This window comes from Herpetosiphonaceae bacterium, from assembly GCA_036374795.1.
Classification (GTDB): domain Bacteria; phylum Chloroflexota; class Chloroflexia; order Chloroflexales; family Kallotenuaceae; genus LB3-1.
Map to the genome: position 1 here is coordinate 1 of DASUTC010000342.1, position 57,671 is coordinate 57,671.

At 64.4% G+C, this 57,671-nt stretch carries 38 protein-coding genes (1 of these 38 running past the window's edge); 12 read left to right on the forward strand and 26 right to left on the reverse strand.

The annotated features are described in order from the left end of the window. The 5 genes from VFZ66_26310 to VFZ66_26330 form a co-directional block, all read right to left on the reverse strand. Positions 1 to 1,019, reverse strand: a 1,019-nt coding sequence (locus VFZ66_26310; GenBank protein HEX6292725.1) for a hypothetical protein, incomplete at its 3' end; no start/stop codon positions are given. A 126-nt stretch (positions 1,020 to 1,145) separates the two neighbouring features. Further along, positions 1,146 to 4,790 (reverse strand): hypothetical protein, encoded by a 3,645-nt coding sequence (locus VFZ66_26315; protein ID HEX6292726.1) that lies wholly within the window; start codon positions 4,788 to 4,790, stop codon positions 1,146 to 1,148. Positions 4,791 to 4,886: 96 nt separating this feature from the next. Next, positions 4,887 to 7,256: a hypothetical protein gene (locus VFZ66_26320; GenBank protein HEX6292727.1), complete on the reverse strand. Its 2,370-nt coding sequence runs from the start codon at positions 7,254 to 7,256 to the stop codon at positions 4,887 to 4,889. Between the two features lie 254 nt (positions 7,257 to 7,510). Beyond that, positions 7,511 to 12,157: a DUF6603 domain-containing protein gene (locus VFZ66_26325; protein HEX6292728.1), complete on the reverse strand. Its 4,647-nt coding sequence runs from the start codon at positions 12,155 to 12,157 to the stop codon at positions 7,511 to 7,513. 7 nt (positions 12,158 to 12,164) lie between these two features. Then, positions 12,165 to 13,979, reverse strand: coding sequence for a hypothetical protein (locus VFZ66_26330; protein ID HEX6292729.1), 1,815 nt, complete (start codon positions 13,977 to 13,979; stop codon positions 12,165 to 12,167). Positions 13,980 to 14,720: 741 nt separating this feature from the next. Here VFZ66_26330 and VFZ66_26335 point away from each other — a divergent pair. The 7 genes from VFZ66_26335 (at position 14,721) to VFZ66_26365 (ending at position 22,035) form a co-directional block, all read left to right on the forward strand. Next, a complete protein-coding gene (locus VFZ66_26335; protein HEX6292730.1) occupies positions 14,721 to 15,296 on the forward strand; it encodes a hypothetical protein in 576 nt (191 codons plus the stop codon). 30 nt (positions 15,297 to 15,326) lie between these two features. Continuing rightward, entirely contained in the window at positions 15,327 to 17,549 is a 2,223-nt protein-coding gene (locus VFZ66_26340) for a peptidase domain-containing ABC transporter (protein ID HEX6292731.1), read from the forward strand. Positions 17,550 to 17,620: 71 nt separating this feature from the next. Then, the gene (locus tag VFZ66_26345) at positions 17,621 to 17,806 is read left to right on the forward strand and encodes a mersacidin/lichenicidin family type 2 lantibiotic (GenBank protein HEX6292732.1); all 186 of its coding nucleotides are present in this window, start codon (positions 17,621 to 17,623) and stop codon (positions 17,804 to 17,806) included. Between the two features lie 111 nt (positions 17,807 to 17,917). Then, complete coding sequence (locus tag VFZ66_26350) at positions 17,918 to 18,112, forward strand: mersacidin/lichenicidin family type 2 lantibiotic (GenBank protein ID HEX6292733.1); 195 nt, start codon at positions 17,918 to 17,920, stop codon at positions 18,110 to 18,112. A 61-nt stretch (positions 18,113 to 18,173) separates the two neighbouring features. Continuing rightward, positions 18,174 to 18,389, forward strand: a complete 216-nt coding sequence (locus VFZ66_26355) for a mersacidin/lichenicidin family type 2 lantibiotic (protein ID HEX6292734.1) — start codon at positions 18,174 to 18,176, stop codon at positions 18,387 to 18,389. A gap of 66 nt (positions 18,390 to 18,455) precedes the next feature. Next, a complete protein-coding gene (locus VFZ66_26360) occupies positions 18,456 to 18,674 on the forward strand; it encodes a mersacidin/lichenicidin family type 2 lantibiotic (GenBank protein HEX6292735.1) in 219 nt (72 codons plus the stop codon). A gap of 100 nt (positions 18,675 to 18,774) precedes the next feature. Then, on the forward strand, positions 18,775 to 22,035 hold the full coding sequence (locus VFZ66_26365; GenBank protein ID HEX6292736.1) for a type 2 lanthipeptide synthetase LanM family protein: 3,261 nt from the start codon (positions 18,775 to 18,777) through the stop codon (positions 22,033 to 22,035). A 123-nt stretch (positions 22,036 to 22,158) separates the two neighbouring features. Here the strand turns inward: VFZ66_26365 and VFZ66_26370 are convergent, their stop codons facing one another. After that, a complete protein-coding gene (locus VFZ66_26370; protein ID HEX6292737.1) occupies positions 22,159 to 25,689 on the reverse strand; it encodes a carboxypeptidase regulatory-like domain-containing protein in 3,531 nt (1,176 codons plus the stop codon). Between the two features lie 1,509 nt (positions 25,690 to 27,198). On the opposite strand from VFZ66_26370, the gene VFZ66_26375 reads away from it, so the two are divergent. The 3 genes from VFZ66_26375 (at position 27,199) to VFZ66_26385 (ending at position 29,301) form a co-directional block, all read left to right on the forward strand. Then, positions 27,199 to 27,918: a hypothetical protein gene (locus VFZ66_26375; GenBank protein ID HEX6292738.1), complete on the forward strand. Its 720-nt coding sequence runs from the start codon at positions 27,199 to 27,201 to the stop codon at positions 27,916 to 27,918. Positions 27,919 to 27,970: 52 nt separating this feature from the next. Beyond that, positions 27,971 to 28,645, forward strand: a complete 675-nt coding sequence (locus tag VFZ66_26380; GenBank protein ID HEX6292739.1) for a hypothetical protein — start codon at positions 27,971 to 27,973, stop codon at positions 28,643 to 28,645. Positions 28,646 to 28,998: 353 nt separating this feature from the next. Further along, a complete protein-coding gene (locus VFZ66_26385) occupies positions 28,999 to 29,301 on the forward strand; it encodes a LuxR C-terminal-related transcriptional regulator (protein ID HEX6292740.1) in 303 nt (100 codons plus the stop codon). Between the two features lie 206 nt (positions 29,302 to 29,507). On the opposite strand, the gene VFZ66_26390 is transcribed toward VFZ66_26385, so the two are convergent. The 5 genes from VFZ66_26390 to VFZ66_26410 all read right to left on the reverse strand — a co-directional run bounded on the left by VFZ66_26390 (position 29,508) and on the right by VFZ66_26410 (position 35,766). Beyond that, positions 29,508 to 30,629 (reverse strand): hypothetical protein, encoded by a 1,122-nt coding sequence (locus VFZ66_26390; protein ID HEX6292741.1) that lies wholly within the window; start codon positions 30,627 to 30,629, stop codon positions 29,508 to 29,510. Between the two features lie 224 nt (positions 30,630 to 30,853). Beyond that, positions 30,854 to 31,807, reverse strand: a complete 954-nt coding sequence (locus VFZ66_26395; protein HEX6292742.1) for a C39 family peptidase — start codon at positions 31,805 to 31,807, stop codon at positions 30,854 to 30,856. A 210-nt stretch (positions 31,808 to 32,017) separates the two neighbouring features. After that, a complete protein-coding gene (locus tag VFZ66_26400; GenBank protein HEX6292743.1) occupies positions 32,018 to 33,916 on the reverse strand; it encodes a serine hydrolase in 1,899 nt (632 codons plus the stop codon). A gap of 209 nt (positions 33,917 to 34,125) precedes the next feature. After that, positions 34,126 to 35,499, reverse strand: a complete 1,374-nt coding sequence (locus VFZ66_26405) for a M20/M25/M40 family metallo-hydrolase (GenBank protein HEX6292744.1) — start codon at positions 35,497 to 35,499, stop codon at positions 34,126 to 34,128. Between the two features lie 27 nt (positions 35,500 to 35,526). Beyond that, entirely contained in the window at positions 35,527 to 35,766 is a 240-nt protein-coding gene (locus VFZ66_26410) for a zinc ribbon domain-containing protein (GenBank protein ID HEX6292745.1), read from the reverse strand. A gap of 151 nt (positions 35,767 to 35,917) precedes the next feature. On the opposite strand from VFZ66_26410, the gene VFZ66_26415 reads away from it, so the two are divergent. Both VFZ66_26415 and VFZ66_26420 read left to right on the forward strand, forming a co-directional pair. Further along, the gene (locus tag VFZ66_26415) at positions 35,918 to 37,468 is read left to right on the forward strand and encodes a DUF2723 domain-containing protein (GenBank protein ID HEX6292746.1); all 1,551 of its coding nucleotides are present in this window, start codon (positions 35,918 to 35,920) and stop codon (positions 37,466 to 37,468) included. A gap of 128 nt (positions 37,469 to 37,596) precedes the next feature. Further along, positions 37,597 to 37,821 carry a hypothetical protein gene (locus tag VFZ66_26420; GenBank protein HEX6292747.1) on the forward strand — a complete coding sequence of 75 codons (225 nt, stop codon included), beginning with the start codon at positions 37,597 to 37,599 and terminating at the stop codon, positions 37,819 to 37,821. Between the two features lie 355 nt (positions 37,822 to 38,176). Here VFZ66_26420 and VFZ66_26425 read toward each other — a convergent pair whose 3' ends face one another. The 15 genes from VFZ66_26425 to VFZ66_26495 all read right to left on the reverse strand — a co-directional run. Continuing rightward, positions 38,177 to 39,271 carry a CPBP family glutamic-type intramembrane protease gene (locus VFZ66_26425; GenBank protein HEX6292748.1) on the reverse strand — a complete coding sequence of 365 codons (1,095 nt, stop codon included), beginning with the start codon at positions 39,269 to 39,271 and terminating at the stop codon, positions 38,177 to 38,179. Continuing rightward, a complete protein-coding gene (locus VFZ66_26430) occupies positions 39,268 to 40,173 on the reverse strand; it encodes a DUF1616 domain-containing protein (GenBank protein HEX6292749.1) in 906 nt (301 codons plus the stop codon). The genes VFZ66_26425 and VFZ66_26430 overlap by 4 nt, the downstream gene beginning before the upstream one ends. Then, positions 40,170 to 41,354: a glycosyltransferase family 1 protein gene (locus VFZ66_26435; protein HEX6292750.1), complete on the reverse strand. Its 1,185-nt coding sequence runs from the start codon at positions 41,352 to 41,354 to the stop codon at positions 40,170 to 40,172. Before VFZ66_26435 ends, VFZ66_26430 begins: the two co-directional genes overlap by 4 nt. A 132-nt stretch (positions 41,355 to 41,486) precedes the next feature. Continuing rightward, complete coding sequence (locus VFZ66_26440) at positions 41,487 to 42,998, reverse strand: hypothetical protein (protein ID HEX6292751.1); 1,512 nt, start codon at positions 42,996 to 42,998, stop codon at positions 41,487 to 41,489. A 206-nt stretch (positions 42,999 to 43,204) separates the two neighbouring features. Further along, the gene (locus tag VFZ66_26445; GenBank protein ID HEX6292752.1) at positions 43,205 to 45,691 is read right to left on the reverse strand and encodes a hypothetical protein; all 2,487 of its coding nucleotides are present in this window, start codon (positions 45,689 to 45,691) and stop codon (positions 43,205 to 43,207) included. Further along, a complete protein-coding gene (locus VFZ66_26450; protein HEX6292753.1) occupies positions 45,692 to 47,146 on the reverse strand; it encodes a lipopolysaccharide biosynthesis protein in 1,455 nt (484 codons plus the stop codon). It abuts the gene before it with no gap. 19 nt (positions 47,147 to 47,165) lie between these two features. Continuing rightward, positions 47,166 to 49,124, reverse strand: a complete 1,959-nt coding sequence (locus tag VFZ66_26455; GenBank protein ID HEX6292754.1) for an asparagine synthase-related protein — start codon at positions 49,122 to 49,124, stop codon at positions 47,166 to 47,168. Positions 49,125 to 49,132: 8 nt separating this feature from the next. Then, positions 49,133 to 50,584 (reverse strand): DUF362 domain-containing protein, encoded by a 1,452-nt coding sequence (locus tag VFZ66_26460; protein HEX6292755.1) that lies wholly within the window; start codon positions 50,582 to 50,584, stop codon positions 49,133 to 49,135. A gap of 179 nt (positions 50,585 to 50,763) precedes the next feature. Further along, positions 50,764 to 51,918, reverse strand: coding sequence for a glycosyltransferase family 1 protein (locus tag VFZ66_26465; protein HEX6292756.1), 1,155 nt, complete (start codon positions 51,916 to 51,918; stop codon positions 50,764 to 50,766). Next, positions 51,912 to 53,060 (reverse strand): glycosyltransferase family 2 protein, encoded by a 1,149-nt coding sequence (locus tag VFZ66_26470; protein ID HEX6292757.1) that lies wholly within the window; start codon positions 53,058 to 53,060, stop codon positions 51,912 to 51,914. Before VFZ66_26470 ends, VFZ66_26465 begins: the two co-directional genes overlap by 7 nt. Further along, positions 53,057 to 54,364, reverse strand: a complete 1,308-nt coding sequence (locus VFZ66_26475; GenBank protein HEX6292758.1) for a hypothetical protein — start codon at positions 54,362 to 54,364, stop codon at positions 53,057 to 53,059. Before VFZ66_26475 ends, VFZ66_26470 begins: the two co-directional genes overlap by 4 nt. 66 nt (positions 54,365 to 54,430) lie before the next feature. Further along, positions 54,431 to 55,060: a hypothetical protein gene (locus tag VFZ66_26480; protein ID HEX6292759.1), complete on the reverse strand. Its 630-nt coding sequence runs from the start codon at positions 55,058 to 55,060 to the stop codon at positions 54,431 to 54,433. Further along, the gene (locus VFZ66_26485) at positions 55,057 to 56,265 is read right to left on the reverse strand and encodes a glycosyltransferase family 4 protein (protein ID HEX6292760.1); all 1,209 of its coding nucleotides are present in this window, start codon (positions 56,263 to 56,265) and stop codon (positions 55,057 to 55,059) included. Before VFZ66_26485 ends, VFZ66_26480 begins: the two co-directional genes overlap by 4 nt. Before the next feature lie 57 nt (positions 56,266 to 56,322). Then, positions 56,323 to 56,562 (reverse strand): hypothetical protein, encoded by a 240-nt coding sequence (locus tag VFZ66_26490; protein ID HEX6292761.1) that lies wholly within the window; start codon positions 56,560 to 56,562, stop codon positions 56,323 to 56,325. 101 nt (positions 56,563 to 56,663) lie between these two features. Beyond that, positions 56,664 to 57,671, reverse strand: the 3' portion of a protein-coding gene (locus VFZ66_26495; GenBank protein ID HEX6292762.1) for a glycosyltransferase family 2 protein. It continues 48 nt past the right edge of the window; 1,008 of the gene's 1,056 nt are visible here — the last part of the coding sequence; the start codon falls outside the window, past its right edge; its stop codon occupies positions 56,664 to 56,666.

Consider the following 57,671-nt stretch of genomic DNA (forward strand, 5'->3'; position numbering starts at 1 on the left):
GTGGCATTGCCGAGCGTGGCATCGCCCTTGAGCGTGCTCGCGCCGTTGACCGTCAGATTGGCGAGCGTGGTGCTGCCGTTGAGATTGGCCGCGCCGCTGGTGGTCAGCGTACCGCCGACAGTGGCATTGCCAAGCGTGGCATCGCCTTTGAGCGTGCTGGGTCCAACCACGCTCAGCGTATCGGCGGTGGCCGACCTGGGCGCGACATCCGGGTTGCTGATCGTAATATCCAGCGTGGCGGAGAGCGTCGTGGAACCGGACTCGAACTCCTGGCCGCTCGACATCGTCGCCAGCAGCGTAAAGGTCGTCGTATTGGTCAGCCCGCTCCCAAGCACAAAGGCCGTATCCTTGCCGCTGTAGATCGGGGCGCTCTGACCGGCGGCATACAGGCTGAAGCTGGAGCCGTTGCTCTCCCAGATCAGGCGGATCGCCTCGCCGTTGGCAAAAACGCTGCGCGGCGCGGTGTTCTTGGCGGAAGAAGCCGATGTCGAAACGAAGTTGTTGAGGTAGAGCTGCGGCGTGTCTTTATGCAGCGTATAGGCGTTGCGGCGCTGCTGGAACTGGCTCGGATCGCTGGTGGTGCCCGAATTCTCCACCACGATGTACTGGAAGTCGCCGGGCGCTGCCGAGTTGACGGGCTGGACCAGCATGCTGAAGACCAGATCGTAGTTGATCAGGTAGTACTCGCTTGAGACACAGTCGATGTAGAAAATGGCATAGCTGGCCTCGGCATCCAGGCCCAGCTCGGCCCCCGACTTGATCTCCATGCTGCTGATCACCCAGCGCGTGGTATTGGGCGTGACGCTGGGCGTGTTCTCGCTCAGGTCGGTGTTCGTCGGGCCGATCGGCACGGCGATGGTGATTTTGTTGCAGTAGATGCTGGTACCGCCGCTCGATACCCAGACGTTGATCCGCGCATTACTGCCGACGTTGGCCGTGCTGGCCTGGATCGGCGCTGGCTGCGTCGAGAACTGATACGTCAGCAGGCACGGGGGAGGCGTGTTAGCAGCGTATGACACTCGATCCTCCTTGTGGCGAACAAGGAAACAAGAGAACAAGAGAACAAGCCATTAAGCCTTTGTTCCTTTGTTCTTTTGTTCTCTTGTTCTGTTCTTCGTTCTTCGTTCTTTGTTTATCTGTTCTCCCTATGAGCTCTTCTGCTGTAGATTGGTCACGAGCTGTAAGAAGCCTTCCCGCAGCGTATTGGGAAGATCCTTCAGCCGGGCGTTCGGCGTCGTTCGGATCAGGTCGTACCCGGTATTCTGCTCCCACCAAGACCACACGCCGTTCTGCTCGGCGGGGAAGGGATAGCTGATCGCCTGGTCGTGGGGCGGAACCGGCTGATCGCCGGTCATCGGCGACGGCTGCATGTTGGTCAGCAGCGGGCCGATGCGGAAGGTGACTTGCATGTTCGAGAGCGGCCCGTCGACGAACTGCGCGGGAATGTCCAGCAGCTTGGCGGGCAGAATACCTGTGACCGCGTGGACGCTGGCGCGCGGATCGACGAGCATCGTCACGTAGATCGTGCTTGCGGTGTTGAACTGAAGCTGAAGATAGTTGCCTCCTCCGACCTGCCCGACAGGGCCGATCACTTTGACATAACTCTGCTGCGCGGTAGTCTCAGGCAGATAGACGCTGTTGAAGGTGCCGTAGCTGCTGCCGGTGAAGTAGCCGATCAGCCCATCCTGGCGCGTCGGCTGATCGCCGAGACGGATCGCGAAGTTATAGCCGATGAACTCCGGCTGCGGCGCGGGATACGTCACCTCCCAGGGCGTGAGATTGCCGATCGGATCGCCGTCCAGCAGGAACTGGAGCCGGGCGCGGACCAGCGCCAGCGGACGCCCGATCAGCACCGAAAGGTTCTGGTCGTCGCGATTGCCGAGCGGATCGATCGTCCACAGCGTCTCGTCGATCACCTGGAGGAAGGTCTGAAACGCCGCCGGATCTTTGATGCCGGGATCGCCGATCATCTGGGCCAGGTGCGGCGCGCGCTGCGCCACATCGGCGAGCGTGATCGTGCTGTGAGCGGGAGGCTGCCAGGCGGCGCTCTTGCCGCCCTGATCGTTTTCGAGCAGGCGGAACTCGCCCAGGCTGGTGCCGTCGGGCGCGTAGAGCAGGATGCTGTTGTCGAGGTGATTGGGCAGCACCCAGCCGCCGATCGGATTAGCGCCCGCGCTGAGGCCGATGATCTTGCTGTCGTCGCCGCCGTCGATCAGTTGAAAGTCCAGCCGACCGTGCTGAAGCACACGCGGCGGAAGCTGCGCGAAGCGGAAGGCGTTTTGCTGGATCACTGGCTTATCGAGCTTGAGGCTCTGGTCGAGGATCGGCGCGTAGTTCAGCGGATCGGTCGTGCCCGTGCCGCCGACGACCTGCAACACCTGCCCGAACGAATCATAGACGATCAGCTCTTGAATGAAGAGCTGCCCCTGGCGCACGCCCAGGAAATCATAGACCGGGCCGTTGGGAATGTAGGGCACCATATGCGTCTGATCGCCCACCTGCCCCGCGATCGACGAGTCGGGCGCGGTCTGGGCGCGGGTATCGCGCAGCGCCAGCAGATCGCCGAAGCCGGTGAGCGCCTGCGACATGAAGCGCCAGTGGTCGAGCGCCTCGATCTGATCGTACAGCGCTTGCAGCTCAGCGCCGGTCTTGGGCGGGTTGGGATTGCTCCTGACGAATGTATCCAGAAAGCGTTGGAGCTGCGCGCCAAAGTTGAACTGCGCCTCAGGGCTGAGCAGCGACCGCCCTCCGACCACGCGCTGCTGCGGCGTTGCGCCTGCGGGAAACGGCCCGCTGAAGTGATAGTCCTTGCCGTCGAAGCTCCAGTTGGGCTGGCTGTTGGTCTGGTACGGAATATCGATGTAGCCGACCTGCCACTCCATGAACATCGCGGTCCACGGCTGCTGCTTCCAGGTCGAGAGCGTCAGCGCGGGCAGCGATCCCTGGTACGTCGCCGGATCGTGGGCCTGCATCACGGCGGCAACCTGATCGGCGGACACGCCGCTCGCGCTCGCGATGCAGGCGGCGCTGGTCGGGTCGAGCAAGAAGAACTCTTGCAGCAGCGCGCCGACTTCGGCGGGCAGCGCCGAGGTGTTGGGCAGCGTGGGCAGCGCCGCGCCGACCGCAGCGGCGTTCACAGTCTTGCCGCCAGCCATGAAGCCCGTCACCAGATGCGTCGCCAGGCGGCAATCGAGCGCCACGCTTGGATCGGGCAGCGGCGCGGGCTCCACGCCGGAGAGCACAAAGGCCGGATCGGCGGTGCGCCAGTAGCGCGGCGCGGCGATGGCCTTGAGCTGCTTATCGGCGGAGAGATTTTTCTGCTGGGCAAAGGCAGCAATGCCCTGATCGAGCGCCATCTCCGGCGTGTTGCCGGAAGCGTAGACCGGCTGCGGCACCTTGGCGAGCAAGCCCTGGATTGTCTGCAACCTCGTGCTGAGCGCGGCGGGAAGATCCTGCTGCACGGCCTGCTTATATTTGTCGGAGTCGAAGCCGTCGGGCGGCACGATAATCGACTCGGCCTCGCCTTTTTGCCATTTCCACCACGTCGCGTACAGATTCCATTGCAGACTGTTCAGCCCCTTGAGCGCGTCGTCGAGCATTGCCTGGTTGTTGTTCAGCTCCAGCAGCCAGGCGGCCTCGTCGTCTGTGAGATCGACCGCTGCCGAGCCGTCCGACTGTTTGGGCACGATCGTCCAGCGGTAGCCGCCCGCCTTGGAGCCGAACCACGCCTGGTGGATCTGGAGCCGCAGCAGCTCATCGCCGTTGACCTGCTCCATCACTGGCAGCAGGCCGTACTGGAACGCCTGCAACAGATCGACAAAGGCCGCGTCGGTGCTGCCGCTGTCCGCCAGCTGCTTGGCGACCAGCGCGGTAAACGCATCGATCGTGTTGTTGCCGATCGCGACATGCACGTTGTTCTGCATCGAGTCGAGCGGCGTCGGCGGCGCGGCTCCGCTGCGCGACCACGGGATGCCGAAGCTCATGCCCTCGTACAGGCTGCTGGTGGCCTGTGTCTCGGAGCCGCCCACGACGTTCCAGCCCAGGCTTTGGAGCAGATCGCCGTACGGGTCTTGCGACTGGGTGTTTTGCGGCCAGGCGGCCAGAATATCGTCCTGCGCCTTGGAGTACCACCCGACAACCAGATAGCTCACGACATCGCTGTCGATGCCGCTCAGGTCGTCGTAGAAGGAAAAAATATTCTGGCAGTGCGGCTGGTACATGCTGAAGGCGACATTGCCGGGCGCGACCGCCGTCAGGAACGTCGCGCTCGCGGCGCGCTCGGACCAGCCCGCCAGCGGAAAGCTTCTGCCGAGCGCGGCAACCTGCGGCGCCGTTGCGTTCGGCTGCAAGGTCGTCTGGTTGCGGTTGGGATCGGCGCTCTGGAGCCACATCTGGATGATCTGCGCGTCGACCAGATAGAGCGAGGGCGAGTCGGGATTGGGACAGTCGCTCTCGACCACCCAGCCGGTCGCCGCGCGCTGGCCCGCTCCGTTCAGCCGCACGATCAGCCAGCGATTGGGCACGGGCGGGTAGCCGATCGCGATGCTCTGGCTGCTGGCAGGGTCTTGCGTCCCGTGCCGCAGCGCGTCGGGCAGCGTCCAGTGCAGGTACACGCCCGGCGCGGGCGGCTTAAAGGTGCCCTGTCCCTGGGTCGGCTCCGGCTCAGGGCTGGTGAAATTGCTGAGGGCTTTGTAGTTGAAGACCCATTGCCGGAAGCCCTGCTTGCCCTGAAACGCGCTATTGACGACCAGCGCATCCAGCGCCACAGGCACGATCAGAGGAGTGGTCACGTTGTTGCTCCTTATTGGCAGAACAGACAAGCAAAGAACAAAGCACAAAGCATTCCGATCGGATTTGTTCTTTGTTTCGTGGTTCTTTGTTCTCGCTTAGCTCGTCTGGCTATCAAACATCAGCTCTTCCAGCCCTTTGACCATCTGGATCGCGAAGTCTGCGGGGCCGAAGCTGCTAAGCTGCTGTCCTGCGGCTTTGAGCTGCGCCTGCAACTGCTGGATCAGCCCGTCCGCCGAGGCCGGAGCCAGATTCAGCACGCGGCTGTTGGGCCGCATACAGAGCGCCTGCTGGCCTGAGAGATCGCGGATCTGAAACGTTTTGTTGAGCGCCTGTCCCAGCAGCGGATCGCCCGATTTCTGCGGCGGCATCAGGTTGCGCAGCTCGACCGCGCCCTGCTCGTCGATGCCGAAGCTGAAGCCCTCCTGCGGCTCGCTGAGCTGGATCTGCATGGGAACGCCCAGGAACAGGCACAGCAGCACGTCGGGCGCGAGATGATCCATGCGCAGGATCTTCAGCAGCGCTTTGTCGGCGTTGTAGGGCCGCACCGACAGATTGGGCCAGCCCGATACCAGCGCCGAGCGCAGCAGCAGGCCGCTGATCACTGTCTCGCCCTCAGGACCGGGCGACGGATCGACTCCGCGCAGGCTGTCGCGCAGCACCTTGGCCGCCTCGAAGGCCGCCTCCTCGATCAGCCCGCTGGTCATCTGGTAGAAGAAGGTCTGGCGGCTGGACTCCAGCCCCAGGCTTTGCGCGCCGTCGAGCAGCGCGCCGGTCCAGTTGTCGTCGACGTAGAAGAAGCGCAGCGACTCGATCGGCAGCATGTTCGGATCGGGCACCAGATAGTCGAAGGGCAGCGGATAGAGCAGCAGCAGCCGCGCCAGCCATTGGGCGATCGGATCGAGATCGTCCTTGACCATCTGCACGATCACCTGCTGATTGCCGGGATCGGCCAGGAAGTTCTCGACGGCGGTCTTGGGATCGGTATCGTCGGCGGCTGGCGGAGCCGGAGGCGTGCCCGGCGTGACGGGCTTTGTCCCGATGTCTTGAACCAACTGCGTATCCAGCGCGTTGAGAAACTGCGTCTGAAGCAGATTGTCCTGGGCAAGCTGGCTGATGTCGTCGGGCGTGTCGAAGTGATCGCGATCCAGCCGATCTTGAAGCTGATCGGTCAGCCGATGTGCCCGGCGGCGGAAATCGAGCAGCGCCTGCCCGAAGGACTTATCCGACAGCGCGAGGCCACGCCCGATGTTCCAGGCCGCCGCCAGCGAACAGTCGAAGATGCCGTTGGTATTGTCGTAGATCAGCGCGGCGTCGGCGGTCAGGAACGGCCCCGGCTTCTGGAGCGGCGTCGGCAGCAGCGGCGCGAGCGGCCCGCGATACCAGGCGAACGTATCTTCTCCGGTGCGCGTGTGATACGGCAGCGCGACGTAGCCATCGCCGATGCGCCTGACGACCTCGGCATTGGCCGCGACGCTCGTGTCGAGGCTGGGCGGCGGCAGGCGCAGCCACAGATTCGCCGGGTGATGCTGCTTGCTCTGCGCGTCGTACTCCTGAGCCAGCAGATTGAGCATCAAGCCCTGAAAGTTCTCGCGCGGATCGGGCAGGCATTGAAAGGTCCAGCTTGCCAGCGACAGCAGCGCGATCGTATCGTAGACCGTGCTGCCGTCGTTTTTGCCCGATTTTGTAAAGACCGGATTGTCGACCAGGTATTGGGTCAGGCCCTCCATCGACACGAGATGGACCACGTTGCGCACGGCCACCGGATTAGTCTCCGACGTATCGATCGCCGGGAAGCGGCTGCACACCACCACCGAGAAGATCCCATGCTCGTTGACGCCGTCCATCGACTTATCGCCGGTGTTGATCTGACGCACATGCGCCAGAAACGGCATCTCGGCCAGTCGCGGCGTGACGCTCTGGAAGACCGAGGTTTTCAGCTTGATGTACGTGCAGACCTGATCGTCGGGAATGTCGTCCTCTTTGGTGATCGACGGGACCAGCAGTTGGCTGCCGAGGCCCAGGAAATCGCCGACCGTCGTAGTGATCGTGTGCGTGGGCGAGCCGGGCCGTCCATTGGTCGCGCTCGCGTCGTCGATCAGCTCGTCTTCCTGAAAGACCAGCAGCGCCAGCCACGGATCGGCGCGGTCGGGCATCTTGCGCTCCCAGGGCAGCAGCGGCTCGGTCAGCACGACATGCGGCAGCACATCGGCGAACTGTCCGAGGCTGCCATCGGGCGGGTACATGTTGAGCACCTCGCTCGGATCGACCGTGAACTGCGGCGCGCTGACCACAAAGCGCTGGGTCGCGCTAGCCTGAAACTGCTGCGGCGAATGGGGATCGCCCGTCTGGATGCCCTGAAGCGTGTGCGTGACGGTGATCAGATAATCTCCGCTGTACATCGGAGGAATGTAGTTATCGTACAGTTGAATGTCGCCGACCGGTATATCAGGAGGCTGGTTGGTCATCGTGTACTCCTGCGTTCCAAGTTTCAAGTTTCAAGTTCAGGCCCTCACCCCCGGCGCTGCCGCGCCACCCCCTCTCCCATTGTGATAGGAGAGGGGGAGCAGAGAATTCCTAGTGCTTCGTTCTTCCCTCGGTTCTTGGTGCGCCGGGTGCCAGACCCAAAGGGTACCCCGGCATGGCACCCGGTTCTTGGTTCCTTCGTTTTGTTCTTTGTTCTTTGTTCTTTGTTTGTCTCTGGCCCCTTTGTTCCATCGGATCACCCCGACGAAACCTGCAAGGGCGAGTCGCTGAAGAGCTGCTGGGCCTGCTGCGCCATCTGGCTCAAGTCGCCGCTGGGACCGCTGTAGAGCTTCGCGGTGGTGAGCGCGTTGAAAATGCTGGTGCGATTCTGCTGCGCCGTGCCGCTCATGATCTGCTCGATCGCGCCGACGGTTGTGTCGTTGAACGTCGGCAGATAGTCCGGTGAGAGCGGCATGGTCGTGTTCAGCGGAGCCTGCCCATCGATCGCCGACACCGGCTCGTAGGCGAGCTCGCTCAGCGTCACCAGCCCGGTCGTCGGCCCAAGCTGCGGCGGCGGAAGCTGGATCACACTGCCGACCGGCGCGCTGGCGATCGTGTTGGCGGTGGCCTGCGGTGGGAGCTGCGTAAAGTTGCCCTTGGCGTCTTTCAGCGGCGCGCCCCACAGCGACTCCGGCATATTGCGCTTGGCGATGGTCGGGCTCCAAGTCGAGACATCGACATAGCTGCCGTCGTCGCGGTTCTGGATCGTGATCGCGTGCGTCGAGGGCGCGCTCTGCGTGTTCATCGGGCGGATGTTGAGCGTAAAGCCGGTATCGACGTTCTGACTCGCTGCCGCATTCGTCCCGGCGCTGCCGTACGTCACCTGGCTGGCCGGGATCGCCGACTCGGTGGCGAAGCTGAAGCTCGTGGCGCGCACCACCCAGACCTTCGCGCCCGGCTGCGTTGTGTCGTCGATCGACTTTTGCAGGCCATTGCCCGCCGTGATCTTGCACACATCGTTCTGTGGGGGCAGCAGGTTTTGAAACTCGGGCCAGGGCAGCGGCGTGTTGGCCTGCCCGGCGTTGTCCGAGCCGAAGGCCACGGTGAACGAGACGACCCACAGATGGACACGCACGGTGCCGCCGGTCGGCGGTCCCCACAGCTTGACGGAAGCGCCGAGCGAGAGCGAGAGCGTCTTGCTGACGAAGCCCAGATCGAGCTTGTAGGAGACGCCGATGCTGACCTCGATCGAGGCCATGAAGAAGAAGGGACGCCACGAGATCAGCAGATCGGCCTGCGCGGTGAACCAGGCGCGCAGGTTGCCGGAATGAAACAGCACTTGCAGGCCGCCGCCCGCCATCACGCAGGAGGTGGTCAGCGCGAAGTAGGCCTCGCCTTTGATCGTCACCAGATCGCTGACCGCCCAGTTGAAGCCCAGGCGCGGCTCCTGCGGGAAGTACGACGGCGGCGAGAAGGCGGGATGGTAGCCGCCGAGCGTGATCACGAACTGCCCGGCGTTGGGATTGGGACCGAACCAGATAAAGAAGGCAAAGCCGCCGGTCAGATGACAGGCCGGGGCGATCACATACGAGTTGGGGCTGAGCACCGCCGTCAGGCCAAAGATGCCCTCCTGCGGCTTGAGCGTGGCCTCAAGCTGTAGCTCGACATAGGCATAGGTTAGCGCGTCGGACGCGCCCTGCGGCAGGCGCATCGTGGCGAGGCCGAGCAGCGTCAGCGCGAACTCGGTGCCGAACTGGGCGATCAGCAGCGCCTTGGAGTTGACCAGCTTGAAGGAGGTGAACTCGATGCCGAGCGCGAGCCAGTACTCGCCGTGCTGCGGGGCGATCCAGGCTTTGGGCGTGCCGCCCTGCTTGATCGGCTGGCGGCCTTCCAGAATGTCCAGCACATGCGAGGGATCTTGCTCCGCGATCGGCTGGCCGGGCGCGGGCGGCTGAGCCAGCACCAGCAGTGGAAAGCCAAAGACCTCATCCTGAGCCGGGATCTGGAGCGCGCGATTGTAGCCGAAGCCCGCCATGATCCCGGTGATGAAAAAGGCGGGCGGTCCGCCGAAGGCTCCCTCGACCTGCGCAAAGACGAAGAGCGATGGCTCGCCGGAGCTGGCAAGCTGGGCATACGAGCCGATGGCGGAGAAGCTGAACTGGGAGGCTTTGATCACGGCCAGGCCATCGTACTGGTAGGCGGTGTCGGGGGCGAGCTGCTTGGCGGGAACGGCGAAGAACGCGCCCATGATCTCCAGCGGCGGCTGGTTGTAGGCCAGGCCGAGGCCGCTGAGATGGAACGCGGGCGAAAAGTGGGTCAGCGGCGAGCCGAGCGCGAGTCCGTCCATCGAGAAGGTCAGCGGCCCCAGCACGATCGCCGAGTCGAGCACGATAAAGAGCGTGCCGTCGTCCTGGTAGAGAATGCCGATGCGCTTGAAGGAGAAGATGCCGAAGGTCTTCTGGACGTTGAACCACTTGGTGTTGTCGGCGGGCGGCGCGGCAGCCGCAGCGCCCGTGGTCGCCAGGGCGGTCGTGCTCGTGCTAGCGCTGGTCGCCAGGACGTTCGTGCCGCCGCCGCCACTGACGGGCTGCGTCGAGCCGCCGATCGTCAGGTCGAGCGCGACGCTATCCTTGCCGAGCAGCAGCGAGCCTTGCAGCGTAATCGTCGAGGTCAGATCGCGGTCGGGCAGCGTGGGATAGCCGCCGCCGGGGATCGCGTTAATCGCCGTGTTGACCTGCTCGACGCCGGCCTTGAGCAGCGTATCCGAGAGCAGCCAGAAGCCGATGTCGTTGATGCCGAGCTGATCGGCGTCGGGCAGCTCGCCGCCGACCAGCGGAATGTCGGCCAGGGTGACATGCAGCGGCACATCCACGCCGAAGACATACACCGTCTTCTGCTGGACCGTGGTCATGACGAAGACGGCCTGGCCGTAGTTGACCGAGGTCGCCGCCAGCGTGAGCTGTTTGCTGGTCAGGTTGTAGCTGATCGAGGCGCGCTTGAGGCCAAGATCGAGCCCCGGCGGAATATCCGGCGGCTTGGCTCCGATCAGATCGCAGAGCGACGCGATGCCAAACGTCTCCGTGCCGGTCGCCTGCCAGGAGAGCGTGAGCTGCTGGCTGCTCTTGAAATCGTACTCGACGGTGAAGAGATTTTGCCCGATCTCGATCGTTCCGGTAACGCTCCCCGACCACGCGCCCTGCTGGTCGCGCGCGATGGTGCATGCGCCGGTGATCTTCTTCAGAATTGGATCGTCCTCGTTGAAGTAGCCGATCGCCGCCTGAAACGAGAACGAGCTGTACTTCGTCTCGTACTGTTGTAGCTCCAGCTTGCTGAGGATGATCTTGGGCAGATCGCCGGGCAGTTGCACGCCGAAGATCTTCAGCAGATCGGCCACCAGGTCGGAGAGATTGATGTTCTGCTGCTGGTAGGTGCCGCCCGAAAAGGTCCAGACGGCGTCGGTTTCGCTGACCGCCAGATACAACTGGGCGTCGGCGATGGCGAATAAACAGCCAAAGGCCAGCGAGACGCTGCCGCCGGAGTACTCGACCGAAAAGCTAAGCTGCTCGATGACAAAGTTCGGGATCACCGTCAGCGTGCCGATCGCCTGGCAGGATAGCCCGTACGATTTTTGGTCGATATTGGCGAACAGGTCCAGCTCGTAGATCTGGAGATCGCTATTGCCCGGCAGTGTGACACCCCTGGCAAAGGTCTGGATGAAGTCGTTGATGTCGATCACGCTGCCGTAGGCAAGCTGCGCGCCGACGACCTTGTCGGGATACTGGATGTAGGCGTCGATCGCGGCGGTGACGACCTGAAGCTGCGCGGTGACGGTCGCCGAGATCTGCTTGGGATCGGGGTTGAGCGGCGATGGGATCTGGAAGACGGCGGTTAGGCCATTGAGCGCCAGGATGTTATCGACGATCGTCCAATTGGTGCCCAGGTGAATGCCGATTTGCAGGTCGGTGATCTGCCTGCTCTGCGTATCCAGCACAAAGCTGAGGCTGTCCAGCGAGAGGGTGCCGATCGGCGTGTCGGCGCTGATCTGGCTGGCCGGGCTGCCGCTCTTGGTCAGGCCGGAGATCTGATCCAGGCTGGAGATCGAGGGCGCTGGCTTGGTCAGATCGAGGCGCACCGGCAAGATCGTCTGGTTGCTGTCGGTCATCGAGATCACAATCGGCAGCGTCAGCGCGGGCGTTATCAGCTCCGTGGTTATATCGATGCTGGTCAGCAGCCGGGCAGCGCCGCCCTGCGTTTGATCCTGAAACAGCTTGCTCCGCACGTTGAAGAACAGATCCAGCTCAAAGCCGCTGATCGACGGCGACTTGATGGCGCTGCTCTGCACGTTGAACTCAGGATAGAAGCTGCCGCTGACCTCAGTGATGGGCACGTCCCCGCTGATCGTCAGATTCTGGCCCAGGATCGCGGCGAGCATCTGGAGCAGCCCGGCATTCGTCAGGATGCTCGACTGGAAGCGGGTGGTGCTGGCGGCGAAGGTTGAGTCCAGCGTGTAGACGGGCTTCGACAGGCCGAGGCTGTTGATCGGATTGCTCGTCAGACCGGCGACGACCGGAAAGCTATCGCCGAAGCCATAGGGATCAGGGATGTTCGCCTGCACGGTGCACTGGATCACGCTGCTGCTGTCGGCGTAAAACGTGATCGTCGCCGGGATCGTCGTCTGCTTCCCGTAGAGCGCGAAGCCCTGGGTTGCGAGCGCGGCGCTGGGGTAGACTACATTGCTCGTACCGATCTGCGGATCGCCCAGTGTGGCGACCAGCTTGCCGCCGAAGAAGCTGCCGAGCAGCGTATTGATGCCCGGAGAGCCGAGCGTGTTGGTGGTATCCAGCGTCAAGTGACCGCCCGGAGCATACGGATCGATCTTGTTCTTAATATCGCTTCCGTTCATCAAGGCCTCACAGGTTCATCGTAAAGAGCACGGGCAGATGGTCGCTGACGCACAGGTGAACAAACTCTGCCGCTCTCCGCGCCGGTGGGACGGCTCCCGCTCCCGCAAAAAGCCCGCCGCCCAGATCGAAGACAAAGTTGTTAATGCTCTGAATATTGGGCGTAGCCGGGCCGGGGCCGGGCGCAAGACCCCAGGCAATATTCCAGTGCTGGTTGAAGATCGGGATATTGGCGAAGGGCATGATGCTGGCGGCAGGCATATTGAACGCGGCGGCAGCGCCCGTCACGGCTGTGAGCAGATCGTAGATCCCGGCGGGCACGGGTGCCGGTGCCAGGCCGCCCCCGAAGCCCCGGTAGAAGACGTTGTCGATCGCCAGCAGCCGATAGGCGTTGGTCGCCGCGTTGATCACGGGGCCGCCCCCGACCGGCGGATTGTTGACCTGGGCGGTCGATTTATTCAGCACGTTGTCGGCGCGGGTCGGAGCCGGAATAGCCGGAGTCGGCGCGGGCGCGGCGTTGTAGACTCGCGCCACACAGTTCGCGCCGCCCAGCCCGAAGCCTTGCAAAAAAGCGTTGTAGGCATAGGCCACCGAGTCGGTCGCAACGTTGAAGTCGCCGCCAAGCACGGCAAAGGTGTTGTTGATCCAGCCTGCGGCACCCGGATCGTACGCCTGGTACAGCTCGCGCGAGTAGGCTGCCCGCTGCATGCCCGACGACGAGGCCGGAGCCGCCGACGGCGCGTGGTACATGATCACCGGCACGAGGCGCTGCGCTGCCGCTACGGGCGGGTTGCGGTTCACGTCGATCGTGATATACGACGGTCGTCTGCACCCGCGCATCGCGGCGGGCATTCCCGCTCCGCGCGTAAAGTACAGATATTGCCAGGGGTGGGCGGCAGCAGGATTGAAGTTGGCGGTCGCGCCGCTGACGTCGCCGTTAAGAGTAGCCGGATTGACGCCACCGCCGCGTGTGTCGCGGCCCATGAGCACCAGGCTTAAGCCGTACTCAGGAACGACGACCGATCCGGGCGCTGGCAGCGTCAGCGGCTCCGTCAGCGTGTAGTTGCCGGGGATTACCACCGGGTTGATGTTCATGAACGGGGCCGTGAGCTGGACCCCGGCAGCGCCGATGAGCGTGCCCACGGGCAAGACCGTGCCGCCGTTGACGTTGGCTGCCGCTCCGAGCACCGCGCCTGCGGCCAGCACCACCGGACCCATCGGGCCGCCGTTGTTGATGCCTGCTCCGCCGGGCGCGGTAGTGCCGACTGGCAACGTAAAGGCCGGATTTGGGGGCACGACAATGCCGCCTGCCGGTACGCCTATGCCGAAGAGCGGCACGGCGGGCGGCGCGCCAAAAACAACGCTGCCGCGCCCACGCACTGTCTGCGACTGGCTGTTGGCAAAGGGGCCGCCTCCGGCTGGTGTGGTGATCGGCGGGGAGGCCTGGACCTTGAACTTGGCAAGGTTCTGATTCCAGAAGATCGCGTAGCCTTCGTAGTGCGCGGAGTCCCAATCCAGGTGAGCCGCCAGGTTGAAGGGAGCGACGGCAACCGCCCCGTCGGTGCCGACCGCGCCCTTGATCCAGTCGTAGTACCAGTTGTTGCGCGGCGCGGGCAGCGCGCACAGCTCCCGCTGGAGCCGTTGCAGGTCGTTGTTCAGGATCGCGGCCTGCCGCAGCTCCTGGATGCAGATAATATCGGCCTGGACCAGATCGGCGACGGCGGCGATGAAGCCGCAGAGCGGATCATAGCTGTTTTTGTAGCCGCTCCCGGGCATGATGCCAAAATTTTGGATGTTCCAGTAGAGGACATTGATCGTCGGCATACAAAAGCCCTCCAGCTTTGTACTACGTTGGCCTTCGTGTAGCGCTGATGTAGTTCAGGAGGTGTGCGTCGCCACCGGATCGTGGCAGAAACCCCGCATGTGGGGCTTGATCTTGACATAATAAGAGTCTAAGCCGATCTCTGTCATCGGAAGCGACCGCGCGATGCAAGATAGGATGTAGGGGCCTCTATGCTGGCTGCGACCATGTCGCCGTGCGCCGCCTGCCGATGCTGCCATGGTGCGGGGTCAGCGTTGCATCGGATCTGGCCGGGTCGTTATCGTCTGACGGGTTACAGAGCAGTGCGGATCGAATCAGGCGATCCTGAGCGAGCTGCGCGCATCGCTATCAACAGGGGGGCAGGCATAGCTGTGCTACAGGCTATCACAAATGTGCTCGAAATACAATAGCCGAGATTGGAGTAATTTCGGCTCGTTCATTCGGTCAGTATCCCGGCTCGATCCGCTCACGATCCACCGAATAGATGTGCGAATCGCGGGCCGCGTCTGGCTTGACCCGGCCTCGTATCTCATGTACAATGTCAAAGACTTGTAAAATACTACACCCATTCGTCGCTGTCTATTGCCGCCGCGTAGTGGCACACAGCCATCCGGCCTTGCGCATCTCGATCCCGCGCTCCCAGACGACACGTTCCACCGCCAGGCTGTAGCCAAAGCTCTGGCACGTGCCTTTGGGACGGGAGCATCCATCATCCGCATGCAACGATCCGCGATCCAAAAGCTATGAGCCAGCCTCCACGCCCGATCTTTCGCGCCGACGCCGTGCGTCGCTACGCGGAGCGCAGCGATCAAGCGGTATTACCCCGGCTGATCGCTCCACGCACCTTTCTCTGGCTCTGGCTGCTGGCTGCATGCCTCGTCGGCAGCGCCGGAGCGGCATGGCTCGTCCAGGTGCCGATCTATGCCTCCGGTCGGGCGGTCGTGCTCGAAGCGGCCAGCAGCGGCCATGCTGTGACGGCGGTGGTGCTTCTGCCGCCCGACACACTGCCCCGGTTGCGCCCCGGACAGTCGGTGGTCGTCACCTCTGCCGATCGGGCCAGCCAGCCGATCACCGGCGCGCTCATCTCCATCGAGCCGACGATCACGAGTCCCGCCGAGATCCAGCGGCGCTATGCGTGGCACGAGGGCGTGGCCCACTCTGCCGATCGACCGTCGGCGGTGGCGCTGGCACGGCTTGATCTGCCATCGGATCTGCCCGCTGCGGCCTACATCGGCAGCCGCTATCGGATCGATACCGCTGTCGGATCGCGGCGAGTGCTGTCCTTTCTGCCGGTCTTCGGCCCGCTGCTGGGGGCCTAGCGCATGGCGAGCAACGATCGGGAACCGAGCATGGGCCTGCTCCGTAAGCTGCGCGCCCATACGAGCCGCCTGGGACGGCGACGGGTGCCGGTCTTGTTGCAGTTGAGCGCGGTCGAGTGCGGCGCGGCGTGTCTCGCGATGATCCTGAGCTACTACGGGCGGCAGACGCGCGTGGCCGAGTGCCGCGATCTGTGCGCGATTGGCCGCGACGGCACAACTGCGCTGACGCTGGCAAAAGTGGCGCGACAATTTGGCCTGCGCGTCAAGGCGTACTCGCTCGAACCGGCGGCGTTCGAGCACGTGCCGCTCCCGGCGATCGTCCACTGGGACTTCAAACATTTCGTGGTGGTCGAGCGCTGGACGCCACGCACGGTGGAGATCGTCGATCCGGCGCTAGGGCGCTGCCGCCTGACGGCAGCCGAGTTCGATGAGCACTTTACGGGCGTGGCGCTGACCTTCGAGCCAGGCGTGCAGTTCGCGCAGCGCCGGGGAGCGCCGCGCACGTCATGGCGTGGCTATGTCAGGCATCTGTTTCAGATCCCCGGCATCGCGGGCGTGCTGTTCCAGATCCTCGCGGTTTCGCTGCTGCTGCAAGCGCTGGGGCTGACGGTGCCCGCGCTCACCAGGGCGCTCGTCGATACGATCCTGCCCCTGCGCATCGCTGATGTCATGTCGATCCTGGGCATCGGCATCGTCTTTCTGGTGCTGGCGCAGCTTGTGGTCGGCTACTTGCGCGCCGCGCTGCTGCTCTACGTCCAGACGCGCCTCGACTCGCGGCTGATGCTTGGGTTTTTCGAGCATCTGCTGACGCTGCCATTTCAGTTCTTTCAGCAGCGCACCAGCGGCGATCTGCTGATGCGTCTCGGCAGTAACGCGCTGATCCGCGAGACGCTGACCAGCCAGACGCTCTCGATGCTGCTGGATAGCAGCCTGGTGGTGGTCTATCTGGCGATCCTGCTGGCGCAGGCTCCATCGTTTGGGCTGCTGGTGCTAGCGATCGGCCTGCTTCAGATCGCGACGCTGCTCGGCACGACGCCCTGGATGCATCGCCTGATGCAGCGCGACCTCTACGCCGAGGCCGAGTCGCAGAGCTATCTGGTCGAGGCGCTCAAGGGCATCGCCGCGCTGAAGGCCGCAGGCGTCGAAGAGCGCGCGCTCGATCACTGGTCCAATCTGTTCTGGAGCCATCTGAATATCGCCGTGCGGCGCAATCATCTGTCGGCGATCGTCGATACGGCGATGATGACGCTCAGGACGCTCGCGCCGCTGATCCTGCTGTGGTTCGGCGCGGCGCGCGTGCTCGACGGCACGCTGACGCTCGGCACGATGCTGGCGCTGAACACGCTCGCGATCGCGTTTCTCACGCCGCTGGCCTCGCTGGTGTCGACGGGGCGGCAGTTGCAACTGGTCGGCGCGCACCTGGAGCGCATCGCCGATGTGATCGAGGCCGAGCCTGAGCAGGATGTTCAGGCGGTCCAGATCGCGCCGCGTCTCACGGGTCGGATCGACGTGCGCGGCGTGCAGTTCCAGTACGATCGCAGCGGCCCGCCCGTCTTGCGGGATATTTCGGTGACGATCGAGCGCGGCCAGAAAGTCGCGCTGGTCGGGCGCACCGGGTCGGGCAAGACCACCCTGGCGATGCTGCTGATTGGCCTCTACCCGCCGACCGGCGGCGAGATCTTGTACGATGGCATCCCGTTGCAGCGCCTCAACTACCGCTCGCTGCGCAACCAGTTTGGCGTCGTGCTGCAAGACTCTTTCATCTTCAGCGGCTCGATCCGGCACAACATTGCCTTCAACGATCCGAGCATCGGCCTCGAAGAGGTGATCGCGGCGGCGCGGCGGGCGGCGCTCCACGATGAGATCATGGCGCTGCCGATGCGCTACGAGACGTTGATCACCGAGGGCGGCAACGGCCTGTCAGGCGGTCAGCGCCAGCGCCTCGCGATTGCCCGCGCGCTGGCCCACGATCCCGCCGTGCTCGTGCTGGACGAGGCAACCAGCCATCTCGACGTACTGACCGAGTCGCAGGTCGATTGCAATCTGAGCGCGCTGCGCTGCACACGGATCGTGATCGCCCATCGCCTGAGCACGATCCGTAACGCCGATCTGATCCTGGTGCTGGACCAGGGCACGATCGTCGAGCGCGGAACGCACGCCGAATTGCTGGCGCGTGGCGGCTACTACACCGCGCTGGCGCAGGGCCAGCAGCCGGAGGCGGCTGAGCCGCATGTCCGCGCTCCCGGCGTATAACCTTTTGGGTCTTCCGGCCTGTCCGCAGCAGGCCGTGACCATACATCGTACACAGCAATAAGGAGGTATGCATGTCCAACGTAGACATCATTCGCGCCTGGAAAGACGAGGAGTATCGCGCGAGCCTGAGCGAGACGGAGCGCGCGGCGCTGCCGGAGCATCCCGCCGGGCTGGTCGAGCTGACCGATGAAGAGCTGGATCTGGCGGCGGGCGGCGCGTGGACCGGCACCTGGTACACCTGCCCGGTCGAGTCCTAGCTCCACCAGCGGGAATCAATCGAGTAGCCCCGTTCGTCCGTGATTCGGCCTTGCTGCGGAAGGTCGAAGCCGGCAATCAACGACGCTTGTCAAGCCCTATGGAGCAACCCCATGTCGATCGAAAACATCATCCGCGCCTGGAAAGACGAGGAGTATCGCGCGAGCCTGAGCGAGACGGAGCGCGTGGCATTGCCGGAGCATCCCGCCGGGCTGGTCGAGCTCGCCGATGAGGATCTGGGTGTCGTCGCCGGTGGTAATCCCAACGATCTGGTCGTCTGCACCGTCATTTCGACCGATTGCTGCTAGGGCTTTTCCGTCGGATCGATCATCGTTGAAGTCATTGCATAGCACAACAAGGAGCAACCCCATGTCGATCGAAAACATCATCCGCGCCTGGAAAGACGAGGAGTATCGCGCGAGCCTGAGCGAGACGGAGCGCGCGGCGCTGCCGGAGCATCCCGCCGGGCTGGTCGAGCTGACCGATGAAGAGCTGGATCTGGCGGCGGGCGGCTGCGATACCCGCGACTGGCGGGCATGCTCGTCGTTCTGCCGAGTTGAAACCTGCACGGACGGCGCCTGCTAGCGTAAGCCGGGCTGTGCCACGTGTTTCTTCTGAATCACGCGCTGTACCGCGCGAGGGAGCAACCCCATGTCGATCGAAAACATCATCCGCGCCTGGAAAGACGAAGAGTATCGCGCGAGCCTGAGCGAGACGGAGCGCGCGGCGCTGCCGGAGCATCCCGCCGGGCTGGTCGAGCTGACCGACGAAGAGCTGGGCCTGGCAGCGGGCGGCTGCGATACCGAAGATTGGCGCGCGTGCTCATCATACTGCCGCAGGGAAACCTGTACGGACTATGTTTGCGCGTAAGGTCAGTTGATCGCCGCGACTGGCGCGCATGGTAGAGCACTGCCATGCGCGTCGATTATCACTTCACCTATCACTTCACCGGCATCGTCGAGGAGTCAACGTGAGTCAATCCTGGTTTCAAGATCCCGACTGGTATCACGCGCTGACGCTGGCCGAGCGCATCGCGGCGCGGCGCGCAGCACAGGCCAGCGCATCCGCCGAGGTCAAGGCCGAGCTTGCCGAGCGCCGCTTGCAGCGCTGGCGGTCGCAATCGCCGTTTGCCGACGAGACGCTTTTTGCGGAGCGATTGGCGCTGGATGGCATCGACGAGGACGATCTGCGCTGCTTGCTGGGCGAGCCGATCACCGCCGTGCGCGACCGCTGCGCCGATCCTCCGGCGTGGCTGCTTCAGCTTGCCCAGGCATACATGCCGGGCGCAGCCTCCGAGCCGGTCGAGCTTCCCGCAGCGCTACAAAGCCAGGACTCGGCCCGTTTTCTGATCGCGATCGAGCCGCTGATCCGCCAGGGCCGCCACCGGCTGCGCGCGGGGATTGCGGCGCTGGCAGCAGCCCATGCTGTCCTGCCGTTCGATCCTGGCGCGATCGAGGCCGCGCTCTACGCGCAGCTTCCGACGCAGCTTATCTCGATGATCAGCCGCACGCTGGTGCTGGAGCTGAACGTGGCCCGGCTGCAAGGCGGGCTGCGAGGTGATACGGCCAACGAGCGCTTTCAAAGCTTTCTTGAGCGTCTTCAGCAGCACGACAGCGTGCTGCCGCTGCTGCGCGAGTACGCGGTGCTGGCGCGTCAGCTCATCCTCCGGATCAACACCTGGGTCGCCGTCAACCTGGAATTTTTGGAGCGGCTCTGCGCCGACTGGTCCGCGATTCGCGCTACCTTCTGCTCGGATCGCGATCCGGGCACGCTGACGCAGATCGACGGCGGCGCTGGCGATCGGCATCGCGGCGGTCGCGCCGTGCTGATCGCGACCTTCGCGTCGGGCTTTGAGCTTGTGTACAAGCCGCGCTCGATGGCGGTCGATGTGCATTTTCAGGAGTTGCTGACATGGCTCAACCGGCGCGGGACGCATCCGCCGTTTCGCACGCTGCGGGTGCTCGACCGCCAGCGCTATGGCTGGGTCGAGTATGTCGCCGCCGCTGGCTGCTCCACCGTCGAAGAGATCCGCCGCTTTTACGAGCGCCAGGGCGCGTATCTGGCGCTGCTGTATGGCCTGGAAGCGACTGATTTTCACTTCGAGAATCTGATCGCCGCCGGTGAGCATCCCGTGCTGATCGATCTCGAGTCGTTGTTTCATCCGCGCTCCGGCGGCCTGGATCTGCGACAGTCCGATGAGCTGGCGGGCGATACGATGGCCCGATCGGTGCTGCGCGTCGGGCTGCTGCCGTACCGGCTGTGGGGCAACGACGAGGCGGAAGGCGTCGATCTGAGCGGGCTTGGATCTGCCGCCGGTCAGCTCTCGCCCTTCGCGATGCCCTACTGGGAGGGCGTCGGCACCGATGAGATGCGCCTGGCGCGCAAGCGCATGGCGATGCAGGGCGGCCATAATCGGCCCTCGTTGAACGGGGCGCATGTGGACCTGCTGGAGTACACCGATGCGATCGTCGCGGGATTTACGGCGATGTATCGCCTGCTGCTTCAGGAGCGCGCCGCGCTGCTGGCCGACGACGGCTCGCTGGCTCGCTTTGCGCACGACGAAATACGAATCATCATGCGTCCGACGCGCACCTACGCCCTGCTGCTGCGTGAAAGCTTCCACCCCGATCTGCTGCGCAGCGCGCTCGATCGTGACCGCCACTTCGATCGGCTGTGGGTGGGAGCGGACCAGCGACCGTATCTCACGCGGCTGATCGCCGCCGAGCGCGACGATCTGCTGCGCGGTGATATTCCGATGTTTACATCGCGTCCCGACTCGCGCGATGTCTGGAGCAGCGCCGACGAGTGCATCGCCGAGTTCTTCGACGAGCCGGGCCTGGCGCTGGTGCGTCGCCGCCTTCGGCAGATGAGCGAGGACGATCTGAAGCAGCAGCTCTGGTTCGTTCGCGCCTCGCTGGCAACGCTGGCAATCAACCTCGATCAAGATCAGCGCCCGCACTACCACCTGGCCGAGTCGCACCAGCCGGTCGAGCGCGATCGGCTGGTGGCGGCGGCGCGGGCGGTCGGCGATCGGCTGGACGCGCTGGCGCTGCGCGGCGACGATGATGCGAGCTGGATCGGCCTGACGATTGAGCGCAACAACCTCTGGACGCTGGTGCCGCTGAGCGTGGATCTGTACGGCGGCCTGCCCGGCGTCGCGCTCTTCCTGGGCTATCTGGGCGCGACCGTCGCGGAGCCGCGCTACACGGCATTGGCTCAGGCCGCGCTGACCTCGCTGCGCCGTCAGATCGAGCGCGATCGGTCGTCGATCACGCTGATCGGCGGCTTCAACGGCTGGGGCGGCATCATCTACACTCTGACCCACCTGGGCGTGCTGTGGTCGCAGCCGGAGCTGCTGGCTGAGGCGGAGGCGCTGGTCGCCGAGGTGGCGCGGTTGCTCGACGGCGATACGCACTTCGACATCATATCGGGCGCGGCTGGTGCGATTCCGGCGCTGCTCGGCCTGCACCGCTGCACCGGCTCCGAGCGGGCGCTGGCCGTGGCGGTGCAGTGCGGCGATCATCTGCTAGCCGCCGCGCAGCCGATGGAGCGGGGCATCGGCTGGCCTGTGCCGCAGATGGCCGCGCAGCCGATGGCAGGCTTCTCGCATGGCGCGGCGGGCATCGCGCTCGCGCTGCACGAGCTGGCGCTGTCAAGCGGCGCGGAGCGCTTTCGTGCGGCGGCACTCGACGCGCTGGCCTATGAGCGCAGCCTGTTCGTGCCTGAGCGCGGCAACTGGCCCGATATGCGCGTCAAGAAAGCGCCCGATCAAACCGAGGAGCCGGGCGCGCGGTTTATGCTGGCCTGGTGCCACGGCGCTCCCGGCATCGGGCTGTCGCGCCTGCACCTGCTGCCCCATCTTGACGATGCCGCGCTGCGCGGTGAGATCGAGGCGGCGCTGCACGCCACTCGTCAGCATGGCTTCGGCCTGAATCACTCGCTCTGCCACGGCGATCTCGGCAATCTTGAGCTGCTGCTCCATGCTGGCGAGAAGCTGGTCGATCCGCACTGGCAGGCCGAGACGCGGCGGCTCGCGTCGATGATCGTCGAAAGCATCGATGCCAACGGCTGGCTCTCCGGTATCCCGCTGGGCGTCGAGTCGCCGGGCCTGATGACCGGGCTGGCCGGGATCGGCTACGGGCTGCTGCGCCTGGCAGCGCCGGAGCGGGTGCCTGCGGTGCTGGTGCTCGCGCCGCCGTGCCCCAACCGTTTGATCCCGATTATTTTGTAAGGTTTAGCATCATGCCCTGAGCACGACACGCCGTACACCTACGGTCCAATCATAAAACCCTCCCACACAAAAGCCGAGGCCCCGCATGACGCGGGGCCTCCTGCTATCCGATGTTAGACGAGCTTATTTGTCCGGGCGCTGTGTGACGCGCAGCGCGTTGATGACGGCCTCGCCGTAGCCACGGCGGGTTGCCACGCGGATGTTGAGCTGCCCGTCGGTCACAGTCACCAGGAAGCTGTGATCGTCGGCGGCGTAGTTGCCCACCCGTCCGGTGATGTCATACGCCACCAGCGTGGGCTGCTCTTCGATCGTCACGTCGAAGATCCGCTTGTTGCCGTTGAGCGGCTTGATCTCGGCGAAGCGCAGCTCGACCTGATAGACGCCGTTGGGCACGTTGTCGAAGCGGTACTCGTTCGTGCCGCGCCGCGAGTTCTGGTAGAGCGCATCGTCCTCGGTGTTGGCGATGGCGCTGTTGGTGGTGTCGACGCCGCCGCTCTTATAGACGTGGCCCCAGCCGCCCGCGCTGTACAGCCGGTCGGCATCCCAGGCATCGCCTGAGCCGTCGGTGTAGCTGCCGCCGCCGCTGTTGACGCCCTGGCGGTAGGCCGGAACGATCAGCCGGACGGCGACCAGCAGCGAGGGCTGGCGACCGCTGTTGCTCGTGATCGTCAGCGTGCCGTTGTAGACGCCCGCTTGCAGATCGGCGGCGCTCAGCGTGACCGCGATCTTGCTGGACGCGCTCGGAGCGAGCGAGCCGCTGGTCGGGCTAGCCGACAGCCACGCGGCATCGGAGCTGATCGACCAGTTCAGATCGCGATCACCGGTGTTGGAGAGCGAGAGCAGCTTGGTGCGGCTCTGACCTGCCGGAATGATGACCTCAAGCTCCCTGGGGCTGACGCTGGCGCGGGCCGTGTGCAGCACGAGATCCTGCGTCACCAGCTCGTCCTCGCCAATCGTCACCGCCTGCGACTCGGTGGTGTAGTTGGTGGCCGATGCCTCGACGGTGTAACCGCCGACCGGCAGTTGCAGCCGATACCTGCCGTTGGCGTCGGTGGTTGTCTGCTTGACCGTCGCGCCGTTTTGCAGCGCGCGCACGGTCGCTCCGGCGATGCCCGCGCCGTCGTTGGAGTCGCTGATCGTGCCCTCAACGAGGCCGCGCGGTGGCAAGCGATACAGCACGGCCAGGCCGCTGCTGAGCGTGGCCTGGTTGAATGAGTACTGCAACGCGACTGTGCCGGTAGCATTCTCGATACCGACCGTCGCGGAGTTGCCCTGCTCGCGTCCGTCGCTCGCCAGGTTGCGATACTGCGTCAGGATGCGCCCGTTCTCGTGCAGAATAACCTCGAAGTCCATGCGGCGGGTCGTATCGCCGTACGGGCGAACGTTGCGCCACTCGATCACGAAGCGGCGGCTCGGCGACGTGCCTAGCGTCTCGGTGCGCACGCTGGACGAGGCATCCACGAAGAGGTCATCCCAGAACGGATAGATCGCGCCGTTGGGCGTGCTCGTGCTGGGGATTGCAACGTTCGACAGCGAGGAGTTGGCCGCCAGGAAGTTCAGGTAGCCGTTGGTGGCGACATACGCCGCGCTGTAGTCCTGGCCGTAGAAGTTGAAGGCGAACGGCAGATCGACCCGCAGGTTGGCGTCGTCGCCGGTCAGCGGCAGCACGTTGCTCGCCTCGATGTAGTTGAAGTTCTCGATGCGGCAGAAGTAGCCGAAGCTGTCCGAGCGCTGCGCCAGCGTGAAGTTGAGTGTCTTGGGACCGTCCACAATCACATGCTGGGATTGCGCGGTGGTGCAGCCGCCCGCCTCGGCGCGCACGTCGTACTCGCCTTCGGGCACGCTGGCAAAGCTATACGCGCCATTCGCGTCGGTGCGCGTTGCGGCGATCGGCGTGCCGACGATAGTCACTGTGGCATTGGCTACGGCCAGGCCAAAGGTGTCGCGGACGACGCCGGAGAGCGGCTGTGAGGGCGCTGGTGTCAGCGCGAAGTCCTGAACCGTCGCCGCGCCTTCGCTGATCGTGGCGTTTGCGCTGGCGCTCTGGTAGCCGAAGATGCTGGTCGATACGGTGTACGCGCCGACCGGCAGTTGCAGCGAGTACGCGCCCGTGGTGTCCGTCGTCGCGGTGCGGGTCGACGGGCCGACGGCCTGGATCGTCACGCCGCTGATCGGCGCGCCGGAGGTCGCGTTGGTGACGGTGCCCTGGAGCATGCCCACGGGGCCGCGCGGCGACTGATCGACCGCAGCCAAGGCGTTGAGCTTGCCCTCGCCCCAGACGTTGTTGTTGGCCGCCGTGCCGCCACACTGGAGGTCGGAGGTGTCGACCGCCGTCCGGTCGAGGATCGCGCGAGTCGCATCGACGTCGCCGACCAGCGCCGGAGCCGACGACCACATCAGCGCGACCGCGCCCGCGAGGTGCGGCGCGGCCATCGAGGTGCCGCTGATCGAGTTGTACGCGCCGTTGTTCCACGCCGAGCGCACGTTGACGCCCGGAGCCGCGATGTCGGGCTTGATGCCGCCCAGCGTTGCAGCGCCACGGCTGGAGAACGAGGCGATGTTGTTGTTGATGTCGAACGCGCCCACCGAGTAGCTTTCGGCGTAGTCGCCGGGCGAGCCGGAGGTTGCGCAGCTTGGGCCGCTGTTGCCGTTGGAGAAGGCCGGGAAGATGCCCGCCGCGACCCACGCCTGCACGGTTGCGCGATACCAGGTGTTGTTGCCGCCGCCGCCCCACGAGTTGTTGACGACATTGGGCCGCAGGTCGGCGCGCGGATTCTGGCCGCTCAGATCGGTCGGCGCTAAGATCCACTGGCCCGACGAGAGCAGCGAGGAGGTCGAGCACGAGCTGCTCTCGCAGCCTTTGGCGGCGATCCACTTCACACGCGGCGCGACGCCGATCTGGTTGGCGTTGCCGTCGTCGCCGGCGATGGTGCCCATGGTGTGGGTGCCGTGGCCGTTGTTGTCGCAGGGCGCGGTGCGTCCGTTGTTACAGGCGTTGGCCGGATCATGCCAGTTGTAGTTGTGGTTGAAGGTGCCGTCGGCCTGCCGACCGCGATACTGGTTCGTCAGCGCCGGGTGCGTGTGCAGCACGCCCGTGTCGATGTTGGCGACGACGATGCCCTCACCGCGCACGTTGAAATCGGTCCACACGCGGGAAGCGCCGATACGCTCGACGTTCCACTCGATCGCCTCGAGACGCGGCTCTTCCTTGCCGTCGATCGGATCGGGAACCGGAAGCTGCTCATCGGCCAGAATTTCCTGAACCTCAGGCTGTGCCGCCAGCTCTTTGATCGTGGCCTGATCCGCCGTCACCTTAATCGCGTTGGCGATCCAGAAGGACTGGAAATCCTTGTTGCGACCCCGCAGCAGGGAGCGGATGTTCCTTTGGCTCTTTTCGGCAGTTGCCTGGAGCCGCTCGACGACGAACGTGCCGCGATCTTTCCAGCTCTTGATATTCTTGGCAGGCTGGAGATCGGCCTGCTCGCGCAGCAATACCCAGAAGGTGGTTTCATTCTTGGCAGTAGCTTGTTGCAGCACCTTGGCATCGATCTTCGCCAGCGGTTTCGTCGGCTGGCTGGCGGATGCGATCAGCGGGAACAGGAACACGGCCATCATCATGAGCGTGCTCCAACGGAAGGTACGACTGGCGTACATGTGATTCCTCCTCGACCAGGCTGGATCTTAGCCTGGGCCTTGTACGTCGGTTCTCTGCGGTGTTGTGATTGAGGCTCCCCCGACCAGGATGCTGCCCGGAGCGCCATTCTTGCGTATGTCTGTGCCCCAAGAGTGCCGAATCTCCGGCGCACAGATAAGGGGTGGCAGATTGGCGTGCTGCGCAGTGCTTACGTAACACTGCCCGACAGCTACACGAACGGTACCATCAATCATGTGTCTCAAGCGCCATAAACGTTGCTGGCGCGCCGTCAGGCCAGCGCCTCCCCAACCATTCCCCTGCTGATGCAGAATCAGTGTTTCCCTACATACTCCGTGATTCTGCACTGGTGCAGATGCGTTAGACGAAAAGAGACAAAATCAATAGCGCGACGCGATCTACGACGATCTGTTGCGTACCGACAGCATATGCTCAATTCATGTTGAACAGGTTACTCGCGTGAAGTCTCAGTCAACAAGCTGTCTAGCGCACATCCCGGATGGGCAAGTTAGTAGGCTTATGAGAGGCGGGTTTGCTTACAGCTAGAAGGGACGAAACCTAACCGACCTCCTTTCCCATCGACTGGCCTTCATCATGATGCGGTTGATGGCATGGAACAAGAGTGCATCCTTTGAGCCCAACAATGAACTCAGGATGGGGACACGTTGATAGATCGTTAGGACCACTGCTGTAATTGATGTAGGAATCCTATGCGCACTAATTTTTTGGTTGTCACGATTGTGATCGTAGTACAGCTCAATCCTGGTGAGCGGTGAGGGTGAACGTTTTGTGAAATGTTACGAAGGCGAGTAGCTGTGCTAAGGAGCACGCTCTTAACAGTTCTTTATTGTTACGTAGTATAGCACGATTGTCAAGTCTTTTAAACCGTCAATTGCGACGAGATTTAGAACGTGTAGTTCACAATGCACTTTGTTCGGCACTGTAGCCAATGGAGCCAGCCGCCATCATAGGCTGCTGTGCAACCGAGTCGCAGCGGCTCATCGGGCGCGATCCATGGCTGCCGGGCAGCACAGCCGCAAAAGTAGGGATTTCCCTACCTTTACAAAATATATACGAACCGTTACGCTTATACCACCTGGATTAACAATTTTTAATACCTCATAGTACCTTTACCTTACATAAATATGATTGTTGTGATCGTGGCACAAAACCAGTTGATCACTAGCAGATTTGTCTGATGGCAATTCTATCTGGCAGTTGATCACGATCATGAAAGGCGCTAAGAGCAATGATAAAGATTCGCTCTTTGCTTTGGTGTTTCCTAATTAATCAAAATATCCTGTTTGATTGAAGCTGTGGATAGTACGAATACACAAGACGATCATCAAAAAGTATCAGCATGCCTGACGTTCGATCCGAACAGCTTGTTCCTAGCCAGTCGATAGTTGTACGAAAGGGAGGATTCGACACGCGCATCTCAGCTCCTCGCACGTTGCCCTGTATCGAGCATACGGACAGACCATTCGTAGCACTAACGGGAGAAATACTGTATGAAGGTTCAGCCGAACGTTGTTCGTCAAACACCACGCTGGGTTAATCTCGCATGGCTGCTGGTTCTCGGATTTGTCATCAGCATCAATTCGCCTGGTGTTGGCGCGTATCACTACGATAGCGGCACCACGCGGCTCCATAACAAGCAAATCCACTACGCCGCTACCGGCCACTCCTCGGTCGACGAGGATTTCTGCACCCAGGTTGCGGACGGCGACGGTGCGCTCTCCTCGTCCACGCTGCGCGCCCGTGTCGATGATGCGGTTCTGACTCAGCCCTCGCACTGGGACGGCGCCGGCGGCTGGAAGCTGGATATGTATCACACCACGTACGACTGTTACCATTCGTCGAACGGCGACCGTGGCTGGATCGAGTTCCAGTTCCGCACCTACAAGTACCAGACCAGCGGCAAGTGGTGCGGCGACGGCATTAGCTGCGTCTCGCACTACAACGAGGTTGCCAGCGGCAAAGGCCACAACGATTATCTGAACGAAGTGGGCTGGCTGGATCAGGATCATGTGACCGCGAGCCAGTACGCCTATCGCCAGCTGATCAGCCACGAGGCCGGGCACATGGTTGGCTTCCGCGATCCCAACTACCAGGGTCACTGCATGCAGTACGGCAGCATCATGCACATCCCATACTATGGCTGCGCCGATCCCGGCTCAGGCCCGACCAGCAGCGACTTGAGCACGCTGGCAAACGGCATCATGCCCTAATGTTGACCTCATCGTCGAGATGCTTGAGTAGCTGATAAAGGAGCACATATCCATGTTGGGACGAATACTTACACGCCAAACGATGCTGCATATCGCTGCTATGGTCGTCGTCGTGCTTGCAGGGGTTGGCTTTGCCTGGTCGGGATCGCGCGCCGAGGCGGCAGTGCTCACCGACTCGCCGCTGCTGGTCAGCAACCGCTCCAGCCTGCAAGTGTGCGCTCAGGTCGCGCCGGCCCTGCAAGGCAAGAGCAGCACGATCATGAACCGGCTGAACGAGCGCATGGAAACGCTGCGCGCCACGCATCCCAAGTGGAACGAGGTCTATGGCCTGTCTGTGGCATCGCCTCGGTTCAACAGCAATTGCACGGTCAAGATCCCGACCACGCTGCTCGATGAGGCCGATCCGTGGGCCGTGGGCAAAGGCTTCACCAACCATCCAAGCCAGTTCCGCGCCGTGGTGCTGGTGCTGGACGATAAAACCGCCGATGTCGTCCTGGGCAATCTCAACGTGAAGCATGCCGCCTACGAGATGATGCAGATCAGCGAGCACGAGGCCGTCGAGGTGACAAACGCGCTCGTGGTCCGCGAGAGCTACCTGGGAACGCAGGAGTTCGTCGATCAGTATATGTCGGTCGCCGTTAGCCTTGAGCCGGTCAAGCCCTACGAGCGACCGGAAGGCGCGACGACGTCGACGATCAAGCCCGCCGGTCACGACGCCAACAACTAGGCGACGAGAGCCCGAGCGACCAGCAGAAGGGCAGCCCTGCCCAGGGTTGCCCTTCTGGACCCTTACAGTGGTGAAAGCTGTGCTGCCGCGTGTACCAGGCAGCACGATCGATCGTGATCGTCACGATGACATAATAAGATGGCTTTTTAGATCGAGATCAGGCTACTGTAGATTGAATCGCTTCAAGAGATGCACATGGCCGTGTTCAGAGTAAAAGGCTTACTGCACCGTCAGGCAATTCATCCTTTTCTAACAGATCGTATAAGCCAGATCTTAGAAAGATATACGTCTTCTGGGTGTCCTTCGTCGTATGATCCAAACCCATGCTGCTCATCGGAATAGGGAGGTCAAACATGTCCGTTGATCGCGCAACCTTCTATGATCATGTGCCCGTAGAGCCAGATCAGCAAAACGCCTATGCCATGCAGTATCGCTCGCTCCACGGCGACAGGCTAACGCCCCGCGAGCGTGAGGTCATCCTGCTGGTGGGGCAGGGCATGACCGATCAAGAGGTTGCTACTCAGCTCTGCCTCAGCGTCCGCACGGTCCAGAACCATCTGCATCGCAGCTACAACAAGCTGCGCGTCAATAACCGCACGGCAGCCGTGCAGCTGGTGATGCGGAAACAGGCAGCGAAAGAGCGCGGCGAAGCGTGATCGTCACCAGTCGCGCTGATTAAGAGCATTCGGCCAGGGTGTTGTTCGGTGCGATTGCGTGCGGCGCTGACGTGCCTCCGCCGCACACAGCGAGATCGTGCGCCAGGAGGAGGCCGCAAGCCAGATCGCCTGTGACGAGCGCAAGCACAACTATCCATGCTTGCTTGCGTCGTCTGTGTGCGGCGTCGAGCGCGGAGCGATCTGGCTTATCGCTCTGGGAGCTGCGCCGAGTTTACGACGTACAGCAGGCCGTCGTTGGGCCGTAATCCCGCTCTGCGGTCGGCCTGACGCTGCTCGGCAGATACGTCGCCCGGCGCGGCCCAGACCAGGGTTTGTCCGTTGACGAACTCGGTGATCTGGCCTTTGCCGTCTTCCAGCGTCACCAGCCGTTGTTGCAGCCGATCCCAGACCTGGGCCTTTTTGTAGCCGATCCAGGTGACAAGCCGATCGTTCAGCGCGGGAAACTGGAAGGTTTCGTCCGTATCGTCGGTGTGCGCGATCACCTGCTGGCTCGTCTCCGCCAGATCGGTCAGGACGACCTGTTTGCCGGTGACGTTGATCCAGACGATCGTATCTCCGTGCAGGTTGAAGAAGAGCGGCGTGTCGATCTGCGTCAGGCTTTTTTTCTGTCCGCTTTCCAGATTTTGGACGACGACAATGCCCTTTTTGGCTCCCTCGACCTGCGAGCTTTCTTCGGCCTGGATCTCGACCCAGGCCACATGCGGCCAGGAGATCGTCGGCGTGAGGCCGCTGCTGCTCAGGGTTTGAACTGTGCCGTCGGCCAGATTTGCCGCTTTGACCGCGATACCGAATTGATCGACCGCGCCTGGGATGCCCTCGGCCCAGGTGACAATGCCGCGATCGAGCCGTGGTAGCACGTACGGCCCGTTGACGGGCTTGCCGCTCTGATCCAGCGGTGCCGCCGCCACCTGCTTTGTCTCGCCGGTCGCGCGATTGTAGGCATACAGGGTCCAATCGCTGAAGTTCGGCTGCTGGGCCGCCTCCGACCACACGATCCACTGCTGATCGGCGGCAGCGCCAACCGCCTGGGTAAACGGTGTCGGCAAATGACGGATCTCGGTGACTCTCCGGCTTGTCACCTCAAGCAGCACCAGCCGCCCCGGCTCGGTGCCAAAGCGGCGCGCAATAGCCGATCCGATCAGGTGTTGCCCATCGGGCGTTACGGTGATCGGCACGAATACCCTGTCATCGTCGAGCGCGACGGGCACCGTCTGCCGCTGAAGCTGGCTGCCCCATGCGCTTGCCAGATCGACGCCGTTGGCGGTACGGGCAGCCTCCGGCGCTGGCAGCAGCGTGGCTTGCGGCATGTGCTCTTGTGTGTCTGGATCGATCGACGGGGTGCCGGATGGCGCTGGCAGGTTTGCGGCTGGCCGCTCTGTGGTCCTGACGAATTGAGGCGGCGGCTCGGCGGGATTGGCGCAGCTTGTCAGCAAGAGCAGCCAGGTCAGCGCGAGGAGCTTAAGCGAGGAAATGCATCTCGCATTTCCTCGCTCGCCTGTGGTACTACGACGATCGCCTGGCGACCGATGGCCTACCATACATACCCGCGACCATCCAGGATCACCGCCAGCGTGTTGGTGCTGATGCCCGCGTAGCGCGGCACGCTGGTCCAGCCCAGGCTGCTCGCGCCGCTGGCCGGATCGGCGTAATAGGTGGTGTCGCCCCAGTTGGCATAGCCGTAGATCGCGATCCAGTGGAAGATGTCGGTATTGGTGGGGTGGCCGACGAGGTGCGGATTTTGCGAGCCTGCGACTTCCCAGGCGTTGCCGCCGACCGGCCAGTTGCGGTCGATGTCGTAGGTCATGTTGTCCTTGAACGTCGCCGCGTTCACCGTGGTGCCGACCGCCACGTAGTAGCCGTAGTAGGAGCCGGTGCGCCAGTAGTTGAGCGTTTCGGGATACGGGCGGCTGCTGCCTACCGACCAGGGCGTGTTGCCCCAGTAGTCGGTTTCGAGATACTTGCGTGTCGCCAGCATCGACTGGCTCAGGCTCTCGCCGTCGTAGCTGGTCCACTTGCCGAGCGCGCCCAGGATCGAGTAGGCCGAGGCAGGGCCGCAGTAGTACGAGTTGATCTGCGCGACCTGGGTCAGCGAGAGCGTGCGGCTGGAATAGCCCGCAGCCATCGTGCCGATGCCAGAACCGCCCGCGAGGGCAGCGCCCTGCTGGTGCGGATCTTCGCCGATCTCCGCCAGGAAGCGCCGGTAGTTCTGCTCGTGGACCTTGGCGTCGAGCTTGCCCTGCTTGACCTTGCGGTACTCAGTCGACAGCTCCTGTTTGCGCTCCAGAATCCGCTGCTGTTTCGCAGAGACAGGGTCGGCTTCGGGGATGATCTTCGAGCCGTCCGCGCTGACCTGGCCCGCATCGTTTCCGATGTAGGTTCCGACGTGATTGCCTTTGCCTTCGCCTGCAAACGTCGAGCTTGCCGGTGCTAGGGCCAGCCCGGCCAGTACGAACAGCCCTGCTAACATGCGCAATCGCCTGCCCATGACTTCCTCCGTTTGACGATCCTATTGAGCAGGTAGACGTTAATGCTTCTTTACCGGCTTGTCGTGAGTAAAAATACTCATCTTTGACGGCTCTCATGGCTACACCCGCTCAGGATCGATCGGCTGCGGTCGTGTGGTTGGAGCGCGAAGAAGAGCGATCCTTGAGGATGCCCTTCCTGACTGATTGCTCTGCTAGCTGGCAGATTGCCGCTACGGGTAGGCTGCGCTGAAATAGCGCCAGACCGTATCCGAAAGCGTCGTGGCATGGGCGTAGGCATCTTGCCAGCTTGGGCCGTAGCTGCCCAGGTACGAGATGACGTAGGCATAGCGCTGCCCGCCGCGCTCGAACACGACGATCCCGGCATCGTTCCAGGTGTTCTCCGGCTCGTAGAGCTGGCCGATCTTGTGGTAGAGCTGTGCATCGGCTGGCAGCGGGCCGCGCAAGGGCTGATCCATCCAGTCGGGCGCGATCGTCATGCTTTTGAGCACATACTCGGTGGCCCAGGGCGAGAGCGCCTCGCCTCGGTAGAGCTTGCTCAGGATCAGACTCAGATCGTCGGTTGTCAGGCGATTCTCGCTGGTGCCGTGGCTGTCGGCGTAGCCGTACTCTTCCCAGAAGTAGCCCGGCGGATGCGTCAAGATCGAGTTGGTCGCGCCCAGGCCCCACATGATCTCGTTGATGCGCCGAATGCCCGCGCCAATATCGCCGCCGCCGATGCGCTGAATCAGATCGCGCGCCGGTGGCGTATAGCTTGGCCCCATGGCCGCGCGGACCAGCCCGTCGACCTCGGCCTCGGTGTAGCGACCGGCCTCGATGTCCTGGGCGACGGCCATCATCATCACGATTTTGACGGTACAGGCCGCCAGTTGTGGCCGCGCTCCGTTGACGGCGATCGTTTGGCCTGTCTGGAGATCGGTGACGCTGACGGCGTGCTCGCCCGCCCACTCCGCGATCAGCGTCTCCAGCGTGCCGCGCAGCTCATCGAATGCGGGGCTGGCCGCTGGCGGCGGTGTTGGCTGCGCTGTCGGCTGGACCGTCGGATCGGGTTGCGCCGTGGGTGTGCTCGTGGGCACAACAAGCGGCAGCGGCGTGTCGCTGGTGATCAGGCGCGGGCTGACCGGCTGCTCGTCGAGCGGCTGGCCGACCGCCTGGTCTGCGCCGTCGGCTCGGCGGTAGAGCTGCCAGCGGCCCGGATTGTCCGCCTGCGGCGCGAAGAAATAGCGCGCGGGTCCGTTCCAGCCGACCGGCAGCGCGCCGTCTGGGAGCTGCTCTGCTGCGGCGGTGTCATCCGTCGCGCTGGCTGTGGCGCTCGTGTCCTGGCCTGAGATCGCGCGACGCTCGCCGCCATCCAATGGCTGCGCCCACGCTCCAACGTTGCTCCACTCCGCGCCGGTGCCGAAGGTCGCTGCGCTGCCATAGGATAGCTCGCGTCCATCGGGCGAGAGCGACGGCTGGAACTCAAGAGCGGGCGTGTTCGTCAGCCGTCGTGCGCCGCTGCCGTCGACGGCGACCGCGTACAGATCGAGCTGGCCCTCGTGCGCCGATACCACCACAATCGTCTGGCCGTCGGGCGTCCAGGCCAGCGTTTGAAAGCGCTCGTCGGTCAGGACCATTTGCAGATCGGGCTGCGCATCACCGAAGCCTGTCGGCACCAGATCGAGCAGCTTGCGAGGCTGCATGCCGTTGACGGCAACGGTCCAGAGCGCCGCCCGCTCGATCTGAGTCGCCGCGCCGCTCGTCTGCCAGCGCCCGGTGATAACCGCGATGGTGTTGCCGTCGGGCGCGGCGCTCCACGGGAGGCGCTGCTGCGGCTGTGTCGGGTCGGCTAGGATGATGCGGCTGCCGGTGGCGGTATCGATCGCCTCGACGCTGCCGGTGCCGAGCGCCTGGTAGATCACCGTTGCCTGAGCCGCAGCGCTGGCGGTTGGAGTCGGCAGTACAGCGGTCGCGGTCGCGGTCGGCGTGGCCGTGGCCGTGGCTGTGGTGGTTGGCAATGGCGATGACACGGGCGTTTCCAGCGCGTCGGAGGTGGGCTGTACACCAGCGCCGCCGGAGCCGCACGCCGAAAGCAGCAGCAGTATCATCACCAGGAGCAGGGAGCGTCTCATGCTGGTCTATCCTCACTCAGGCACATCGCGTGCGCCGTCAAACGCTGCGATCAACTCTCTTGAAGTTAATGCAGTTGGCTTGCAAGCGCAATGAGAGACGGCTTGTAGAGCGCTGAGCAGACGATCAGAGGAGGATACAGCGCGGGTGATGCTTACGGAAGGCGCAGGCGTGCGGCAGCCGCCCGGTGATCGCCGGACGGCTGCGTACGTTAGCTGGCGAACTCGGCGAGCAGCGCGGCGACATGCTTGATGCCGAGGATAAAATCGTCGAGCCGGATGTTTTCGTCGGGGGCGTGCGTGCGCGAGCCCAGGTAGCCCACACCAGCGCCGCCGATCGCGGGGACGCCATAGCGCTGGCAGAGCTGCTCCATCGGGCCGGTCGCGGCCATGCGCGGCTGAACCCGTGGCTCGATGCCGTACACCTGTCGCGCCGAGCGGATCAGCGCATCCATCAGCGGCGTCTCGACCGGGCTTTGCGCCGGACGCTCGGTGCCTTCCAGCTCCACAACCTCCACATCGTCAAAGCCTTGCTCGTGGAGGTGCTGCCGCAGTTGCCCCAGAATCACCTGCGGGTCCTGATGCGGCACCAGCCGAAAATCGAGCTTCGCGCCCGCCGTCGCCGGGAGCACCGTCTTGGTGCCGGGGCCGCTGTAGCCGCTCCACAGACCACAGATGTTGCAGGTCGGCTCGAAGAGCAGCCGCTCGGTCTGCGCAGCCGCGTCGGCGTCGGGGCCAAGCACACGCTCGACGCCCCAGAGCTGCCGCAAGGACTCGACATCGACCGGAAAGACGCGCATCAGCTCACGCTCGCGCTCGGTCGGCGGCTGCACGGCGTCGTAAAAGCCGGGGATGTGTACGCGGCCAGCGGGATCGCGCAGGCTGTTGAGCGCCTGGACCAGACGCCAGGCCGCGTTGGGCGCGAGCGGCGCGGTGCTGGAGTGCAGATCGAAGGCGACGCCGCGCACCCGCAGCTCGACGTAGAGCATGCCTTTGAGCCCGGCGTACAGCGAGAGCGTGCGATCTTCATCGCAATACCCCGCCTCCCAGAGGCAGGCGTCGGCGCTGATCAGATCTTGATTCGCGGCGGCAAACGAGCCAAGATGCGGGCTGCCGATCTCTTCTTCGCCCTCGAAGAGAAAGGTGACGGCGCAGGGCAGCCTGCCGTACACGGCCAGCCAGGCGCGCGCCGCCCAGAGTCGCGCCACGAGGTTGCCCTTGTTGTCGGCGACGCCACGGGCATAGAGCTTGCCGTCGCGGATCTCGGCGGCGAACGGCTGGACGCTCCACGCATCGAGCGGCTCCGGGGGCTGAACATCGTAGTGGTTGTAGATCGCCAGATGCCGGGGCGTCTCGCCCTGGATGCGCCCGACGATCACGGGAAAGCCTGCGGTGGCGATCGACTGGGTTTCAGCGCCGAGATCGCGCAGCGCGTCCTGCACCATCTGTGCCATCTCGGCCATGCCCCAGCTCTGCGCGGCCACGCTCGGCTGGCGGCAAAAACGCTGCAAATCAGCGATTGCGGCATCGCGCTGCGTGTCGATCCATTGGAATACGGCCTCAAGCGATGTGCGCGGTTCAGTCATAGCGCTCCCTCTGCTAACAACAGCTTATCATCCAAAGAGGACATCTAAGAATGTCCCAAGATCGTCGCGGCCTTCAAGGACTTCCAGATTGTAGACCTCAGTGTAGCCGCAGTTGGTGCATGAGGCAAAAGCGTACCGGTAAGGCTGAATCTCGAAGAGTCGCGAAAATCCGGCCCCCGACATCGACAGCCGCTCGACATGCGCGCCCTTCTGGTGGCAGCGGGCGCAGACAAACTCCTGTCCCAGGAGATCCTCGACGTAGGCCATGTGTATTCTCCTTTGCTGGTGTGTTTGTGATACGCAGCCAATCTTTGCCGCGTTACACCAGCGCGCCGCACGCGAGGATCGCCGCTATAATAGCACGCAGCCCGCGCTCGAAGCGCATGTTGCCTGCGCGGACGATCTCTTGTGCTGAAAGGTGGACACGATCGACGCGCGACCTGAGGCCGAGCCAGTGGCTAACCAGCGCCGCTCGACGGTGCGCTGGTCGCTGGCGGCTGCCGGTCCTGCATTCGTCGCGGCGCTCACGCTCTACGCCGCGACCGCAGCGCCCACGATCACGGCGCGCTATGGCGGCGCTGACGGCGGCGAGCTAGCAGCGGTTGCGCTCAGCGGCGGTGTCGCGCATCCTCCGGGCTATCCCTCGTATCTCTTGCTGGCGCGCGCGGCGCTGCTGCTGCCGTGGGGCGAGCCAGCCCGACGCCTCGCGCTGCTCTCGGCGCTGTGCGGCGCGCTGGCGGTCGCCTGCACCGCGCTGCTGGTCGCGCTACGACCCTCAGTATCTTCCGCTCGTACGTTACGGTCGCGCTCGATCGCCGGGCTGTACGCCGGGCTGACGCTCATGCTGTCTGCGCGGCTGTGGTCGCAGGCGATCATCGTCGAGGTGTACGCGCTGCATCTGCTCTGGCTGACGCTCTGCGCGCTGCTGTTTTGTGGATGGCTCGGCACCGGACGCGCGGCGCTGCTCGCGGTGGCGGCGGGCGGTTTTGGCCTGGGCTTGGGCACGCATCTCACGCTGGGCGCGCTGCTCCCGGCGGCGATCGTGGCCTGGACCGTCGCTCCCCGTCGCGACCTGATCAGGCCAGGGCTGGCGCTGGCGGCTGTGGCGGCGCTGCTGGCGAGCCTGGCGCTGTATGGCTGCCTGCCGCTGTGGGCGGCGCGTGAGGCGCTGCCAAGCTGGGGCGATCCGCGCAGCCCGTGGGGCTGGTGGCAGCATATCAGCGCGGCGGAGTATCGCTATCTGGTCGGCGCGGCTCCGTGGTCGCAGCGCCTGGCGCGGCTGGGACACGCAGCACGCGATCTCCTGGCTCAGCCGGGTCCGATCGCGCTTGCCCTGGCGATCGGCTGGGGGCTGCCGCGCGGCTGGCACAGCGACCGACCGCTGCTTGCGCTGAGCGGGATCGTCGCGCTGAGCAGCCTGCTGTTTGCGATCGGCTACGGCGGCGCGGATAGCTCGGTCTATCTGCTGCCGTGGACCTGGGCCTGGTGTGTGTGGGCCGGGCTGGGCGCTGGCGCGCTCTGGACGCAGCTCGGCGGCAGCGCTCGGCGGTGGCTGCTCCGCTCTGTGCTCGGCGCGCTGCTGGCAGGAGGTCTGGTGTGGTCGCTGGCGGTGCAGTACCGCAGCCTGGATCTGCACGCCGATACCAGCGAGCGCGAGCGCGTGGTGGCGCGGCTGATGGCACTAGAGCCGGACGCGATTGTGCTCACCAGCGCCGACGCGGATACGTTCGGCGGGTGGTACCTCCAGCGCGCGCTCGGTGTGCGGCGCGATGTGCTGGTGGTCGATACGCGGCTGCTGCGCTGGTCCTGGTATCGCGCGCAACTGGCGCGGCAGCTCGGCGCTACGGATGACGGCGCGATCTGCCGGACGTTGCAGAGCAGCGCCCGCCCGCGCTACCGGCTAGATGCCGAGAGCGGATCGGTGGAGTCGGAAGCGGAGATCGAGGAGACGGTGTGCGCGGGGGAGTGAGGGCGGAGCGGTGGGTCATGGAACGCTCCTCAATCATTGACCTGTCTCTACGCTGCTCGTTTTGTGTTCGACCGACGATACAGCTCTGTGGTATTGTTGATTCAATAGCATGGTGAAATGAGGTAGCTATGGTCAAGCAGTTCAAAGTGATTGTCGAAAAGCATCCCGATACGTATGTCGCCTATCCTCTCGGCCTCAAAGGTGTGATCATTGGTGAAGGCGACACCTATGAATCGGCACTGGCAGATGTTCGCTCGGCGATTCAATTTCATATCGAAACCTTCGGCGAGGAAGCTCTTGAAGGTGAGCCAGTGCTTGAAGCGTTTGTTGCTGAGGCGGGAGTCGTCGTGTGAGCCAGAAGTTCCCGGTTGATGCACCGATTGAGAGAGTTATCAAAGCCCTGGAACTGCTAGGATTTCGATTGGTGCGAAGCGGTAATCATATTGCAATGGTTCGAGATAACTCTGATGGGACGCGCACGCCGCTGACCATGCCTAATCATCCTAGGCTCAAAGCTCGACACTACGGACAATTTTGACTCAATCCGGCATCAGCACAGAGGATTTTCTCAGGGCATATACCCAGGTGTAGCCCGCACCGCCGTATAACATATCACTGCATCCGGTAGCTGCAATTGTGGCGAAAATCCGTGCAGTTTTCGTTGTTTATCTCAGATTCGGGATGGATAGCAGCAGCTAGAATTACTACTCACCGCTCACCGCCCGTCGTCGGCAGGCTGTGGAGCGCCTGGGCAAGCGCCGCCCGATGCTCTGGCTGCAATGGATGCTGGCCGTGCTCGATCGCGGCCAGGATGCGGCTCGGAATGCCGGTGCGCTGCGATAGGTTGACATACGTTATGCCATGATCACGACGCAGTGCGCGAATCGTGGCGGGAGAGACGCCAGCCAGCAGCGCTCTGCGAACACGAATCCAGCGCACGAGCACCAGGGTGACAGCGAGCGCGCTCAGGCCGATGCCCACCCACAGCACCCACGGCGCGAAGGTGTTGAGCGGCGCGGCGGGATGCTGCGCCAGGTAGGGCATGATCAAAAAAAGCATGATATTCGTCAGGCCGTGGGCCAGCGTCACGCCCAGGATCGAGCCGCTCCAATGCACGATGTACGCAAAGACGATCCCGACGGCGAAGACAAAGAGCACATCCGAGAGCGACAGGTAGCCGATGTGCAGCACCGCAAACAGCAGCGCGACATAGGCAAACGCGGCGCGGCCAAGCGCGGGCAGCGCCAGAGCTTGCAGCAGGCCGCGAAAGATAATCTCCTCGGTAAAGCCGGTGAAGATCAGCAGGCTGAGCGACGGCAGCAGCAGCGTGTGCCAGGAGAGGCTACTCACCATCGGCCTGGGCTGAAGGATCAGATACTCGATCACGCCCAGGACGATGCCGATGCTTGCCAGCAGCAGCTCGTTGACCGGATTGCCGGAGCACAGGCCCAGCGAACGACGCGGCATGCCAAGCTGCCGCACGATCAGCCACAGCGCGATCAGCAGCGGGATCGACACCAGCGGATACCAGGCCATCTGCGGAAAGCTCAGCAGCGGCAGCGAGAGCGACAGCAGCCGGATCAGCGGCGCGAGCGTCAGGCCCAGCGCAAGCTTTCCCGCGCTGGTGCGCTGGCCGAGCGCGCCGTGGAGCGTGAAGCCAACCAGCAGCAGCGCGTGCATCAGCAGCCCAAGCTGCGGGCTCGCCAGCGACGTGATCAGCTCGGCCACGGTGATCAGCAGCAGATAGACCCAGAGCAGGCGGGCCGAGGCGAGCGGGAAGTGGCGGAGGATCAGTGCGATCATCGGAGCGGCTCCTGGGCATCGATCCACAGGTGCAGCTGGCGGTAGGGCACTGACTCGTTCGCGCGGAAGAGCAGAATGTCGATGCGCTGGTCGTCGCCAGCCTGAGCGGGCAGGTAGCGCAGCGGATGCTCCCAGATTGCCCCGGCGGCGACCTCAATCTCATCGATCCGGGCAAGCTGCTGCGTGCCGGAGCGCGCCTCGACACGATAGGTGACGGATCTGCCTTCGTGGTTGTGGATGCCGAGCGGCACCTGCATCTCTGCGCCGACGATTGCCGCGTGGGGATAATCCTGGGCCAGGCCCTCAGGCCCCAGCATATAAAATTCGGTCGTGGGCCTGGATGCCGTCAGCGCGGGCAGGCCAACCACCACCCACAGCAGCAGCGCTGCTCCGGCCAGAGCGCTTCCGGCGTAGCTCAGCCGTCGGTGGGGACTCAGCTCATGCCACCAGCCCTGCACCGCGATCGGCGGAGTCGGCTGCATGGCGGCCTGCGAGCGGAGCAAGAGGCTGCGACGAATGGCGGCGATCAGGCTCCACGCGCCGATCCAGGCTGCCAGCGCGATCGTCATCGGCCAGAGGCGAATGCCCCAGGGCAGCAGATCGAGCGCGAGCGCCAGCAGCGGCAGCGCGGCGATGCTCAGCCCGACGCTCAGCGACAGCCGGGTCACGCTATCCAGGTCGTGGTGGCGGGCAAAGAGCGCGGCGCTGAGCGCGTAGCCGGGAGCGAACAGCACCAGCACCAGGCCCAGCGGCACGCGCAGCAGCGGCAGGGGCAGCACAACCAGCAGCGGCAGCAGCAGCGCGCAGCTCATCAGCGCGATCAGATCATAGAAGATCCATGTGCTCACGGGTTGGCGCATAGGCTCGGATACGGGCGTGGCGACGGTCTGTTTCATAATCATGACCCGATACTCTGCCGATCGGCGGGGACGGCCTCAGGCATTGTACCATCCAGCGCCCGTCCCAGCACGTGCTGATAGACCTCGAAGACCTCGCGCGCGGCTCGCTGCCAGGTGAACTGTCGCGCCCGGCTGAGGCCGCGCTGGCGCAGATCAGCTCGTAGCGCTGCATCGGTGAGAGCGCGCTGGATCGCCGTGGCGAGCGCGTCGACCGCGTACGGATCGACGGTCAGGGCGGCATCGCCGACGACCTCCGGCAGCGACGAGGCGTTAGAGGTGACGACGGGTGTGCCGCAGGCCAGCGCTTCGAGCGGCGGCAGGCCAAAGCCTTCGTAGAGCGAGGGAAAGACAAAGACCTCGGCGGCGCTGTACAGCGCGGGCAGATCGGCGTCTGCCAGGTAGCCGGTGAACTGCACATGCTCATGCAGCGCCAGCCGCTCAAAGGTCGCGTCGATCGCGCCAGTCTGCCACTGACGCTTGCCGCCGATCACCAGCTTCAGGGCGGCATGACGCTCGCGCACGCGCGCGAATGCCTCGAGCAGCCGCGCAATATTTTTGCGGGCGTTGATCCCGCCGACGTAGAGCAGATAGGGCGGCTGGATGCCATAGCGCGCCAGCACCGCGCGGCGCTCGTGATCGTCGCCGACCGGCTGGAAGCGTGGGTCGAGGCCGCAGTGGATCAGGCGCAGGTTGGCGTCGGGGATCGCCAGGTAGCGCTTGAGATCCTGGCGCGAGTGGTCGCTGTCGGTCAGAACCATGTCGGCGCGGCGGGCGGCTCGTGTCAGCATCGCATGGTAGCGCCAGTTGTCGAGCCGGTTGTGCGTCTCAGGATAGACAAAGGCGAAGGCGTCATGGATTGTGACGACGCGCCTGGCACCCGCGCGCGGCCCGAAGAAGGGCGCGATCCCGTTCGGGTCGTGCAGCAGATCGAGCCGGTAGCGTCGCGCCGCATCGGACAGCGCGGCGTTGCCGAGCGTCATCAGCGCGGGCAGCAGGCGGCAGCCGGGCACATGGTGCCGCTCGAAGCGCGACCAGAGATCGTGCCGATCTTCGCGCTCGGTCGTCAGCATCACGATGTCGGGCGCGCCTGGCAGCGCGGCCAGCGCGCGCAGCAGCTCTACGGCGTAGCGTCCGATGCCGGTCGGAGCGCGATCCAGCCCATATGTCAGATAGCCAATCCGCATTTCAAGTTTCAAGTTTCAAGTTTCGAGTTCCGAGTTCCGATTTTTAAGTTCAAAGTTTGGAGTTCTCCTTTGTTCTTTGTTCTTTGTTCTTTACTCTTTTCTGTGTTTGTTCCCTTGATTCCTTGTTCCCGGCTAGCGCTGATACGGCGTGTGCGCCCGCTGGTGATAGAGCTGGGCAGCGCCGTTGTCGTAGACGCGCAGCGCGTCGGGCGGCAGCGGCACCGCACGTTGCAGCCGGGCGCTGCGCAGGCGGGTGACATCCGTCACGATCAGGTTGCGCGTGGCCGGGCTGAGATCGAAGGCGTGCCAGATATTGCCGTTGGCCGACTCGCCGTGCCGCATGATAAACGCCACCATCAGCCGCTCGTCGAGCTCGGCCCAGATCTCGTTGTTGCGTAGATGGGCATCGCTCCACTGCATCGCGCGCAGCTCAGCGGGCTGATAAAAGGTCCACTTATTGCTCAGAAACGGCTCGTTGGTCGCCTTGAGCACGGAGAGCACGGCGATACAGGCGATACCGCCGGTCAGGCTCCATTGCAGCGGACGGGCAAAGCGGCGCGGCTGCCACTGCGCCAGGGCCGCGCTCACCACGCCTACGGCGATGATCGACATCGAGGGAAAGATGCGGTGCTGCAAGTTGCTGCCGAGCGCGCCGGTCGCATCCGCCACCACCGAGAGCGCGCCCTGCGCCGCGAACGCCGCGTACAGCAGCCACACCAGCCAGCCGGTCGGCGTCGGCGGCGTCTGCCCGCTCAGCACCCAGCGCACGCCCTGGCGCAGCCAGATCACGAACGATGCTCCCAGGATGATCCAGTTGGCGATGCTGACCATAAAATAGACCGGCAGGCTGATCCAGCCTGTCGCTACCTGGGCGTAGGCGTTGGTCGGCTCGGCCTCCACGTCGAGGAACAGCGCGGCAATGCGATCGGCCAGGTTTTGCAGCACCAGCAGATCGTGCTGCGCTGGCTCGTAGGCGTAGAAGGTGAAGAGATAGACCAGGCCCAGGCAGATCAGCACGGCGTAGGGCAAACGCCGCACCAGGGGCGTGCTGTGCAGCCGCAGATGTGAGCGCCAGCGCGCCAGCGCCCATCCCAGGAAGAGCGCAATCGCTATGGCGAAGATGAATGAGTGCGCCAGCAGGTTATTCCCGGCGATAAACGCAAACGTCGTCAGGTAGAACAGCGCGACATGCGCCGCAAAGAGCCACGGGCGGTCGTGGAGCTTGAAGCTGCGCACCAGTAAAAAGAGGCAGAGCAGCAGCAGCGTGCGGGTAAACTTCTCGTGCGAGCTGCGCAGGATCACAAAGAGGAACTCCGGCTGCGTAAACAGCAGCACGGTTGCCAGCGTCGCGCCGCGCGTGCCCTCGGTCAGCTCGCGGTACAGCACCCAGGCGGGCAGCACCACCAGCGCCGCCATGAAGGGATAGATCACCTGTTGCAGCGTCGCTACGTCGAGGCCGGTGATCGCCACGAGAAACGTCGAGATCGCCTGGTAGGCGTAGCCGTTGGGATAGACCGCCACGTCGGGCGGCACGAGGCGTCCGGTCCCGCTCAGTAGCCGAATATAGCGGGTAAAGACCGCCGAGTCCTGCTCCGCCCAGCGGCCCTCGTAGCGGGCCACGAAGTACCCGCCGACGATCAGCATATAGAGCAGCGGGCCGAGCCAGAGCCAGGGGTTCTGGGGTCGGGGGTCGGGTTGCAGGCCCTCACCCCCCGACCCCCTCTCCCATTGCGATAGGAGAGGGGGAGCAGTGAGTGTGGTTGTTCCTTGGTTCTTAGTTCTTGGTTCTTGGTTCTTCGGCAGGCCTTCACCCCTGGCCTCGCGGCGCTTTGTTCTTCGCTCCCGTCGCGTCATCGCTCGACCTCCGTGCTCAGCCACTGCTGCCGCCAGACGTAGGCCGCCAGCGCGGCGAACGCGATCAGCGTGGCGATAATCAGCGGAAGGGTGGTGAAGGAGGCGCTCGCGGCGATCAGCGCGCCGGTAGAGACAGCCCGAATCGGCGTGATGCTCAGCCGGGCCGGCTCAAGTGAAAGCACGCTGCTGTCCGCCTGTCGCAGCTTCGGCGTGATTGTCCATGCTCCGGCGCTCGGCGGCGACCATTGCAGCGTGACGCTGATCGGCGTTTGCGCGAGCAGCGTCACCGTATCGGATGCCACCAGCGTGGCCTCGACGCCGGGCCGCGCGGCCCACAGCTCAAGCCTAGAGGCTGGAAGATCCTGCAAGCCGTCGTTGCGCAGGCTCAGTTGAAGCATGCCCGGCTCAAGCTGCCGCAGCGTCGTCGTGTGCAGCGCGGCGGCGGGCGCGGGCGGCGTCAGCGGCGCGATCCTGAAGCTGCCGTCGTAGGTCACGACGTAATCGCCGGGCTGTAGCGCCCGTACGTCGAGCAGCGCCGCGCCCCTGGCCTGCGCGCCGGGTTGCAGCGTGAGCACAAAGCGAAAGCCCTGCTCGCCGATCAGCCGAAAGTCGCGCAGGGACGCGCCGCTGAGCTGCATCTCAGGACCGGCGAACTGCTGCATCAGGCCGCGCAGATCGTCGGGGGCGAACTCGCGGGCGTGCGCCTCGATCCTGTCTCCGAGCGCCTGCCAGGTGCTCCGATCGCTGGGCGGCGGCGACTCGAAGAGGCTGGGCTGCGTCTGCGCCTGGCGCAGCAGGAGCGTCGAGCCGTCGGCGTAGACCAGATGCCCCGGCGCGACATTGAGCTGGCGCGTGGTCGTCAGCGTCGAGGTGCCGGTCGTCACGCTGGTGTAGGTCCATTGATCGAGATAGCGATCGTGGTCAAGATTGGCGTAGCGCAGCGCGCGCTGCTCGTCGATCTGCCACACGCCGTGGTCCGCGCCGAGCAGATGCAGCTTACGGTCGATCGACGAGAAATATATCTGGACCTGGCCCGCGTGGCTGCGGAACTCGCCGCGCAAGCCCTGGCGAATCGTATGGTAGTACTTGCCCGGAACCTCATCGATGGCGCCCAGGACATACTGCTCGTTGGCGAAGCGCGATGCCAGCAGCAGATCGCTATAGCGCTCCTGGTTGTTCACATCAACAATCGCGCCCTCTGAGGTCGACCACTCGTAGATTCCTTCGCTGCTCAGGTAGTTATCGCGCTCGCGGGCGACAAATGTCGCGTAGTCCCACGAGCTGGCGGCAATCCAGCCCGGCAGCTTTTCATAGGGCGTGATCCGCAGCGAAAATTCGGGGAGCGCGACCACGCCCTGCTGGGCGTTATGGCCGGTCAGGCCGAGACGGTAATCCCAGTTGGGCAAGGTATCGGGATTGCGCGGCGATTGACGCCAGGAAAAATCGATCTCCTCGGTTGCGAGGTGCTGCGAAAAATCGCCGACCGGGAAATAGGCGACCCGTAAGGCAAGATCAGGGAAATTGCTCTGGATCGGCGAAAACTGATAGAAGGCAAACGGACTTTCAAAATTAACGTCGTTGATCTGGCCTTCCTTGATCCGGCGCAGCGAGTACACGAAATAGTTAGAGGGACGATTACGCGATGCCACCGACTCGACCAGATAGTTGATTGTGCTGCGCTGCCAGTCGATGTTGATCGGCGGGGCGCTGGTGCTGGCATAATCCTCTTTGATGAAGTGCGGCGCGGAACTCCCCAGAAACGGCCAGAAGAGCGCAGCGCTGATCGGCGGCTCGTCATCAGCCGTATTGACCATCACGCTCGAATGATAAAAGCCGTCTTTGTCGTCCAGCGGCGGATACGCCTGACGCCACTCATAGTCGGGGCGTCCATCGTGGTCGGGATCGCGGACATGAACCGTGAGATCGATGCTGCCGTCGGTTCTCAGCCGATCGAGGTAGAGCGTTTGGGCGTCGATCATGCCTTCAACCGGCCCGTCGACGCGCATATCTAGATTGAAGTTCGGCGTGCCGTCGGCGTCTTGCCAACGATCCTGCGCCGTTACCTCGACGGTTGGCCTGCCCTGGCCTTCGGTGACGACGATCTGGCCGTCTTTGAGCCGGTACAAGATCCTCTGATCGTTATCCTGGTCGTCGAAGAGCCTGGCGCTGACAGTGCGGCCCTGGCGGGCGAAGGCGATAATCAGATTGGCGGTATCGTCGGCTGCGGCATCGAAGATCCAGGTCGCGTCGGTATCGTTGAGCTGGCTGGACCAATCCCTGGTCGGATCGAGATCGCGCTGGCTGTGGATCACGATTCGGTCGAAGGTCGTGGCGTAGCCGGGACGGCACTCGATCGTCAGCAGGCGCGGGTTGCTGATCCCGCCCGTGCAGGCAGGCACCGTCCCAGCCGCAGTAGCGGGCGCGGCGGCCAGCCAGGGCACCAGCGCCAGCGATAGCCACGCCATAGACACGATCTTGCGCATTTAAGCTTCCTCTCCCAACAGCCCATGTGCTGCGTGCCAGCGCTTCCAGAGCCCATACACGCCGAGCATGCCGTAGCAGAGCGCCGCAACCACCAGGCTGCTCTCGTCGCCGTAGGGCAGCGCGGGCCAGGGGATCACGAAGCGCACGGCCAGCCCGATGACGCAGCCCAGCCCGACGACGACTGTGGTAAATCCGATCGCGCGAACCACGCCGATGACGCTTGAGGCGCGGAGCTGCACAATCCAGCCGACAAACGACGATCCGATATAGGCCAGCGCGACGATCTGCGGCAGCAGCGCGCGATCGACCAGCGCTGCGAGCGGCAGTGTCAGCAGTACAAGGCCCAGGCGCACGAGCAGCGGCGGCAGCGCGGCGGAGGCCCGATCCGAGGCGACCAGGGTCCATGTCAAAATCTGGTCGACGATGCTAAACAAGCTCATCAGCGCGATGATTCCCAGCACAGGAGTCGCGGCTGCATGACGGCTGGTGTACAGCACATTGATCACGACATCGGGATAGATTACGAGTAATGCGGCGCATCCGGCGGCGATCACCGTGCTGCTGTGATAGACGACATACGCTGCGCGCTGGAATCGCTGGTGCTCGCCTTGGGTATGGATCGCGCATAAGCGCGGATAGTAGAGCACGGTGATCAGGCTGCCGAAGAGTAACGGCAGCATGCGCACGACCGTTAGCGCAATCGATAGCTCACCGGCGGCATCATACTGCTTCAGCGCGCCCAAGACGGTCACGCCATACGCGCTGTAGGCTGTCTGTAGCAGGACGATGATGTAGACCTGGCCTGCGACCATATCGGACCACCGTAGATGCCTGATCTGTGCAAAGCGCGGCCAGGGCTGGAGCTTAGGCAGCTTGATCACGAGCGCGCAGGCCATCGCCGCGCTGACGATCTGCGAGCTAAGAAAGATGGTATAGACCGTCGCTTCCTGCCGAATCGGGATCGCCAGGAGCAGCAGGATGAAGCTCAGCGGCTGCACGATCATCAGGATCGCGACGCGCCGGATGCGCTGCAATCCGCTAAACAAAGCCGTCACAAAATCGACCCACACAAAGAGCGCGGCAGATCCACCCGCATACAGGTACACGCTCTCCCGGCTGACGCTCCAGAGCAGCCCGCCGCACACTGCCGCCAGCAGCGCCGTTCCCAGCCGCAGGGCGATCAGACTACCGAGCCGCTCCTGAAAGCGCGCGAGATGCTGCCCGTCATGCTCTGCGGCATCCTTTGAGATCTGGCTGCTCAATCCGAAGCCAAGGAAGAGGATCATCAGCAAAAAGACATTTGCCATGTAGGCATAGTGCCCGTACTGCTGCGTATCGAGCTGCCGCGCGACGTACAGGCCGCTGAGCATCGCTAGCCCGGTGTTCACAATATTGACCAGTGTGAGCAGCGTTGCCGAGCGCAGCAGCGGTATCTGAAGCAATCGATGTTTCATGAATCGTGGCATAGCTGAATCAGGCGATCTCCGCTGGATGCAGATCGAGCCAGAGCGCCAGGGCGACCCAGGCCATCACGGTGAAGCCGGAGCGATCCAGTCCCGCGCGGCAGCGCTCAAGCGCAGGCTGGAGTCGACGTGGATCGAGGATGCCAGCCTCCACCAGCTTGCCGCTGTGCAGCAGGCGGCCTACAGCCTGAGCGATTGGCGCGTCCGTCTCAAAGTAGCGCGCCATGTCGAACGATTCGTGGTAGCTGCCGGAGCGCTGGACCCCGGGTGCTGGCGCGCTGCCGGTGATGCGCTGGCCCAGGTGCCGCAGCCGCGCACCATTCGACCGCCAGGTCGCGCGGCCTTGCATCGCCAGCGCCTGGACAACGGGCGGGGCGAAGCCTGAGATGCCGGTGTTGCTGTAGCGAATATTGGCGACGGCTGGGTTCAACTGGCGTACGGCGCGGCGAAAGACAGGCCCCAGGAAGCGCCATTGATAGGGTAGCCGCTGGTAGACCTCGATAATGTCGCTTTCAAACAGCGGATTGCGCTCGCGGGCCTGGGATCGGACGTTCATCAGCATCGAGTAGCTGCGGAACTTGGTGACACCGAAGCCCATCAAGGTGTAATCGATCCAGTCATACGGCGAGTCGCTGGTGGCGCTGGCGCGATCAACCAGATGCGCTAGCGTGGCTCTGGGCGCGGATTCCCAATAGGGTTGCAGCGCCGCTCCGAGCAGGCTCCGCCCAAACGCTCCCGATTGCATATCCAGCGTGGCGTGGAGGTGATCGACAACGGCCTGCCGCGTGCCAACGCTTGCCATGCGATAGCTGTAGAGCTGCCGTCCCAGGACGCGGAAGGTTTCTTTGGGCAGGTAGCTGCCCGAATACGGCAGATCGAAGCCCCAGCCGTTGAGCACGGTGTCGCAGCCTGCGCGCGCCATGATCGAGGTTGGGTGGTACAGGTGCATATGCCCGGCGGCGTGCAGGCCGTTGCTCGTCTGGACGCTGCTGGCGAGATGCTGCCAGTAGGCGGCGAGCGGCTGCTCGATGAAGTGCCAGGGCGTGGCGCACATCTGAGCCACCTGCCGCGCTACCTGAGTCTCTTCGGTGAAGGACGGGCCGAATGTGTAGGCGTGCAGCGGCGGGCCGTCGATCCGATCCAGCGCAGCCAGCAGCATCCGCGAGTCGAAGCCGCCGCTGAGCAGCAGGCCAAGCCGCTGGCTATCGGCGACGATCCGCCGGATCGCCGTGGAAAACGCATCCGCCGTCGCCTCGATCGCCTCGTGCCGCGTGGCAAAGCAGGGCAGCGGCCTGAGCGACCAGTAGGCGCTGCGCTGCTGCTCGCCGGAGCGATGATCGATCGCTACGACTGTCGCGGGCGGCACGGTTTTGATCGTGCTGTACAGCGTGCGATCGTCCAGAATCATCTGATAGCGAATAAACTGCGCGACGCTTTCGAGGTCGAGCCTGGGCCGCACGCCCGGCAGCCGCAGCAGCGGACGAATATCAGAGGCGAGGTAGAGCCAGTCGGCGGCGGCGCAGTAAAAGATCGGACGCGATCCCAGCCGGTCGGAGATGACCAGCGTCCGCGCGGCGTGCGGCGCATGGTACAGCGCGCAGAACGAGCCGCTGAGCGCGGCGAGCTCCTCGCTTCCGGCTAGCCAGCCTTCCGCTGCGTGGTAGACCGACCGGAGGCGCTGCCGGTAAGGTCCCGCGAACATGCCAGGCTGCGCGTCCACACGCCCACCCGGCGATGCGACGGGTCCGTTGATGTAGATCAGTCGCTCGTCCGCCGTCGAGCATGCGGCGTCGCTCGCCGTGAGCGGGGCGATACAGACAAAGGCGATCTGCTGGTCGGACCAGCGTGTCGTGGCCGTGGGCGTGGCAGGATCGACCGCCGTCTGGAGCGCTCGCTCAAGCGTCTCCACGAGGCTGGCGCAATCGCCGGACGAGGCGCGTATTCGGATTGCGGCGAGAAAAATATCCACCCTGCTCCTCAGTCGTTGGCGCAGATCACCGGACGCGCGGCGGTGATCTGCGCGGCCCAGCGCGGCGGCGCTTGAAAGTCCAGCCCGCGCTCGGCAGGCTCGTGCAGCAGGCGGCACCAGGGCTGATGATTCGACAGCACCTCGATCGCCGCTACCGGGCAGGGACCAAGCCCCGGTACGAGACGCGGCGCGATGCCCTGCGATAGCTCATACAACTGCTTGATGGCGTACGGCGCGAAGCCCATCAGCCGGGCGGCCACCAGATCGACAGCAATCGGGTGGAGGCCAGCCAGCAGCACGCCGCAGGCTTTGGGCGCTGCCCGCAGCGGGCCGTTGCCCTCGCCGCCGACGATGCCGTCTACGATCGAGAGAAAGCGGCGCTGCGGCGTGGCCTGCATCGCGCCGCTGCGATCGGCAAACAGCGCCAGACGGATCAGGTCGGCTGGCAGCCGCCAGCAGGTATCGTTGCCCGGCCAGTGACCGTTGATCGGATCGATCGTCGGCAGCCTGAGCAGCCGTGAGGCCAGGCCCGTCATCTGCTGGATCGTCGTAACGGCCAGATTCGACCAGCGGGTATTGCGCGCCAGGAGATGATCGGCCAGCAGCCGCCCGACGCGCATGCGGCGCTCGTCGGCTGCGCGCATCTCGCCCGCCGGATGCTGATCGCCGCCCTCTGCGGTGCTGCCCCAGCGGAAGTGCGGCAGGTAGTTTTTATCGCCGTTGATGCCGACCATGTTTTTTGCGTTGAGCGTGACGCCGACTTTGCCGTGTGTCTTGAGCTTGGGCATGCTAATCACGACATCGGCATCCAGGATCGTGCGCGCGATCAGATATTTATTGCTCTGGCGCGTGTGGTAGCCGATCGTTTCGGCGCGGCGGGCGACATCCGTTCCCTGCAAGAGATCGAGATGCTCAAGGCTGGCAAAGGCGCTGGCGCTGCCCAGATCGACTTCGACATAGCCGCCTGGATCGCCGAGCAGCTCAGATCGCACCTCGTGGGCGTAGCCGTGCGGGCCTTGCCTGAGCGTGTAGCGATATTTGCGCAGGTCGCGGATCTCGATCGGAAACTGCTTGACGCGGCGGTAGTACTCGACGATCTGTTGCAGGCCCGTCACCGCCAGGAGATGGTCGAAATCGGCATCGCCAATCGGCGCGTCGGCAATGATGATCTGACCCTCGCCGCCGAGCGCCTGATAGACCTCGTCGACGACCGCGCGAATCACGGCGGGATGAGTGATCAGGGCGTAGAGATCGAGGCCATCGGGATGCCGGTCGCGCACAAAATTCGGCTTGATCACGACTCGATCGCCGGGCTTGATCGTATCGCCGAAGAGATCGACGCCGGTACGCGCCAGCGCGGCCTGGCGCATCTGCTTCAGCGCGATGCCTTCGGGCAGGATGTCTGCCGCCAGATCGCGGCTATAGTCGCGGAGGTTGGTCTGCTCGATATACACAAACATCTGGCTGCCTTTGGGCTATCCATCTGCTGCGCGCCCGGTCGTGGATCGCCGGGCATACGGCTGGCATGCAGGATCAGCGATACCGCCAGCCGCCGGACGATCGTGGTAGCCAACCAGTCGAGTGGAACGCGGGAGAGCCGAAGACGAGTTGACGGTGGTCGCGAGCGCTGACATAGGCTTCAGTGGTGTCCGGCTGACGGCAGCACGGCTCGATACAGATCGAGCGTTTGCCGCGTGGTTCGTGCCCAGGTAAAGGCGGCGGCCTGCGCGATGCTCCTGGAGCGCATGGCCTGATAGAGATCCGGCTCGGTCAGGTAGCGCACGATCGCCTGGGCCAGCGCGTGGGCGTCGCGCGGCTCGAACTGGAGCGCGGCGTCGCCGACGATTTCGGGCAGCGAGCTGGCACGCGCGCAGACCACGGGCGTGCCGCAGGCCATCGCCTCCAGCGCGGGAAAGCCAAAGCCCTCGTAGTGCGACGGCATGACGCAGACATCGGCCAGGTTATACAGCAGCGGCAGATCGCCCTCCTGCACGTCGTCAAGAAAATGGATCGCGCTCCGAGCGCCAAGCTCGGCGGCGAGATCGTGCAGGCGGCGGCGCTCGTGCTCGAAGTGCGCCCGGCCCACCTTGATCAATGCAATGTCCGGCAGCTCGCGCCGGACGATCGCCAGGCCCCGTACCAGCGTCGCCAGATTTTTACGCGGATCTTCCGAGCCGACGTAGATCAGGTAGCGCCGTCCAGTCGGCAGGCCGTAGCGCTCGCGGAGCGTATCCGGCACCGGCAGCGGACGAAAGCGCTGCTGGTCGATGCCCAGGTGGACTACCGCGATCCTATCGGGCGCGATGCCCAGCTCGCTCACGACACATGATCTGGTGTAGTGCGAGTCGGCGATCAGCAGATCGGCGCGCTGCAATCCGGCCATCGCCAGCCGATCGAAGACGCGGTCGGCGGCGATGCGATAGCTATTGAATTGTGGATCGTTGCGCAGCATATACGGAATAATATCGTGTACCGTGACGATCACTCTGCCGGGGGGCCGCCGAAAGAGTAACAGAGAGGCCAGGTTCTGGCTTGTCAGATGGTACACATCGGCGCTAGGATATTTGGCGGCGACGGGATAGTTGAGGAAGAAGGTGCGCAGATCGGGGCCAAGCCGTCGCAGTGCGCTGTAGATCGTATGGGACAGCGGCGGCACGTCCGGCGCGATCCGCGCGACGTTCGCTCCCGCGTGCTGCAAGCCCTGGTGCAACATCTGCACGTAGCGCCCGACGCCGGTATGCGGCCCGCCCGGCTTGGCGAGCAGCACGACGTTTTCGGTGGGTCTGCTCACCATCGTTCGCGGCGCTTGGGATGCAGCAGATCCAGGATTGGCGAGGCCCAGATCGCGAAGTCGATCAGCGTGAGCGGCAGGAGGCCAGCGAACAGCCGCAGCGGCAGCCGACGGCGGTACAGCCGCGCGGCAAAGCCCGCGTAGCGCAGCTTGGAGCCGACCGCGTGCGCTACCAGCAGCGACCAGGGCACCAGGATCAGACGTCCCAGCGGCCACGCGGCTGCCGGGATTGCCAGCATCAGCGCGCCCGTCGCCACGGTTTGCAGCGTCAGCCGCACATCGTCTGCCGCGCCGTAGCGCCGCCCATGCAGCAGCAGGTTGCGCAGCCAGCGCGATTGTTTGTGGCGATAGATCCGCAGCGTCGCGGGATACTCCGATGCCACGACGCTTGTCCGAACGTTGCGGATCGCGATGTCCGCGCCGAGCAGCCGCCTGGCAAGCTGGTAGTCGGTGCCGGTGCGCGCCTCCCAGGCCAGCCCGCCGATCCGATCGAGCGCCTGCCGCGTTAGCGCCGCGTTGCGCCCAAGGATGCCGCTGCTGTACTCGGAGCCGCGCGCGCTCGCCATCACATCGGAGATCCACAGGTACATCGGCAGCAAGCGGCCCTGCTGCTCGTCCAGCGGTCGGGAGCATCCGGTCGCGGCGTGCTCCTCCCCGTCGATCAGCGGCGCGAGCAGCCGGGCCAGCGCCTGGTCGTCGTAGAGACAGTCGGCGTCGGTGAGGTAGATAATCTCGCCGCTGGCATGATCCAGGCAGCGCGCCAGCGCCCGCTGCTTGCCCTCGCCGGGGCGCTGCTCCAGCACGAGCACCCGCTCGTCGGCGTAGAGTCGCGCGCGCTCAAGCGTGCCGTCGCTGCCGCCCGCGCAGAGGATCAGCTCGATGTCGGGATAGCGCAGCGCCAGAAACGATCGCAGATGCGCCTCGATCCGGTCGCGCTCGTTCCACGCGGCGACCAGCGCGCTAACGTTGGGCGCGCGGCGCAATCTGGGGGTCGGCGGCTGCTCGGCGCGGAGCCGATCGGCCAGGGCCTTGTCGCGCTGCCAGAGCCGCCAGTTGTAGCCCGCCACGCCAATCAGTCCCGCCAGCAGGAGCGTGCTCGCGTGCCGCGTGAGACGTCGGTTGAGGTTTTGGAGCAGCGCGATCATCGCAGGCAGAATGCGGGAGCCGCGATCTCAGGCCAGGGCTCGCCCTTGCGCCAGCGGTAGCACACGCCGCGCCGATCGCCGATCTCCAGATGCTCCGGTGTTTCCACCAGCCGCAGCGCCCTGCCCTGGAAGACGCACGGCATCTCGAAGGTGCCGCTGGTCGCGCCCGGCAGCGCCGGCCCCGCGTGCGCCGCCAGGTAGCGAAAGGCTTTATCGCACCAGCCGACAACATGCAGCAGATCGCGCACGTCGGGCTGCTTCGGCAGCCGCCCGCCCGCCTGCGCCGCGAAGCCGGTCGCGGTCTGGATGCCGCCGGTCGCGTCCTGCCCTGCCAGCAGCCGGTGCTGCATCGCGCTCAGGTCAGCATCGAAGCCATAGGGCCGCGCCTCATCCGCCGCCCGCAGCACATCGCCCAGCGGCGCGATCCAGCAAGGGTTGCCGTTGACGCGCTGGTTCGCATAGATCACCGTCGGACAGGTGCCGTCGGCCTCGGTCCAGCGCGCGACAAAGCGGATCGCGCGCAGCGCGGCATCGGCATAGCGCTCGTCGTCGGTCCAGCGGTAGCCGCGCAGCAGCCCCGGCACGCAGCGCGCGATGTAGATCGGAAAATATTTGTCGATCACGCGCCCGCCGAGGCTGTTCTGGGCAATCGCGCCGTCGAGCCGACTACCGTCCCGCACCTGATGCCGCAGGATGCGATCGAGCGTCGGCAGGGCGTAGCGCTCGACCCAGGCGGCATCGCCGGTGATCTCGGCGAGCAGAAAGAACGCCTCGCAGGCCGTCGCGGCTTTGTTGGGCACGAACGACGGCACCTGCGGGCTGTCACGAAACGCCTGGGCGGTCGCGTCCCAGAGCTGCTCGACGTAGAACGCGCGCAGGTTGCGCTCGGCGCAAGCCGCGTAGCGCTGCCAGTCGTCGCTTCCGGCTTGACGTAACGCCAGCGCAAGCAGCAGCAGCCCGACATCGCAGGCGGCCTCGTGGGGCGTGCCCGCCGTCGCGGGGTTGATCTCGAACGCGGAGGCAGCGAAGTGACCGCTCGGCAACTGCCCGCTCACCAGATCGTCTCCGGCACGGCGGGCGGCGCGCAGCCAGCGCGGATCGTGCGTGCGCTGCCAGAGCTGAAGGTAGCCCGCGATGATGCCCTCGTAGCGCCAGTCGAGCGCGGCTCCGGTGTAGAGCAGGCTTTGCTGCCACCAGTGCGCCACAGGGCCGCCGTAGCCGCCGGGTCCGCGCATCGTGTCGAGCCAGGCCGCAAGCGCGGCAACGGCTGTGTCGATCTGGCTAGGAGCAATGATCTGTAGCATGATGAAGAACCAAGAACCTAGAACCAAGAACCGAACAAAAGAACAAGCGAGCGAGAGAACAAAAAATCAACTCACGCGCTCCCTTGTTCCTTTGTTCCTTTGTTTCCTCGCCCCCTGCTCCTTGCGCGCGACAAGCAGCGCGACGGTCGCCAGCGCCGACAGCGGGCCTTGCGTATGGTAGCGCAGCCGCGCCGCGAAGTGCAGCCGATCGGCCAGATCGGGACGGCTCAGACGAGCGGCCTGCTGGCTCACCTGGCTCAGCGCGATCGATGCGGCGGAGTGAATGCCGTAGGTTGTCTCGATCACGAGATCGCCCTTGCGCAGCGCGTGGCGCAGATCTCGCAGGCCCAAGAGCCGCATGCCGAGCGGCTGCCCGCTCCAGGCGCGGCGCTCCGGCAGCATCCGCGCCAATGGCTGCGAGACGAGCACCACCAGCCGCGCTCCGACCGGCAGTTGTCGAGCAAGATCTGCCAGCTCTGCGCCCCAGGACGGAACCAGCGGCTCGATCCACAGCGCGCCAGCGCTCGCGTCGGCGGGCGGCGGGGCGGGAAAGCGCTGGGCGACCTCGGCGGCAAGCTCCGGCGCGTGGCAGCGGATCAGCGGCGTCGCGTGTGGCTCGAACAGCGTGCGCGCGCCATCCAGCGCGTAGCGATAGTCGAGCGGCGCGAGCGCGGCCATCGGCAGCGTTCCGATCATCGCTCGGTCCTCGCATAGGAGCGCGTCGGCTGGCTGGCTTCGAGCACAATCTGCCGGTAGATCGCTTCCAGCCGCGCGCCGATCTGCGTCCAGTCGTAGTGCGATTCGACCTTGGCGCGGCCTGCGCGCCCCATCGCCTGAGCGCGGGCGTCGTCGCTCAGCAGATCGTCGAGGGCCTGGGCCAGCGCCGCCGGATCGCGCGGCTCCACCAGCAGCCCGTCACGGCGATGCTGCACGACGGTGCGGACGCCCGGCAGGTTGGTGGCGATCACGGGCGTAGCGCTCGCCAGCGACTCGACCAGCACCAGGCCGAACGCCTCGCCCATCGTCACCGAGGGCAGCACCGTCACATCCGCCATGCGATAGTAGCGCGGCAGCTCGGCATCGGAGACGCGCCCGGCAAACACGACGCGCCTGCTCAGGCCAAGATTGGCAGCGGTCGTCTCATAGCTCGCGCGCAGATCGCCATCTCCGACGATCACGCCTGTGATCTGCGGCGGCAGCGCGGCAAGCGCGTGCAGAAAAACATCGACGCCTTTGAAGTAGTGAGCACGATCCAGACCCGCGACCAGCAGCGCTACGCGGTCGTCGGGTGAGAGTGCGTGGTCTTCGCGCAGCCCGGCATCCGGCGGACCAGGCGTAAAGCAACTGGTGTCGACGCCGTTGGGTAGCTCGCCAATGTGGGCCTCGCCGCCACGCAGCAGCGGGCGGACATACGAGGCGCTGCCGTAGTCGCGCGAGGTGAAGAGCAGCCGCGCGGCAGCGCGCAGCGTCAGGCGGCCAACCGTCAGCCGCAGCGTCCGCTCGATCAGCGCCATCAGGCCGTGCAGCAGCACATCTTGATGGTAGGTGATCACCAGCGGCGTGTGGTTGAGACGCGCCGCCAGCGTGGTGATCTCGCCGCCGAAGAAGGGATAGTGCAGATGGATCACGTCGAAGCCGCGCAGCGCCCGGAGCAGCCCCGGCAGGATCGGCGCATTGCCGACGCGCAGCAGTGGCCGCAGCCGGTGGATCGCGATCCCATCGCGCGTCTCGTCGCCTGCCGCGCCGGGCTGCGCCGCCGTGAAGACATGCACATCATGGCCGCGCCGCGCCAGCTCGCGGGCGTTATGGTAGCAGACGTTGCCGGTGCCGCCGCGATAGGGCGGAAACGTCGCGGTCACATGCGCGATCCGCAGCGTCATGCGCGGCTCCCCTGGCTGCATGTGCCCTGTCGATCCTGCTGCCTCATCACTCCGCTCCTCTCGTAGCCGATGGCCTGATCAGGAATCGAGCACGCTCAGCACGCGCACCATGAGCGTCGTAATGAAGACGATCAGCAGCGGCACGATCGCGACGTTGAGCGTCTTGTTGAGCCGTGCGGCCCAGTCGCGCTTGCTGACCAGGATGATCTCCTTGTTGAGCAGCAAGATCATCACGGTGCAGATTGTCACCAGAGTGAACGAAGCCGTCCCGACCGTCGATACGGCGGTGGTGGTGGCAGTCGTGACGGTGGTAATCATCAGTATCTCCTTCAAAGTATCAAGTTTCAAGTTTCAAGTTTCGAGTTTCAAGTTTCGAGTTCTGAGTTATTCCTTTGTTCCTTTGTTCCTTTGTTCTCGCGTTACGTCGTCAGCAGCCGCCGCGCCATGCGAAAGGCCGGATGAAAGACCAGCTCCGCCAGCCGCGAGAGCGTCCGGTTGGCAAGCTGGCTACATTCTAGCCGATAGGTCATCTGCCCGACGATCTCGCGGTCCGGTCGGCGGCGCCGCTGCGCGGCTGCGCGACGTGCCGCGCGGATCATGGAGCGCTGCGTCCACAGCCAGCGATAGACCCGCGGCTTAACACCCCAGTAGCGCGGCCCGTTGAGCGCCAGAAAGCCGCCGGTGACGATCTCGCTCAGCAGCAGGCCCGGCAGCATCCGTAGATACGTCGCGCGGCTCAGGTTTTTCAGCAGCATCAGGTGCCGGTTGCGATCGAGATAGAACGCTTTGGACGGCGAGTAGCTCGGCTCGTAGGCGTGCTCGACGATCGCATCGGGCACGTACAGGCAGCGATAGCCCGCCAGCCGCGCCCGCCACGACAGATCGGTATCCTCGACGTACATGAAAAATCGCTCGTCGAAGCCGCCCAGCTCCTCGAACACGCTTCGGCGGATCGCGAAGGCCGCGCCCGACACCGCATCGACCTCGGCAGCCGTCGCGTAGTGCGCGCGTGGCCGCCCCGCGCCCCGGCAGTAGGTTAGGCCCGTGAACTGCACCGTGTTGCCGCAGGTGTTGACGATCGCGGGATCGCTCATGTGGACGATGCAGGCCGTCGTCAGGCCAACGTCGGCGGTCGTGTGCAGCGGCACGATCAGCGCGTCGAGCGCGCCAGGCAGCAGAACGGTGTCGGGATTGAGCATCACGAGATACGCGCCGCGTGCCGCCTGCGCGCCGCGATTATTGCCGCCCGCGTAGCCGTCGTTGGGGCCGCAGATCAGCCGCGCCTGCGGATAGCGCTCGCGCACCAGATCGGCGCTGCCGTCGGTCGAGGCGTTATCCACGACGATCAGCTCGTCCTGCGGCGTGAGCGCGCTCAGGATCGAATCGAGGCAGGCGCTCAGATCGCGGCGGCTGTTGTAGCTGACCAC

Excerpts from the sequence above, each read along its gene's own strand:
- VFZ66_26475 (HEX6292758.1), bottom strand. The coding sequence starts at position 54,364 with ATGCTACAGATCATTGCTCCTAGCCAGATCGACACAGCCGTTGCCGCG.
- VFZ66_26375 (HEX6292738.1), top strand. The coding sequence starts at position 27,199 with ATGAAGGTTCAGCCGAACGTTGTTCGTCAAACACCACGCTGGGTTAAT.
- VFZ66_26450 (HEX6292753.1), bottom strand. The coding sequence starts at position 47,146 with ATGAAACATCGATTGCTTCAGATACCGCTGCTGCGCTCGGCAACGCTG.
- VFZ66_26470 (HEX6292757.1), bottom strand. The coding sequence starts at position 53,060 with ATGATCGCGCTGCTCCAAAACCTCAACCGACGTCTCACGCGGCACGCG.
- VFZ66_26425 (HEX6292748.1), bottom strand. The coding sequence starts at position 39,271 with ATGATCGCACTGATCCTCCGCCACTTCCCGCTCGCCTCGGCCCGCCTG.
- VFZ66_26410 (HEX6292745.1), bottom strand. The coding sequence starts at position 35,766 with ATGGCCTACGTCGAGGATCTCCTGGGACAGGAGTTTGTCTGCGCCCGC.
- VFZ66_26420 (HEX6292747.1), top strand. The coding sequence starts at position 37,597 with ATGGTCAAGCAGTTCAAAGTGATTGTCGAAAAGCATCCCGATACGTAT.
- VFZ66_26355 (HEX6292734.1), top strand. The coding sequence starts at position 18,174 with ATGTCGATCGAAAACATCATCCGCGCCTGGAAAGACGAGGAGTATCGC.
- VFZ66_26405 (HEX6292744.1), bottom strand. The coding sequence starts at position 35,499 with ATGACTGAACCGCGCACATCGCTTGAGGCCGTATTCCAATGGATCGAC.
- VFZ66_26390 (HEX6292741.1), bottom strand. The coding sequence starts at position 30,629 with ATGCCGCAAGCCACGCTGCTGCCAGCGCCGGAGGCTGCCCGTACCGCC.
- VFZ66_26325 (HEX6292728.1), bottom strand. The coding sequence starts at position 12,157 with ATGAACGGAAGCGATATTAAGAACAAGATCGATCCGTATGCTCCGGGC.
- VFZ66_26485 (HEX6292760.1), bottom strand. The coding sequence starts at position 56,265 with ATGCAGCCAGGGGAGCCGCGCATGACGCTGCGGATCGCGCATGTGACC.
- VFZ66_26360 (HEX6292735.1), top strand. The coding sequence starts at position 18,456 with ATGTCGATCGAAAACATCATCCGCGCCTGGAAAGACGAAGAGTATCGC.
- VFZ66_26460 (HEX6292755.1), bottom strand. The coding sequence starts at position 50,584 with ATGTTTGTGTATATCGAGCAGACCAACCTCCGCGACTATAGCCGCGAT.
- VFZ66_26400 (HEX6292743.1), bottom strand. The coding sequence starts at position 33,916 with ATGAGACGCTCCCTGCTCCTGGTGATGATACTGCTGCTGCTTTCGGCG.
- VFZ66_26490 (HEX6292761.1), bottom strand. The coding sequence starts at position 56,562 with ATGATTACCACCGTCACGACTGCCACCACCACCGCCGTATCGACGGTC.
- VFZ66_26340 (HEX6292731.1), top strand. The coding sequence starts at position 15,327 with ATGGGCCTGCTCCGTAAGCTGCGCGCCCATACGAGCCGCCTGGGACGG.
- VFZ66_26385 (HEX6292740.1), top strand. The coding sequence starts at position 28,999 with ATGTCCGTTGATCGCGCAACCTTCTATGATCATGTGCCCGTAGAGCCA.
- VFZ66_26345 (HEX6292732.1), top strand. The coding sequence starts at position 17,621 with ATGTCCAACGTAGACATCATTCGCGCCTGGAAAGACGAGGAGTATCGC.
- VFZ66_26445 (HEX6292752.1), bottom strand. The coding sequence starts at position 45,691 with ATGCGCAAGATCGTGTCTATGGCGTGGCTATCGCTGGCGCTGGTGCCC.
- VFZ66_26480 (HEX6292759.1), bottom strand. The coding sequence starts at position 55,060 with ATGATCGGAACGCTGCCGATGGCCGCGCTCGCGCCGCTCGACTATCGC.
- VFZ66_26465 (HEX6292756.1), bottom strand. The coding sequence starts at position 51,918 with ATGGTGAGCAGACCCACCGAAAACGTCGTGCTGCTCGCCAAGCCGGGC.
- VFZ66_26370 (HEX6292737.1), bottom strand. The coding sequence starts at position 25,689 with ATGTACGCCAGTCGTACCTTCCGTTGGAGCACGCTCATGATGATGGCC.
- VFZ66_26380 (HEX6292739.1), top strand. The coding sequence starts at position 27,971 with ATGTTGGGACGAATACTTACACGCCAAACGATGCTGCATATCGCTGCT.
- VFZ66_26350 (HEX6292733.1), top strand. The coding sequence starts at position 17,918 with ATGTCGATCGAAAACATCATCCGCGCCTGGAAAGACGAGGAGTATCGC.
- VFZ66_26320 (HEX6292727.1), bottom strand. The coding sequence starts at position 7,256 with ATGACCAACCAGCCTCCTGATATACCGGTCGGCGACATTCAACTGTAC.
- VFZ66_26335 (HEX6292730.1), top strand. The coding sequence starts at position 14,721 with ATGAGCCAGCCTCCACGCCCGATCTTTCGCGCCGACGCCGTGCGTCGC.
- VFZ66_26435 (HEX6292750.1), bottom strand. The coding sequence starts at position 41,354 with ATGCGGATTGGCTATCTGACATATGGGCTGGATCGCGCTCCGACCGGC.
- VFZ66_26440 (HEX6292751.1), bottom strand. The coding sequence starts at position 42,998 with ATGCTGATCGTCGGCGGGTACTTCGTGGCCCGCTACGAGGGCCGCTGG.
- VFZ66_26395 (HEX6292742.1), bottom strand. The coding sequence starts at position 31,807 with ATGGGCAGGCGATTGCGCATGTTAGCAGGGCTGTTCGTACTGGCCGGG.
- VFZ66_26430 (HEX6292749.1), bottom strand. The coding sequence starts at position 40,173 with ATGATTATGAAACAGACCGTCGCCACGCCCGTATCCGAGCCTATGCGC.
- VFZ66_26330 (HEX6292729.1), bottom strand. The coding sequence starts at position 13,979 with ATGCCGACGATCAATGTCCTCTACTGGAACATCCAAAATTTTGGCATC.